This is a genomic window from Nocardia lijiangensis NBRC 108240 (genome assembly GCF_001613045.1).
GTDB classification, from domain to species: domain Bacteria; phylum Actinomycetota; class Actinomycetes; order Mycobacteriales; family Mycobacteriaceae; genus Nocardia; species Nocardia lijiangensis.
The window spans coordinates 1-55,837 of sequence record NZ_BDBP01000015.1 but is presented as its reverse complement, the minus strand read 5'-3'; the positions used below and the strand labels follow the sequence as shown (position 1 = coordinate 55,837).

The window sequence follows — 55,837 nt, the reverse complement described above, 5'->3', positions numbered from 1 at the left end:
CGTGGTCATCACAGTGTCGCCCACGACCTCGACGCGGTAGTGCACCGAGGGCGGCTCCGGCGCCTCGGCGAGTGCGGACGGTGCGGCGATCCCCGAAGCGACGACGGCCGTCAGGACACCCAGCCAACACGCGCGCTGCGAGACCTGGTGCCCCTCGTTTCGCGCGGTCACTGCGTGGCTCCCGGTGTGGCAGAGGGGGATTCCGGACGAGCTTGCAGGTCCGGTGCGTACTTGCTGGTTCCGGGCGGAGCGTTGAGTGTGGTGAGGTACTGGTACACCGCGATTCCCGCCGTCGGACCGCCGCCGAGGACGAGGCCCGCCATCCCGCCGACGCCTCCGGCGAGGGCAACGATGGGCAGGACGGCAACAACACATCCCAGGCTCAGCACCACACAGGACGCGCCCGCGAGCGCGACGCCGACGCCCACGCCGAGAACCGCTCCGACGGCCGTGCCGATCAGGCTCCCCACCGACGTGCCGATGCTGACGGCATTGATGAGGTCGTTCATCGCGAGCTGGTTCTCGACCGGTGACGCCACGGGCTTCAATTCCTCGCGGCGAATCGCGGCGACGTCCGGCGTCAGCGTGAGAGTGCGACCGTCGGACGCGATCTGGTGCCGGACCGGTAGCGTTTGATTGTCGATTCGGACCCGCAACGGCAGCGAGTCCAGGGCGCGTCCCGCAGTGTCGAAGACCGAGACCGCGCTGCCATCGTCAGACAGCGCGAAGGTCCCGTTCTCGAGGACGGTGACCACCGATTGGTCGGTTGCCAGTTGTGCCCGGTACGACACCGCGGGGATGTCGGCAGGCGCGGCCGTCGCGGTCGCTCCTGTCAGCGCGATGCCGACGACCGTCGAGGCGGCCCCGAGGGCTGACCATCGAATTCTCATTACTTGTTTCCTCACCTTGTATCGAAGGAGTTCCACGAAGGCGGGCTCCGCGGCGGTCACCACCGCGCCGCCCGCTGCCTACTACTGCCGGGCCATGGCCGCGCGCATTTCGCTTGCGGCATCGCTGATCGGTGTGCCGGAGACGTCGACGGTCACGCTGTGCAAGGTGCCGGTGAATCGGAACGGCGCGCTGTACTCGGACGTCACCACCGACCCGGGGTTGGCCCCGCAGCGCAGGCCGCCCGGATTGAAGATGATCGGTGTGGTGACCGGGAAATCGGCCTGGCCGACAAGGCGGCCGTCGAGGTACAACAACGCACGACCGGGCGCGCCTTTACCTTGCGTGAAGTCAGGGAGTCCGGTGGGCTGGAACTCGAATCCGAGCCTGTGGCGCCCCGCCGGAATCACTTCCTCGGAGGACACGGTGAGCCAGGATCGGCGCACATAGTTGTGCGTGTAGTGCAGTCGGCCGTGCTGCAGATAGAACGACCAACCACCGGTGTAGCCGCCCTCGCACAGCAGCACTCCCTCCGCCCCGTCGGCGGAGATGGTCACGTCGGCGGTGATGCTGTGCGGCCGGTTGAACAGCCGGGGTGCGACCGCTGCGGGCAGCATCTGGGTGCCGGGCCGGAGGGTGTAGCTGGTGCGGTTCTCGGTGAGCTGAGGTCGCTCGTCGAGCAGTCGCGCCATCGCTCTGCCGTCGATGGGAAGGACCTGGTACTTGCCTGCCTCGACGTACCACAGCCGGATCAGCTCGGCGAGCTTGTCGGGGTGCTGGGCGGCCACATCGTGGTTCTCGGCGAAGTCCTCGGCCACGTGGTACAGCTCCCAGTCCGCGGCATCCAGCTCGGCGAGGGCCTCGGCCGTGATCGGAGTGCCGAACGGTCGCTCGGACTCGGCGAAAGACGGACCGGGCCAAGGACATACCGCTCGCCAGCCGTCGTGATCGATCGCGCGGTGGCCGAGCATCTCGAAGTACTGGGTGTGGCGGAGGGTCGGCGCGGCGGAATCGTCGAGGGTGTGGGCGAAACTGACGCCGTGCAGCGGGGTTTGGTCCACACCATTGATCGTCTCCGGCGGCTCGATGTCGAGCAGTTCGAGCACGGTGGGCACGATGTCGATCAAATGCGCGTACTGGGTGCGCACCTCGCCGCGAGAGGCGATGCCGCGCGGCCAGTGGATCAGGAACGGGTCGCTGGTGCCGCCGCGGTAGGTCTCACGCTTCCACCGCCGGAACGGGGTATTGCCTGCCCAGGTCCAACCCCAAGGATAGTGGTTGAAGGTGTCGGGGCCGCCGAGTTCGTCGATGTCCCTGAGGCTTTCCTCGAGTGATTCCTGCGCGTTGTTGAAGAACTGCAGCTCGTTGGTCGTGCCGGTGACACCGCCCTCCGAGCTGGCGCCGTTGTCGGAAACCACGGCGACGATGGTGTTGTCGAATTCGCCGATCTCCTTCAGGAAGTCCAGCACGCGGCCGATGTGGTGGTCGGTGTGGGTGAGGAACCCGGCGTACACCTCCATCATTCGGGCTGCCAGCCGGCGCGCGTCGGGACTCAGTGAGTTCCACTCCGGCACATCGGGATCCCGTTCGGACAGCTCGGCATCGGCGGGGATGACGCCCATTTGCTTCTGCCGGTCGAACACCATTTCCCGATAGGCCTCCCAGCCCTCGTCGAATCGGCCCTTGTAGCGGTCGGCCCACTCTCTTGGCACGTGGTGTGGAGCATGTGCGGCGGCAGGACAGAAGTAGAGGAAGAACGGCTTGTCCGGTGCGGCCTGTTTGGCGTCGGCGACGAACTGGATTGCCTTGTCCGCCAAGTCTTCGCTCAGGTGGTAGCCCTCTTCGGGGGTGCGTTCCGGCTCGACCTGGTGATTGTCGTGGACCAGATCCGGGTACCACTGACTGGTGTCGCCGCCGAGGAAGCCGTAGAAGCGTTCGAAGCCGCGTCCCAGCGGCCAGCGATTGTAGGGGCCCGCGGCAGATTCTTGGTCGGCGGGGGTCAGGTGCCACTTGCCGACCGCGTACGTGTTGTAACCGCGTGCCAGCAGCATCTCCGAGAGAAACCCGTTGGAGAACGGGATGTTCCCGTCGTACCCGGGGTAGCCGGTGGAGAACTCGGTGACCGCCGCCATCCCGTTGGCGTGGTGATTGCGTCCGGTGATGATGCACGAGCGCGACGGTGAGCACAGCGCGGTGGTGTGCATGTTGCTGTAGAGCAAGCCATCGGCGGCCAGCGCATCGAGGTGGGGCGTGGCGATCGGGCTGCCGTAACACCCCAATTGCCCGTAGCCGACGTCGTCGAACACGATCATCAGCACATTCGGTGCGCCCGCGGCGGCACGGACCGGCTTCGGCCAAGCGGGACTCGATTGGTCGATGGTGCGTCCGATCTCTCCCGGAAAGGCGGTGCCAGGGGTGTACTCGTTCAATGCCATTCATTGCTCCTCTGGTCAGCGCTGACGAAAACGCTGTCGATATGGGTTCTTTGCGCGATGAGCGCGTCAGCCGGCCGGATCGGGTGCTGACGATCCGTGCGGCTGTGCGGCGTCAGTTCCCGCCGACTGGGACCGCGCTCTCGGAGTCGGCCTGTTCATCGGACCGTTCGAGGGAGCCGCTCGTCGACTCCCCGAGGGACGCCATGACCATGGCGAGGATGAACATGAGGGCAGCGATGAAGTAGAAGACCGCGGGGATTCCCCAGTGATCCAGAATCGCTGTGATGGCGAATGCGCCGACGATGTTGCCGACCCGGGCCGAGGCGCTGGCCCAGCCCGAGCCTATCGATCGGAAGCGGGTGGGGAAGACCTCTGCCGAATACGTCTGCGTGAGCGGTACGACCAACTGGAACAGGACCTGGAGCACGCAACCGATTGCCAGGACGTAGGCGGTGGAGCTTCCCGCGGTGAACAGCAACGCGACTACGCCCAGCACGGTGCCGACGACGGCGAGGGAATACTTGCGTTGCCAGCGATCGATCACCACGGTGCTGGCGAAGAATCCCAGTAGACCGACGGTGGTGACGACCGCGGTGATGAGTGTCGATTGACCGAGGTCGTACCCCTGCAGTTTCAGCAGCGTCGACAGCCATCCGGTGAACCCGAAGTAGGCGACCACACCGACCGTCCACAGCGCGCAGGCGACCAGGAAGCGTCTGCCGTATCCCTCCCGGAAGAGTGCCCGAATTCCGCTGCCTCGATTGTCTACCGGAGTGGAGGTCGCACTCTTGGCGGGCGCAGGTGCAGGCAGGGGCGCGATCGTGTGTCCGGCTGCGCGCACCGCTTCCTCGATGTCGTTCATGATCGAATCCGCGCGGGCCAGGTTCCCGCGAGACTCGAGCCAGCGCGGTGACTCCGGTAGGTGCCGAAGGAAGGGGACCACCAGCACCAGCCCCAACCCACCGAGGATGAAAAGCGCGCGCCATCCCCAGTCGAAGTTGGGTACCAGGGCGAAGGCGAGCCACGCGAGCAACGTCGGACCGACTCCGGCGATGGTGATCACCCACGCGATGGCGCGGCCACGCACCCGGCCGGGGACGAGCTCTGTCAGCAGGACCGCGCCGACCACCGTCATCCCCTGATACCCGATTCCGGTGAGGAACCTCAGGACCAGGAACCCCTCGGGTGCCGAGACTGCGGCGTTGATCAACGACGGCGCCGAGAACAGCACCAGGCAAGCGACGAGCGCCGGCTTGCGGCCGAACCGACCGGCCGCCCATCCACCGGCGAACGCTCCGAGGAACGAACCGATGCCGGTGGCGGCGGTAATGGCGCCGACATCACGCACCGTGAATCCATGGTGCTCGATCAGTGCCGGCGCGCTGAACGCGAACGAATAGAGGTCGATCAACTCGAACATGAAAGCGCCGATCATCAGGGCACAGACCATGTGATGCCAGCGACACAACGGCAGACGTTCGAGCCGATCGGATACCGAAACCCGCAGGGGCGGAGGAGAAACCGAGGTCACTGCGCGCTCACTCGGCGACGGCGGCGAGCTTCGCCGCGACCCACCGGGCCACGGGCGGGGTGGCCCGCGACAGCGCGTACATGAGGTGGGCCTCCGCGGCGACCGGGGCAACAGCGCGGTTGCGGTCGACTGCGCGCAGGATGTTGCGAGCGACGCGCTCGGCAGTGTAGCCGCGCTTCCGGTAGACCGCGGCCATGTTCTTGCGCCGCTCATCGGCGTTTCCACCCCGGATCGGGCTGGTCTGGGTGATAGCCGTATCGATGACACCGGGGCAGATCGCGGTAACCCCGATGCCGTGCGGCTCGAGTTCCATGCGTAGCGCCTCGGACAGGCCGAGGACAGCGAATTTGGTTGCGCTGTAAGCAGAGAGCTGGGGGTTGGCCAGCAGGCCGGCGGCCGACGAGAGGTTGACGATGTGGCCACCGCGGCCGCGCTCGACCATCGAAGGAACGAAGGCGTGGCAGCCGTGCACGACGCCCATCAAATTGATCGAGACCAGCCACTCCCAGTCCTCGAGGCTGGTGTCGAGGAACCCGCCGACGAGCCCGACCCCGGCGTTGTTGACCACCATGTCCACGCCACCGAAACGGTCGTTGGTGACTTCGGCGAACTTGGCCATCTGCTCCGCGTCGGAGATGTCCACCCGGCTGGTCACAACCTCGTGCCCGGCGGATCGCAGCGTGTCGGCCGTGTCGACAAGACCGGCCTCGTTGATGTCGCACAGCGAGAGGTACGCGCCGCGGGCGGCGCACAATATGGCGAGCTCGCGACCGATTCCGCTGCCAGCGCCCGTGATGGCCACGACCTGGCCCGACAGGTCCGCGGCTTTGGTTCGCGAAGGTAACGTGATCATGGTCACAAGTTAGGGTGGGCGTGTGCTCGAGCGCTCGTGAGCGCGCGCCAACGTTTGCGTGACTCGTTGTGACCGCACGACAAAGGTGGGTAGGTTTCCCCGGGGCATGTGACCGCCGGCTCGGGAACGGGCGTGGCAGTGGGTGTTCGGTCGGCTCGCGCCGGCACTGCGGCCCACACTGCCAGGCCTAACACATTCGCGGCCCGCGCAATTGTGACGTGACGACAATCGGTGCTTCGAATTCTGGCGCGGAGCGCCGAGAGAATGCGGTCTGCCGCCCCTAGGGTGACGTGGCAATGGGCGATCGGTCCGCAGCCATCCCACGCAACGAGGAGCTCCCACGCATGGCCACTGGCAACGAGGATGTGATCGTGGCAGATACGCCTCTGGTCGAACACAATTCGCGGCCGGATGAGCGCTTCACGCTCGCCAGTGAACGGACCTTTCTGGCCTGGGTTCGAACCTCGCTCGGTCTGCTCGCCGGTGGGATCGCCATGGCGCATCTGATCCCCGAATTCAGCACCGGGTGGGCACGCACCCTGCTGGGAACCGTGATGATCCTGCTGGCGGTCGTCGCGCCGATCGTCGGCTTGCGCCGGTGGTTTCAGGTGCGGCGAGCCCTGGAATCCGGTGCCGACATGCCCGACGAGCGCGACCTGTGGGTTCTCACCATCGGCGTCACCACTGTCGCCATCTTCGCCGGCGTCGTCACCGTCGCCGGCGCTCTACACTGACGCCGCACTCGACCGCAGCCGTGCCGAACACCTTGCCGCGCTGCGTAATCGCATCGATCACCCGCTCACTCACCTGCCGATCAGCGGATGACCCGAGCTATTTTCGTCCAGCCACCGTGACGCGGTGGTCCTGCTGATGGCCACCGCTGAGCTGTCCTGGCACCACGTATCGATGACTCGGCTACCGCGATATCACGGCCACCAGGGCAGCTGTCATCGTCGACGCAACGCCCCCGATCGGGCTGCCCGCCACCCGATGTTCGCCAACTGCCCCATGCGAATCATCTCTGGTCGGTCGTGATCGCAGATCGGGTGCTCATGGCTACAGTCCCCGCTTGCGGTTCCAATCCATCACATACCAGGCGTAGACGATGTTCCCGATTCCAGCGGTGAAGAGGAACAGCCAGAAGTGGACCAAGAAGGATTGCCGTTTGCGGCGGCCGTAGCCGTACCCGCGTGCCGAGGCTACGGCGGTAGCGTTGGCGACGTTGTTGATCACGAAGGTCGGCATCGGCTGCGGGTAGCCCTGCGGATACATCGCTCCGGGCACCGGCATTGGCTGTGTGAACGGCTGAGTTTGAGGTTGCCCGTACTGTTGCGCCGCGTTCGGTGGGTATCCCATCCCGGGCTGCGGCACCATGCCCGGCCCGGTCTGAAAGGTTTGCCCTGGCTGCATTTCGGGGCCTTTGCCCAGGTTAGGCGACACCATGGCTGACTCCCCCTCTGTCTTGTGCGTATGTCGGGACCTCACAGTAGACCAGGGTTGCTGCTCGGTGTCTACGATTGCCCGACTTGGCTGCCCGGCGTGCGTGAAGCACGACAGGCGCGACGTATCGGCGGTTGGGTTAGGGGGCATCGAGTAGCGCTCGCACGCGCGCCAGTGCTGCGCGTGCTTCGTCGGCGAGGGCGTGCATGCCCGCTTTGGTGAGCGCTCGGAGTGCTCGCTGGATTTGATGGGGTAGCCGATGGTGTTCGGCGGCATTGAGTGCTTGGCTGAATGTGGTTTCGGCGGCGGTGGTTTCGCGGGCGAGGGTGAGGGCTTGGCCGGTGGTGACGCGTTCGATGATGTGCCATTGCGGGGCGGCGGGCGCTACGTGCTCGGTGCCCAGCAGCCGGAGGGCGGCGGCGGGACGGCCGGTGTCGATGAGTCCGCGCAGCTGGACTTCCCGGAAGGTGAACGGGTGGAACAGCAGTCCGCTCCCGGCGTGCCGGTCGAGGAGTCGCTGGTAGATGGCGAGGGTGGTGTCGAAGCGTTCAGCGTCGCCGAGTTCTCCGATCGCGCGGCACAGCAGAGCAAAGGTCGCGCCTTGCTCGATCGGGTCGGCCGACAGCTCGAGCGCGTGCTCGAAGTGGGTCACCGCGGCGGCAGGGTCGCCTGCTTTGCGCAGCTCGTTGCCGTGCATACGCAGTGTGTGAGCCAAGAATCCGGAGTCGTCGAGATGCCGTGCGATGGTGAGGGCTTGACCGGTCCATTGGGTGGCAGCGGTGAGGCGTTCCTCGGGTAGCACCGTGCCGAGGGAGACGCCGAGCGCGACGCGGGCGCGGGCGAGCAGGGCGAGGATGTCGGGTTCGGCGTGGCCTGTGGCGGCGCGTGCCTCGAGGCGTACGACCAGAGGCCATAGTTCGTTGACTGCGTGCACGGCGTGACCGGATTGACGGGCCAGCTCAGCGAGTCTGACTGTGGACTCGCCGAATTGGAGCATGGCGAGGTATTCGGCGTCGTCGGTGTCGGTCACGCCGAGCACGTGCGGGGGCAGGCCAAGGCGGCGGGCGATATGGCGGCGTGAGCTGATGTCGGTGATCGCGCGCCGCCCGGTCTCGATCATCGACACATACGATTTGTCGTAGCCCAAGACCTCGGCCAACGCGATCTGGTTCATGCAATGCAGGCGCCGGTAGGTGCGCAAGATCGTCGGCAGGTCGCGGGTCGCCAGGGCGGTAGCCGCTTCCGGTGCTGCCCACAACCACACCGCAGAAGCCAACGCAACAGGCGCCGGCGGCCGGTCGGTGGCGCTCACCGCCTGGTCCTCATCGGACCGGTTCCGCCTCGGTGGCGCGCAGGCGCGCGAACCATGTGCTGATCGAGCGCTTGTATCCCTCCGGCATGTTCAGCCCGGCGATCTCGGATTCGGGGAACATCCCGATTTCCTTGTGCTCGTGGGAGAGCACGGGGTCGGCGTCGGTGTCGGGGTAGCAGCCGTAGGTGACGATGAAGACGTTCTTCTCCGCCTCGTTGATGTAGTACATCCACGTGTCGAGGATCGGGCCTGTCGTGACCGGCCACGCGGTCTCTTCGGTGATCTCACGGGCCACGCATTCCTCCGGGGTCTCGCCGGGCTCGATACGCCCGCCCGGCAACTCCCACTCCTCGCGTTCGTTCTTCAACAACAGCACCGCACCGTCGCGCACGACCACACCCTTGATCGAAATCGAATACAGATGCGGCACATAGTCTGTGGCAGTCATGCGGGCGACGGTAACACCATTCCCGCAGGCCAAGCAGCATCGTTCGCGGCCGGGTGCGATGACAAGTTGTCAGTGGACCGTCCCGGCGAGCGAACCCGAGCCTTGATCCATGTACGTCGACATTCACCGACACGGAACCGAAGCGCTCGCCGCAGCACTGGCATCAGGTGGTATCGCCACTTTCGACGGGATACCCGATCAAACCGAGCTGGCCCGTCTCGGGAGCGCACTCGGGGTCATCATGGCACACCGCGACAGCGGCATCGATGGCGTGACCACCCTGGCCGACCTCGGCCGGGTCGGCGCGCAACCCGGCTACGCCGGGTTCAGCAATCGCGCCTTGCCCGCGCACACCGACCGATCCGGGATAGCACGCCCGCCGCATCTGCTGATGGTCGCCTGCGGGCATGAAGCCGCAACCGGAGGCGAGGCCATCGCCATCGATGGAAAAGCCGTCTACGACGATCTCGCCGAGTTCATGCCCGAGGCACTACGCGCGCTGTCGCATCCGCGTTCGGTTCTGTTCGGTGGCGCAGCCGGGCATCTGGGATCGGTGTTCGAACACACCACCGGCGGGCGAGTCCGCATCCGATTCCGCCTCGATGAACTGGCCCAATACTCCCCCGAGACACGGCACTGGCTACCGACGCTGATCCAGACGATCGAACGCCACACCACGGTGTTCGCTCTCCCTGCGGGACACGGGTATGTGATCAACAACCACCGCTGGCTGCACGGCCGACGCGCGTTCACCGGCAACCGCATCATCTACCGGCTCAGCGTCGACCCGTTCACCCACTACGGCATCCCCACTGACTTCGCCCCCACCGATCCCAGACCCAATAGTGACCCCACCGACACCGTTCGCGTGCACATCGCCTTCGAGAACGGTTCCGACAACCCCAACCACTACCCCTACTACGACGACTGTGAACGCGAACCACACACCACGCCAACAGTTTCCGAAGCACACCAACTGATGCAGATCCACCTACACCCTGACGACCGACCGTGCCGACAACGCCGAGCCGCCCTCCAAGTACTCGAGCAAGCAGGCCACCTACGCCGCCGCATCCCCGACTGACCAGGCGGGGGACTGTAGAAGACAACGGTGTAAGTTGTTGTCGTTGAGCTACTTTCGTCCAGCGGGGGCCTCTGCGATTTCTCCGAGGACGACTGGCGTCGAGATCAACCCGACGGGGACGGGACCACCGCGGGCCGCGGCCGCTGACGTGCTGGCGCTGGTTTTGGATCGAGCACCCTGAGACTCAGAGGGCGAGGCCGACGAGGATCAGCACGCATCCGGCGATGATGGACACTGCCAGAGAGATGAGCAGTATGCCGATCACGCGCTCCTGCAGTGCGCTACCCGTGCGGTCTCTCGCGGCGATCGGCATCATCGGGGCCCCGGCACCCCAGACCGCTGCGAGGAGCGTGGCCAGCCAGTTGGCGTATGCGGCGTACACAACGAGCCAGAAGGTGACGATCAACCACGCGTGCGACAGCTCGAGCCGCGACCAGATCAGACCTACAATCACCAAGAACATGCCGTTCATGGCCCCTTCGAGGTGGCTGGACAAGCCCATTCGCGGGTTCTTCAGCTTCGGCACGGCCAGTCCGGTGAGCAGGCCGAGCAGGAACAGCACGATGCCGAGTTGAATCAGGTGCATATCCATTGCCGGCTCCGGGTCCGTCGGTGTAACGGGGGTGCGCCTCTGCGGGCGCTCAGGTCATTGCCCGCAGGTCGCACTCGTCAGAGTGGCACCGAACGGAGTTCGACAGGAGCAGACACGCCCGGATGCCGGGGTCCTGATCGATGACGCCGGGGCCCGGACTTGCCGGGCCCCTGGGGGTGCACGTTGCTCAGTGGACGGTGACCGCGGCGCTGCGGGAATCCACCGGAGCGGCCGTGAGGGACAGGGCGCGCAGCGCACACAGCCAGCCGATTCCACCGAGCGCCATGCGCGGGTAGTTCAGCGTGGTCCACAGGTCGACGAAGGATTCGATGTGTTCGGGTGTCCAGTCGGCGCCGCCGGACTGGAACATCAGCATCTGGGTCGCGAAGTAGCCGTAGGTGGTTACCGAGTAGGTGGCCATGATCGCCGCGCCCGCAATCCACCAGTTGCGCGCCGGTCCGGGTGTCCGCCGGGCGAGGTAGAGGTTGAGCAGCGAAAGCAACGCCACCACCGGCGAGACGAACGGCCAGAAGAAGCGGCCTGCCCGTTTGAACCCGGATTCCTCCATGGCGGTGAGCACCTGGTCGGGTGGCACGTCGGACCACAGCGGAATGATTCCGAGCTTCTCGTACCAGCCGGCGCCGAACTGGATGCCCACGAAGATCACCAGCAGCCACAGCGGGAGCACGCGCTTGGTTGTCATATCCTCATCTCCTTCGATTAATCTCTGTTTCAGAGTTTCTCTACAAGAGAGAGATTAGAGAGGAGAGCCCGGCGATGACATCAGGGAATACCCCGAATGAGACCCCGGCTTCGCTACAGGCCGGACTGCGGGAGCAGGCGACGCGAACCGTCATCTTCCACTCGGCGGTGGCGGCCCGGCTCGGGATCACCGTGGTCGATCTGAGCTGTCTGAATGTGCTCAGCCTGGACGGACCACAGACGCCGGGCCGGTTGGCCGATCGGCTCGGCATTACCCGTGGCGGGGCGGTGACCGCGATGATCGATCGGCTGGAGCGGGCCGGGTACGTGCGGCGGATGCGCGATCCCGCCGATCGGCGACGCGTCCAGGTGGTGCTGGACCCCAACCAGGCCGAAGCCAGGGTGGCGCCACTGTTCGCCGGTCTGGGCGCCTCGCTAGGCGGGGATCTCGCAAGCTTCGGCGATGCGGAGATCGAGGTGCTGTCGCGTTTCGTCGCCACGCTCGGCGAGCGGGTCCGACAGGCTACCGACGACCTTCGGTCGACTCCGACTTCCTGACGGTCCCGGCCCGGCGGATGCGGGCCGAGCCCGGCGCAGGACCAGAGCAGCAATTAATTCAACCAATTGGTTGACCATCGTCGGTCAAGGCGTGCATACTCAACCATGTGGTTGAACAAGAATCCGATCGGCTGGACGCGCTGTTCCACGCGCTGTCGCACCCCACACGGCGGGCCATGCTGCACAGGCTCGCCGAGGGCGCGCACAGCGTCGGCGAGTTGGCCGAGCCGTACGCGATGACACTGGCCGGGGCGTCCAAGCACATTCAGGTGCTCGAGCGCGCGGGGCTGGTGCGACGTACGGTGCACGGCCGGGTTCATGTCTGCCGCCTCGACGCGCGGCCGATCCGGGACGGCGCCGAGTGGATGCGCTTCTACGAGCGCTTCTGGACCGAGCAACTCGACAGGCTCGAAGAACTACTCCGAACCGAGGATGAATCATGACGGCACAACAGATTTCCAGCTACGGGACCGTGACCGAACCCGGCGCGGTGCGCATGGAACGGCTGCTGCCCGGCCCCATCGAGCGGGTGTGGCGGTACCTGACCGACGCCGAGCTGCGACGCACCTGGCTGGCGGGCGGTGAGATGACGCAGGGGGCGGGCGGTGCGGTCGAATTGATCTTCCGCAACTCCGAATTCACCGATGCCGACGATCCGGCGCCGCCGCAGTACTCGAACGAGCACCGTATCCAGGGCGAAGTACTGGCGTGCGAGCCGCCGCGGCTGCTGTCGTTCACCTGGGGCGACGGTTCGGTGGTCACGTTCACGCTGGAACAGGTCGGCGAGCAGGTTCGCCTGGAACTCACGCACCGCAAGCTCCCCGATCGCGACGCCCTGCTCAGCGTCTCCGGCGGCTGGCACAGCCATCTCGACCTGCTCGTCGCCCGGCTGACCGGAAGCACTCCGGAACCGTTCTGGCCCAAGCACGCTCGGCTCGCGGCGGAGTACGCCGAGCGCATCCCGGAGTAGCGGCCCCGCGGCCCTGCTCAGCTGGCGGGCAGGGCCGCTTCGGCAGATCCGCGCGATGCCGAACCGTGAGGGTGGACCTGCAGCAAACGCCGTCGACTCCCGAGGTGACCGAACCATCGACGAACCGGACCGTTTGGTGCGGCCGTGTCATGACTTCGGGACGAATTCAGGCAGCGAAAGGGCTGAGTGGGCCGGTCGCGGTGTCGTTGGGGGCGTGGTGACGAGGCCACGCAGCATGGTGTTGCGTTGTTCCAGGGCGCGCGCCGTGATGGGGCAGAGTGCTGCCCCACCGTTGTCGACCAGCGCATGGTTCATGGCGACGAACTCTCGCGTGTCGTGTTCGTAGGCGGCGAATGCCGCCGCGTGGTCCCGTTTCGTGGCCACGGCATTGGCGAGCATGTAGGCCCCGGCAAGCGCGAGGCTGGAGCCTTGTCCGGTCAGGAACGAGGGCGCGTATGCGGCGTCGCCGACCAGCGCGACCCGGCCGCTCGACCAGCTGGGCATGCGGATCTGGCCGGCCATGTCGAAGAACAGGTCATCTGCATCGCGCATGGCGTCGACAATGCTGGGGACCTCCCATCCTGCGTCGGCGAAAGCCGTGGCGACCAGATCCCGCTGCGCGTCCGGGTTCCGGAGAACTTCGAACGGCGGTTCTGGTTGGTGAAAGTTCAGGAAGGCATGCAGTTCGTCGTGGTGGCCGGTGGCATAGAGGGCTACGGCTCTGCCCGGGGTGTTCCAGAGCGTGAGCTCGCGAGAGAGCCCGAAGGTGTTGGGCATGGTGAAGATGGCGAAGCAGTAGCCGAGGTAGCGGTGGAACTGCTCTTCGGGGCCGAAGAGCAGCTCCCGGGTGTGTGAGTGCATACCGTCGGCGCCGAACACCAGGTCGAACGTGCGCCGTTGCCCGTTGCGGAAGGCAACGTCGACCCCGTGTTCGGACTGGTCGAGGGTGCCGATGGAATCGTCGAAGAGGATTTCCACGTCGTCGCGGATCGCTGTGTAGAGGGCCGCAGCCAGATCCCCTCGACCCACCTCGAGGTCCTGTCCCTCGACACTCCCCGCGACGGCATACGGGTGGAGCGAGGCCACCTCACCGCCATCGGCGTCGAGGAAGGTGAACCGCCGTGAGTCGATGTGTGCGTCCTGCAGTTGCGGCAGTATCCCCATCCGACGGACGACTTCTATCGCGGTGCCGCGCACGTCGATCGGGTAGCCACCCCCGCGCAGCGCGCTGGCCTTCTCCACCACCGTGACCGCGAATCCGGACCGGTGCAGCCAGTACGCCAGCGCGGGTCCGGCGATACTGGCTCCGGAGATCAGAACGTTGCGCTTCGAGGTAGATGTCATGCCTTGGTTCCTTTCTCTACGGCACGAACAACGAACAGGGACAGCGCGGCGACGAGGCCGGCGATGACAAACCCTGTGACGAAAGCCGATTCGGCCGGCTGGCCCGACATCGGGTCGGTCCCGGCGGCGAGAATCGCACCGGCGACCTGGATGCCCAAGGCGGCTCCGATCACGCGTGTCACCACGAGCAGGCTGGTGGCGATGCCGGTGTCCCTGGTCTCGACGGTGGTGGCGGTGCTGGCGAGCAACGCCGTGCTGCCGACGCCTGCGGCGAACGCGGTCAGCACTTTCGCGATGACGAGCTGCCATTCCGCGGTGTGCAGCGATGCCAGGGTGATCACGGTGACCACTGTGACGACGGCGCATGCGATGACCACGGCACGCGGACCGAAACGCCGCACCGCAATCCCGCCGAGCGCCCCGCTGACCGCACCGGCGAGGGCGCCGGGCATCAGGAACAGTCCGATGTCGGTGGTGCTCGCCCCGAAGCCGTACCCGTCCGCCGATACCGCGAAAAGCTGTGGGACCAGGAACATCACCATCCCGAAACCGGCGGTCATGAAGAAGGTCAGCACGCACGAGCTCCACATCGCGGGCCTTGCCAGCATGCGCAGATCGACCATCGGCGAGGCTGTCCGGCGTTCGACGGCGACCCATCCGGCCGCGAGTGCGGCCACGAGTACCGTGATGGCACCGACCGCGAGCAGCGGCAGACCTCCGCTGGTCACCAGCCTGATCCCGAGCATGAGCGCGAGCAACGTGCCGCTCAGCAGACTCACGCCAGGCCAGTCGATCCCGCTGTCCGGCTGGATCGGCGGATCATGGGGCATCAGCCGGGTCACGATCAGCGTCGTCGCGATGATCGCGAGCGTCGGCAGCGCGAACATCCAATGCCGAGACAGACCTTCCGCGAGTGGCCCGGCAATCGACGTTCCCACCATGCCGCCGGCCGTGAACAGCGCGGTGACGAGCCCGATCGCCACCTGCGTCTCCCCTGCCGGGAGGTATTTGCGCACCAAGATGTAAGAGAGGGGCAGCGCGCCGACCATCGCGCCCTGAAATACCTGACCGAGCAACAACACCGGCAGGTTCGGCGCCAGGCCGGCCAACAGGCCACCGGCCGAGACCACCGCCATGAGCCGGACCAGCACTCGCTTTCCGCCGTAGCGATCACCGAGCTTGCCTGCGATGGGTGCGACAACAGCGCCGGTGATGAGCAATGTGTTGGTGACCAACGCCCCTTCGGCAGGGGTGATCCCCAGCTCACGTTGCAGCAGCGGGAGCGCGGGGTCGACCACTGACTGCAGGGTGCCGAGGGCAAGTGCCAGGGCGCCGAGGGCACCTATCGCCGGCCTCCCGATGCGGACCGGGGAAACCAGTGTTTCGGACATAGACGTCCTTTTCATCGTTGGGTGTGAACCGTGCCTGATGTGTGCACCGGGCTCTCCAGGTAGCCGGATGACGCTTCGGCATCTCGGAACTACACTACACAGTGTAGTGTAGCGATGCTACGATCCGCTCATGCCAGACGCGAAGACGCTGCGCGCAGGGTCCGCACAGAAGCGGGCCGCCATTCTCTCGGCGGCCCGGGAGTTGTTCGTAGCCGACGGTTTCGACCGGTCGAGCGTCGACGCGGTCGCCGCCCGTGCCGGGGTGTCCAAGCGGACGGTCTACGACTACTTCGGCGACAAGCAGACCCTGTTGAATGCCGTCTTCGACGCAGTTGGCCAGTCACTGCTCGACACGATCCGGCGCACCCTCGACGACACGCTCGACGGTCTCACCGACGCCGCCGAACTGGAGCCCGCCCTGGTCACGTTCTCGATGCAGATCGCGACCGACATGCTCGACTCGGCGGAGTACACCACGCTGCAACGACTGGTCCGGACCGAATCCGGTCACCTGCCACACCGCGACGACCATGCCTTGACCGACGCGCCCGAGGAGGCCATCGGTGAACGGTTCGCCGCCCTCGCCCGTGCCGGGCTGCTCGATGTCCCCGACGCGCGACTCGCGGCCGACCACTTCATCGCGCTGACCTTCGGAGTCGCGCTCAGCCGATTCGGTACCGCCAACGCCGCGAAGGACACTCGCATCAGGCCACTCATCGTCGAAGGAGTGCGGACGTTTCTCCGGGCATACCGGACGAGGTGATCACGATGGATAGCCGAATTCGTCGGCAGGAGAATCGTTTCGATGGCGAAGTCGCCCTGATTTGCGTGGGCTGATCAGCGCGGCGAGCGGCCGTTGTCGGACAGGTCGCGCCAGAGGAGTTGCCTGGTCAGACGGGGCCGCGCGGATCGAAAAGCGATACGCCCTGGACGATTTCGATCGTGCCGACGCGCGCCGGCCTCCCTACGGAAACCGCTATTCGAGTAGCGCGCTACTCGTGTTCGATATCCGTCGCATGGATAACGTCGTGATTGCGGTCGGCCGATTGGGCACCGCTTCCGAAATACAGAGGGAGGTGCGGTGATGGCTATTCGGTCCGTTGGCGAGGGCGGCCAGAACCTGCCGGAGGACGTGCGGGATGTCCAGAAATTGATCAACCGCAGTATCGCGCTGATCGGCCTGCCGCCACTGGCGCTCGACGGTGTGGCAGGCCCGCTCACGCTCGCAGCGATCACCGCTTTCCAGCTCGCTCACGGCGGAGTCGGAGACGGCACGATGCGCATCGCCGTGGGCGACGAGCCCGTGTTGCCCGGTCCGGAACCGGTCGAGTTGAGCCAAGGTCAAGCGGACGGCGCCACCATCGCCGAGGCGTGCAAGGCCGCCAGAGACGATTGCAAGGCACAGGCGGCGTGCGCGCCAGGGACGCTGAAGATGGACAAGAAGTGCATCTGCTGGAAGGGCGGGGCGGCCGGTGGATTCACGTGCACCGTCGGGTGTGGGTGCAGCACCCCGGTCGCGTGAGAGACGACGCGGCGCCGATCCCACCCGAGGTCTGAGCATTTCCAACCCGCGGGAGGATGATCTTCCGCGCACTGTCCGAGGAGAGTTGGTGGTGTCATTCCGGGACACCTTTCGGGGTGTCCCGAAAGCGCTCAGTTGAAGGAAAGATCATGAAATCAACCACAATGCGCGCAGCCGTCGCAGCGGTAGCGATCGCACCTGTGATCGCCCTCGGCTCAGGCGTTGCTACCTCGGCCCCGGCCGTCGAACCTCCTGTGCCCGTTCAGGTGGCGCCCGCCTCCGACCAAGTTCCCGCGCAGGTCGAGCAGGCCCTTTTGTGGTGGAACCCATTCCTGTCGTGGATCTGCTTCGTCCCGCCGATCTTCCCGTTCGGCACGGGCATTTGCTTCGCATGACCTAGCAGCAATGTGACAATGCCGAAAACGCTGCGCGTCACTCACCTGTGGTGTGCTGGCTTGTAGTAGAAGTGCTCGACATGTTCAGGAAACTCGCAGTGGCCACCGTCGCACTCGCGGCAGGCGTGCTGCCGGCCGGGGCGCAAGCAGGCCTCGCGCACGCCGCGGACCCGGCGGTGCTCGGCGGCGGCTCCGGCATCGTCGTCGGCGACCAGGGCGTCTGCACGCTCACCACGATCGGGCACGATGCCGCGAGTCGGCTGGTCGGTCTGACCGCAGGTCACTGCAGTGCGGCGGGTACCTCGGTCACCGCCGAGGCCAACCGTGACGCCGGCGTCGTCGGCACATTCGCCTACACGAACGCGGACATGGACTACGCCGTCATCGAGTTCGATCCGGGCGGCGTCGTCCCCGTGAACCACGTGGGCAACACGACGATCACCGCGCTGGGCGGTCCGGTCCAGTTCCCCGACATCGCCTGCAAGCAGGGCTACACCACGGGCCAGACCTGCGGACTGGCCTACGGCGATGTGTTCGAGACCAACAACTGGGCCTGGACACAGATCTGTGTCCTTCCCGGTGACTCCGGCGGGCCGGTCGTGGTCGGGACAACGCTGGTCGGCATGGTCAACGGCTACCTGTACGTGCCGTGCCTCGGACCGCAGCTGGGCGGGAACATGGCCGCCATCATCGATGACATCGACGCGCGCGGTGGCGTCGGCGCGGGCTTCCACCCGATCTGACCTGCCACCGCCCGAAAGGAGTCGCCGCTCCGCACCGCGGCGCCGAGGCCGCGAACGGGCATCACCGAAATTACCTGCCGGAGTCCTGCCGATCGTGAAAGGCGATCACGCCGCTCTCGATGGCACGTTCGACCAGGAATACGCGTTTCTGATTCGGCGGCAGGGCTCCGACGTCGAATATCTTGAACAATGCTCGCATGTGGGTTTTGACCGTGGCGACGCTCAGGCACAGATCATGGGCAACCTGCCAGTTCGACGCGGGGTAGGTGAACGTGGTCTGCGAGTCGTAAGGGCGACACAGCGCCTCGAGAATCAGATACTGGGCGTCGGTCAGCGAATTCCGGGTCGGCAGCCTGACTTGGACGGCCGTTTTCTCGTCGTCGGACGGGTGGCCGTCGTTGAAGACGAACACCGATTTCCCGAGGCGGACCGAATCGCCGGACTCGAGCTTCCGAAATCCGCCGATACGCTCGCCGTTGACGAAAGTCCCGTTCGTCGACAACCCGTTGTCGAGGACGACCCAGCAACCGCCCACTCGCTCGATGATGGCGTGCAGCCGCGAAACGGTCGCATCGGCGGTCACGGTGATGTCGGCGGCGTCGGACCGCCCGATCGTCATACGGGTCATGCCGTGATCGAGTGGAATCTCGCGCCAGCCCCCGTGGCGGCCCCGGTGGCTCAGAGTGGCACAACCGTCCGGCTGTTGCCACGAACGCTCGTCCGCTGCCGAATACGATCCGTTACGCAGCGCCTGTTGTCCGTGTGGCGTGGACATGATGCGTAGTTCCCGTTCCGAGGTACGTCATGACTACGAGCACCCGACCCTTAACACAGAATGCGCTCTTCCGCGGCTAATTGCACGCGTGTCGAATCGGCTGTTCGTTCGTCCGGTGCGCGCACGCCGGTTGTACCGGCGCGGCCAGTCGTGTACCGCCGCCTCGACGCGGCGACAGATCGTTCACGCCGGTGCGGACCACCCCCTCACGGTGGTCCGCACCGCACGAACGCCGCACCCGCGGCCGGTGCGCGCAGGACGACGCTCAGCACAGGCGCAGGATGCGCATGGCAGGCAATTTAGACGACCGTCCAACTATCCGCGAGGGTTCCGCTCACCACTATCGAAATCCTTGTCGCCGCTCCCGGCGCACCGCTTGGATTGCCGGGTTCAGAAAAAGGCGGGGCGGCGCGAACGCGTGGTCCCGCCCCTCGCGACGAGCATTCGGGAGCACGAGTGAAATTCCATCGGGTACTGGCGATCCCGGTCCTGGTAGCAACCGCGGCCCTCACCCTGACGGCGTGCGGCACCGACGAGACGTCCTCCGGCAAGGTGGTGCGCATCGGCACCACCGACCGGGACCAGGTCTGGGACGTCTTCGAGCGCAAGGCGAAGGACCGGGGCATCACCCTGCGGATCACCAACTTCTCCGACTACCAGCAGCCGAATCTCGCGCTCGCGCAGCGGCAGATCGACGTCAACCTGTTCCAGCACCTGCAGTTCCTCGGCCAGTACAACGTGTCCAACAAGGACACGCTGACCCCGATCGGATCCACCTACATCGTGCCGCTCGGGCTGTACTCGAAGAAGCACCGGTCACTGGCCGACATCCCGCAGGGCGGCCAGATCGCCATTCCGAACGACCCGACCAACCAGGCGCGGGCGCTGTTCGTGCTGCAGGCCGCCGGACTGCTGAAACTGTCCGGCGACAGCCGCCAGCCCTCCCCCGCCGACATCGACAAGGCGGCCTCGAAGGTCACCGTGACGCCGGTCGACGCGGCGCAGACGGCGCTGTCGCTGGCCTCGACGGACGGCTCGATCATCAACAACACCTTCCTGGAGCGCTCCGGCATCGACCCGAATTCGGCGCTGTACAAGGACGATCCGAAGAACCCGGCCGCCGAGCCGTACATCAACGTGATCGTCACCAGGGCCGAGGACAAGGACAATCCGCTCTACAAGCAGGTGGTCGACGTCTGGAAGGACCCGGAAGTGCAGGCGGCGCACGCGGAGTCGACCAAGAACACCGCGGTCGCGGTGACCCGCCCCGCGCCGGAGTTGGAGCAGATCCTGCAGCGGGTGCAGCAGACCATCCGCGACGGCAAGTGAGCGCAGTCGAATTCCGCGGGGTCACCAAGGTTTTCGGCAAGGGCGCCGATCGCCATGTCGCGCTCGACGGCATCGATCTGCGCATCGAGCGCGGCGAGATCTTCGGCGTGATCGGCTATTCCGGCGCGGGCAAGAGCACGCTGGTGCGCCTGATCAACGCGCTGGAGAAGCCGACGAGCGGCACCGTCCTGGTCTCCGGTTCGCCGATCACCGGCGTGCCGGAGTCCCGGGTCCGGCATATCCGCCGCGATATCGGCATGGTGTTCCAGCAGTTCAACCTGTTCCGGTCGCGGACCGTCGCGGGCAATGTCGAGTACCCGTTGAAGATCGCGGGCAGGCCGCGCGCCGAACGCAAGGCGCGGGTGGCCGAGCTGCTCGAATTCGTCGGCCTGTCGGAGAAGGCGCGCAGCTACCCGGATCAGCTCTCGGGCGGGCAGAAACAGCGGGTCGGCATCGCGCGGGCGCTCGCCACCTCGCCCGCGCTGCTGCTGGCCGACGAAGCCACCTCGGCGCTGGATCCGGAGACCACCGGCGAGGTGCTGCGGCTGCTGAAGAAGATCAATCGCGAACTCGGCGTCACCATCGTGGTGATCACCCACGAGATGGATGTCATCCGGGCGGTGGCCGACCGGGTCGCGGTGCTCGCCGAGGGCCGGGTCGTCGAATTGGCCGAGACCTTCGAGGTTTTCGCGACACCACGAGCGACCCCGACCAAGTCCTTCGTCGGCACCGTGCTGCACAACCGGCCCGATTCCGGCGAACTGGACCGGCTGCGCGAACGTCACGGCGGCACCCTGGTCACCGTCGACGTCGACGACGAGCGCGGGCTCGGCACAGCGCTGGCGCTCGCGGCGCACGCCGACGTGCGGTTCGAGGTGGTGTACGGCGGGGTGAGCACCCTGCAGGACAAGACCTTCGGCAGCGTCACGCTGGCCCTGCACGGGCCGGACGACGCGGTGGCGAAGGTGATCGACGAACTAGAACGGCGGTGAACCGGCTGTGCACACGGATTGGGAGAAACTGCGGCCGGTGCTGACCGAGGCGATCGGCACCACCGTCTACCTGGTGCTGCTCACGTTCGTGGTGGGCGGGCTGATCGGACTGTTCCTCGGCGCCGCTCTGTACACCACACGCAAGGGCGGTCTGCTGGCCAATGCACCGGTCAACGTGCTGCTCAACGTACTGGTGAACGTGGTGCGGCCGATCCCGTTCATCATCCTGCTCGCGGCGCTGGGGCCGGTGACGCTGGAGGTGGTCGGCACCACGATCGGCACCGAGGCGGCCGCCTTCGTGATGATCGTGGCGGCCTCGTTCGGCATCGCCCGCATCGTGGAGCAGAACCTGGTCACCGTCGATCCCGGCGTGATCGAGGCGGCGCGGGCGGTCGGCGCGGGACCGTTGCGGATCATTCTGACGCTGCTCATCCCGGAAGCGCTGGGTCCGCTGATCCTCGGCTACACCTTCGTGGTGATCGCGATCGTCGACATGTCTGCGATGGCGGGCATCGTGGGCGGCGGCGGGCTCGGCGATTTCGCGCTGGTGTACGGGTACCAGCGCTTCGACTGGCAGGTCACGCTGGTCGCGACGCTGATCATCATCGCGGGCGTGCAGGGCATCCAGTTCCTCGGCAACTGGCTGGCGCGCAGGGTGCTGCGCAGGTAGTCCGCTCAGAGGGCCTGGACGTACCAGTCGAGCGGGCCCTCCGCGGGATCATCGCTGCTGCGCATGTAGTGGAACCCGGCCCGGCGGGCCACGCCCACCGCGGCGGCGCTCGCGGGGTCGATCCGCAGCACCACCTCCTCGGCCAGACCCGTGCGGGCCAGATACCGGCAACCCAGGATGACCGCCCTGGTGGCCAGGCCCTGGCCGCGCTTGGCCGGGTGGAGCTCGAAGATCATGTCGGCTTGACCCGCGGCCAAATAGAACCGGTCGGTCTGAATTTCCAGTGTGCCGACGAGGGTCTCGCCATCGTCCACGGTGACCGCGAACATCCGCGCGGATCCCTGCGCCGCCCAGCTCGCCACGTACTGCTCGAAGTGGGCGGTCACACTCTCCAGCGAACCGAGACCGCCGTCGAGCCCGCGCACCCGCTCGGGGTCCGCACCGGCCAGATGCGCCTGCGCATCAGCGACCGCGATCGGTCGCAGCGCGATCACACCGTCGGATAACTGCACAGCACCATGATCGTCAACAAGATCACGAGTCGGCAACCGACATCCCGAAGATTCTCGCCACAAAGTGCAACGACGGGCCTCAGCCCGCGTTGGACGTGCAGGCCGAGAGCACCGTGCTGGCCGGGCGCGGCGAGGCGCTGCCCAGGTCGGGGAACGGCGGCGCGCTGAGGCCGAGCACCTGGATCGCGGCGCGCTCGGCCGCGCCCTTGCTGGCGTCCCACGCCCAGCCGTAGCGTCCGTCGGCGCCCTGCGCCACCGCGCCGCAGGCGTTGCGGAAGTGGACGACGACCTGGCAGTCGCGCGCGCCGCACTCGTCGATCGCGCCGGCGTCGGCCGCCCCGAGGCTGTTGTAGTTCACCGCGTAGGCGACCGCACCGGTGCTGCGCGAGATGGCCATGGCGCCGTAGAGATCGCCGAGCCGGGTTTCCCACGGCTCGGCCTGCTCGGCGAGCGCGGGGCCTGCGCAGGCGACCACCGCGCCCGCGGCGATCGCGCCCACGAAAAGACTGCGCGACAACGACATTGGAATTCCTCCCCATCAAAAGACTATCGACGTCAGATCATCGTCCACGGCATCCGAAATGTCCAAACCTTCTGCGCAGACCGCTGTGAGACGGCTGGGTTGCCAGGAGAACCATGGCGCCGGGAATCGACGATCATGCGTCGTGCCCGGCTCCGTCCCGCCACGGCAAAGCGTTCACGATCAGATCGGCGATGGTCTGCAGACTTTCTCGATCGGTACCGTCACGAGCCTGTTGGGCCATGCCTTGGAGCGCCACGCCGATCATCTCGGCCAGCACTCGCGCGTCCGCGTCCTCGGCGAGTTCGCCACGCGCGATACCGGATTCGATTCTCGCCCGTAGTGCTTCCAGGCTGGTGGCGCGTTGCTCGCGGAGCCCGTTGAGAACCGTCACCGAACCGCAATTGACCGCACCGCTGATGATCAGACAACCCGCCGGAGAACCCGGGACGGTGTACGCGTCGGCGGCTTCACGCAGCATGCGGGCGATCCCGGCGCGCAAGGTCGGCTCCTCACGCAGGGCTTGCGCCAGGAATCCGCGATGCTCCCGCGAATAGAAACGCACCGCTTCGTCGAAGAGTTGCTGCTTGCTACCGAAGGCCGCGTACAGACTCGCCGCGCTGATGCCCATGGCGTCGGTCAGATCGGCGAGGGTGGTCGGTTCGTAGCCGTGTTCCCAGAACAACTCCATCGCGCGCAGCAGAGCGAGGTCGCGATCGAACTCACGTGGTCTCCCGGTGCGCTTCGAAGCCATCACCCAATTATATAGCAAGCATTCCAGAAGTCGCGTAGCGTCACTTCTGGAATGTCCGATACAGAAGATTGGGTGGGAAACGATGAAACCTCTGGACACCAAGATCGCACTCGTAACCGGCGCCAGCCGAGGCATCGGCAAGGCCGTCGCACAACGACTCGCCCGTGACGGCGCCACGGTCGCTGTTCACTACGGAACCAACGAAGCCGCCGCCCTCCGGACTGTCGCGACTATCGAGGCCGAGGGCGGCACCGCCTTTCCGCTCGGTGTCGAACTCGGCGTTCCCGGTGACGCCGAGGCGCTCTGGGATGCCTTCGACGCCACCGGACTCGACGCGGTCGACATCATCGTCAACAACGCCGGAACAGTCGTTTACAGCACCATCGAAGGCGTCAGCGAGAAGGATTTCGACGCCGTCTTCGCGGTCAACGCCAAAGCACCGTTCTTCGTCATCCAGCACGGACTGCGCCGACTTCGCGACGGCGGACGGATCATCAACATCTCGTCGGCTGCCGCGCGGGTGGCCACACCGCTGACGATCGCCTACTCCATGACCAAGGCCGCCGTCAACGGCCTGAGCCGCACGCTCGCGCTCGAACTCGGAAACCGTGGAATCACAGTCAATTCCGTCGAGCCAGGCATCGTCGAAACCGACATCGCCGCCTGGTTGGCCGATGATCGGATGTACGCGCAGGCCGCCGCCTGGTCGGCGTTCCACCGCGTCGGCCAACCAGACGACATCGCCGACGTCGTAGCCTTCCTCGCCTCGCACGACGCCCGATGGGTGACCGGACAGCACATCGATGCCACCGGCGGCCTGGCGCTCGGACCGACCGTCGACGTCGGATCCTTGCGGGCAGGGACGGCTTGAGCGTCAGAACTCAGGCGATGTTCTTCGTGCACGCCGACACGGCGACCTGCGCCGCCCGCGGCGACACGCTGCCGAGATCCGGGAAGGGGGGAGCGCTCTCGCCGAGGGAGGCGATCGCGATCTGTTCGGCTTCCTCGCGGGAGCCCGCGGCGGCCCAGCCGAAGCGCCCGTCGGCGCCGCGGGCGATGGCGCCGCAGCCGTCGACGACGTTCAGCACCAGATCGCAGTCGTAGACGCCGCAGTCGCGGATGGCGGCGGCATCGGCCTGCACGCGGCTGGGGTGGTCCATCGCGGCCACCACCTTGCCGGTGCTCGGCGAGAGTGCGAGGGTGCCATAGAGCTTGGGCGCCGCGTCCGCCGCACCGGCGGCGACGACCCCGAGGGCGGCGGTGGAGGACACGGCGACGGCCAAGGCCGACTTGCGCAGCACGGACAACAGAATCTCTCCGTTTCAGAAGCGTTGACGGGGAGATCCTTGCCGAGCGTTCTCGAATTGTCCAGATATTCCGCGGTTTTCGGTCGGGACTGACCGCGCAGTTCAGAAATTCGTCGGCGCCGCGCACGATATTCGCGAAGCGAAATCCCCGATCTGCGAACGCACACGGATCGAAAAACGCGAGCGGGCCCGGACCCCGTGTGGGGGATCCGGGCCCGCAATCTCACTGACGAATCAGCGTGCGTTCGACGTGCAGACGACCTCGACGATCCGCGCACCGCTCAGGTTGGCGGAGCCGACGTTGGCAAGCTGCGCCGTCGGGGTGATCTCCGCGAGCCGCTGGTAAGCGGCACGCTCGGCCTCCGCCCGGTTGGGACCGGACGCCGCGGCAACCCCTTCGTTGCTCTCCGCCAGCGCGCCACAGCCGTTCGCCCACGAGGCGAGCACCTCGCAGTCGGCTTCGCCGCAGTTGGCGACCGCCGCGGCCCTTGCTTCGTCGAAGCCCGGCTCATTGGCGCTCACTCCGTACGTCCAAGAGCCACCGCTCACCGCGATCGCGCCGTACAAGCCCGCGGCGTTCGCCGACCCCGCACCCAGAACCGACCCCACCGCAAGACCGGTCAACGCGACGGCGAAGCCGACCCTACCCATAAATTTCATCGAAGATCTTTCTCTTGAAACGGCTCCGTTATCGGAGTCGCACAATCATCGCCGATGTCATCGAATTCGTCCAAAGTGCATGTCGCACAATGGACGGGTGGGCATACGACTCGGGCCCGGATCGCGCGGATCCGGGCCCGATATCGAACGGCAGCGCAGCGAAAGGCGCAGGTATTTCTACACCGTGAAGCCGAGCGCGCGCAGCTGCTCGCGGCCGTCCTCGGTGATCTTGTCCGGGCCCCACGGCGGCATCCAGACCCAGTTGATCTCCAGGTCCTCGACCAAGCCGCTGCGGACGAGGGCGTTGCGGGACTGGTCCTCGATGACATCGGTGAGCGGGCAGGCCGCCGAGGTCAGCGTCATGTCCAGCTTGGCGATCTCGTTCTCGACCGTGATGCCGTAGACCAGGCCGAGGTCCACGACGTTGATGCCCAGCTCGGGGTCGACCACGTCGCGCATCGCCTCCTCGATGTCCTCGAGGTGCTTGATCGCCTCGGCCGAGAGCTCGACCTGTTCGGCCGATTCCGTTGCCTGCGTCGTCTCACTCATGACGTTCCCCATTCTTGGGCAGGGCGCTGCCCATCGCGCGCTTGGTCTCTTCCGCGGAGGTTATCCGGACCACGGCATCCTTGAACGCCATCCAGCCCAGCAGTGCGCATTTGACCCGCGCCGGATACTTCGACACGCCCGCCAGCGCGATGCCGTCGCCGATCATGTCCTCGTCGCCCTCGACGGTGCCGCGGCTGGAGATCATCTCGTTGTAGGCGTCGACGACCTTCAGCGCCTGCTGCACGGGCAGGCCGATCACCTGATCGGTGAGGATCGAGGTGGCGGCCTGGCTGATCGAGCAGCCCTGACCGTCGTAGGAGACGTCGGCGACGTCGCCGTTGCCGTCCAGCTGGACGCGCAGGGTCACCTCGTCACCGCAGGTCGGGTTCACGTGGTGCACTTCGGCGCCGTATGGTTCCCGCAGCCCGCGGTGGTGCGGGTGCTTGTAGTGGTCCAGGATCACTTCCTGGTACATCTGCTCCATGCGCATGTCTTATGCAACCCCGAAGAAGCTCTGGGCCTTCCGCACCGCGGCAACCAGCGCGTCCACCTCGTCGAGCGTGTTGTAGACCGCGAACGAGGCCCGCGCGGTGGCGGGAACGCCCATCCGGCGCATCAGCGGCCAGGCGCAATGGTGACCGACGCGAATCGCGACGCCTTCGTCGTCCAGGATCTGTCCGACATCGTGGGCGTGGATACCGTCGACCACGAAGGACACCGCGCCACCGCGGTCCACGTTCTCGGTCGGGCCGACGATGCGCACGCCGTCGATCGCGCCGAGGCCCTCCAGCGTGGCGCCGACCAGCATGTGCTCATGGGCCGCAACGGCTTCCATGCCGATCTCGTCGAGATACCGCACCGCGGCGCCCAATCCGACCACCTGCGAGGTCATCGGCACGCCCGCCTCGAACCGCTGCGGCGGCGGGGCGTAGGTGGTGACTTCCATGGTGACCGTCTCGATCATCGAGCCGCCGGTGATGAAGGGCGGGGTCTCCTCGAGCAGCGCGCGACGTCCGTAGAGCACGCCGACGCCGGACGGGCCGAGCATCTTGTGCCCGGAGAACGCGGCGAAATCGACGCCGAGCTCGCGGAAGTTCACCGGCATGTGCGGCACCGACTGGCAGGCGTCCAGCACCACCAGCGCGCCGGCTTCCTTTGCCCGGCGCACCATTTCGGCCACATCGGAGACCGCACCGGTCACGTTGGACTGGTGGGTGAACGCGACGACCTTGGTGGCGGGAGACAATTCGAGCGAATCGAGGTCGATCCGGCCGTCGGCGGTGATGCCGTACCACTTCAGCGTCGCACCGGTGCGCCGCGCGAGCTCCTGCCACGGAACGAGATTCGCGTGATGCTCCAGCTCGGTGATGACGATCTCGTCGCCCGGTCCGACGTGGTACGGGAACCGGTCGTCACCGAACGCGTAGGTCACCAGGTTCAGCGACTCGGTCGCGTTCTTGGTGAACACGATCTCGTCGGCGTCGACTCCGACGAACCGGCCGATATCGGCCCGCGCGCCCTCGTAGGCGTCGGTCGCCTCCTCCGCCAGCTGGTGCGCACCGCGGTGCACCGCGGAATTGCTCTCGGTCAGGAACCGCCGTTCCGCGTCGAGCACCGCGAGCGGCCGCTGCGACGTCGCGCCGGAGTCCAGGTACACCAACGGTTTCCCGTCCCGAACCGTGCGGCTCAGGATCGGGAAGTCGGCCCGGATGCGGGCGACGTCGAGGGTGCGGACCGTAGCGGTCATGTCAGGCTCCAGCGGTAGCAGCGGTCGTGAAGCGGACGTAGCCGTTGGCGTCGAGTTCCTCGGCGAGTTCGGCGCCGCCCTCGGCGACGATGCGGCCGCCGACGAAGACGTGGACGAATTCGGGCTGGATGTAGCGCAGGATGCGGGTGTAGTGCGTGATCAGCAGGACGCCGCCGTTCTCCCGCTCCTTGTAGCGGTTGACGCCCTCGGAGACGATGCGCAGCGCGTCGACGTCCAGGCCGGAGTCGGTCTCGTCCAGGATGGCGATCTTCGGCTTGAGCAGGCCCAGCTGCAGGATCTCGTGGCGCTTCTTCTCACCACCGGAGAAGCCCTCGTTCACGCTGCGGTCGGCGAAGGCGGCGTCGATCTCGAGCTCGCTCATCGACTCCTTCACCTCCTTGACCCAGGTGCGCAGCTTGGGGGCCTCGCCGCGGACCGCGGTGGCGGCGGTGCGCAGGAAGTTCGACATCGAGACGCCGGGCACCTCGACCGGGTACTGCATGGCCAGGAACAGGCCCGCACGCGCGCGCTCGTCGACCGACATCTCGAGCACGTCCTCGCCGTCGAGGGTGATCGTGCCGGAGGTCACCGTGTACTTCGGGTGGCCGGCGATCGCGTAGGACAGGGTCGACTTGCCGGAGCCGTTGGGGCCCATGATGGCGTGGGTCTCACCGGAGCTGATGGTGAGGTTCACGCCCTTGAGGATCTTGATGGGCTCGCCGGACTCGTCGGGGTTGGCGACCTCGACGTGCAGGTCCTTGATTTCCAGGGTGGTCATGGAGTTCCTTTGCGGGGTAAGAGTGTCGGTGATCAAGCGCCGATCGCGGCGAGCTCGGCCTCGATGGCCGTCTCGAGCCGCTCCCGGATCTCGGGGACCGCGATCTTCTGGATGATCTCGTGGAAGAAGCCGCGCACCACCAGGCGGCGGGCGGCGTCCTCCGGGATGCCTCGGGCGCGCAGGTAGAACAGCTGCTCGTCGTCGAAACGACCGGTGGCCGAGGCGTGTCCGGCGCCGAGGATCTCGCCGGTCTCGATCTCGAGGTTCGGCACCGAGTCGGCGCGCGCGCCGTCGGTGAGCACCAGATTGCGGTTCACTTCGAAGGTGTCGGTGCCCTCGGCGGCCGCGCGGATCAGCACGTCGCCGATCCAGACCGTGCGGGCGTCGCCCTTCGGTGAATGCGGATCGCCTTGCAGCGCACCCTTGTACAGCACGTTCGACTTGCAGTTGGGCACCGCGTGGTCGACGAGCAGGCGCTGCTCGAAGTGCTGGCCCGCGTCGGCGAAGTAGAGGCCGAGCAGTTCGGCGTCGCCGCCGGGGCCGTCGTACTTCACGGTGCCGGTGAGCCGCACCAGGTCGCCGCCGAGGGTGACCGAGGTGTGCCGCAGGGTGGCGTCGCGACCCAGCTTGGCGTGATGCGCGGTGGTGTGCACGGCGTCGTCGGCCCAGTCCTGGACCGCGACGACGATCAGCTTGGCGCTGTCGCCGAGCACGAATTCCACGTTCTCCGCGTAGGTTCCGCTGCCGCGCTGGTCGATGACGACGGTGGCGACGGCGAAGTTCCCGAGCCGGACCTGCAGGTGGCCGTAGGCGGTCTTGCCCTCCCCCGGACCGGTGATGGCGATGGTGACCGGCTCGGCCACTTCGGTTTCCGACCCGACCGACACGATGGTGGCCTGTTCGAAACCGGAGTATGCCTGCGCCGCAACACGATCCGCGGGCACACCGGCCTGGCCGAGGCGAGCGTCGGTGCGGTCCACCGTCTCCACGGTGACGCCCTCGACCTGGGCGACCTCGACGCCCGCCCGGCCGTCACGGGTGGCGGTGCCGTCGTGCAGGCCGCGCAGACGGCGCAGCGGGGTGAACCGCCACGCCTCGTCCTTCGCGTGCGGAACTTCGAACGCGTTCACGTCGAACGAAGTGAAGACCTCGCCCTTGTTGATCGCGGGAGTACGAGCCTCAGCGGCTACGGCAACGTTCTCGACGGCCATCAGCCGACGGCTCCTTCCATCTGCAGTTCGATCAGGCGGTTGAGTTCGAGCGCGTACTCCATCGGGAGTTCCTTGGCGATCGGCTCGACGAAGCCGCGCACCACCATCGCCATCGCCTCGTCCTCGGTGAGGCCGCGGCTCATCAGGTAGAACAGCTGGTCCTCGGAGACCTTGGAGACGGTCGCCTCGTGGCCCATGGTCACGTCGTCCTCGCGGATGTCGACGTAGGGGTAGGTGTCCGAGCGGCTGATGGTGTCGACCAGCAGCGCGTCGCACTTCACGGTCGACTTCGAGCCGTACGCGCCCTTGTTGACCTGCACCAGGCCGCGGTAGGAGGCACGGCCGCCGCCGCGCGCCACCGACTTCGACACGATGGTCGAGGAGGTGTGCGGCGCCAGGTGCAGCATCTTCGCGCCGGTGTCCTGGTGCTGGCCCTCGCCCGCGAATGCGACCGAGAGGACCTCGCCCTTGGCGTACTCGCCGGTCATCCAGACCGCCGGGTACTTCATGGTGACCTTGGAACCGATGTTGCCGTCGATCCACTCCATGGTCGCGCCCGCTTCGGCCTTGGCCCGCTTGGTGACCAGGTTGTAGACGTTGTTCGACCAGTTCTGGATGGTGGTGTAGCGGCAGCGGCCGCCCTTCTTCACGATGATCTCGACGACCGCGGAATGCAGCGAGTCGGACTTGTAGATCGGCGCGGTGCAGCCCTCGACGTAGTGCACGTAGGCGCCCTCGTCGACGATGATCAGGGTCCGCTCGAACTGGCCCATGTTCTCGGTGTTGATCCGGAAGTAGGCCTGCAGCGGGATGTCGACGTGCACGCCCGGCGGCACGTAGATGAACGAGCCACCCGACCACACGGCGGTGTTCAGCGCGGAGAACTTGTTGTCACCGGCGGGGATCACCGAGCCGAAGTACTCCTGGAAGATCTCCGGGTGCTCGCGCAGGCCGGTGTCGGTGTCCAGGAAGATCACGCCCTGGGCCTCCAGGTCCTCGCGGATCTGGTGGTAGACGACCTCGGACTCGTACTGCGCGGCCACGCCGGCGACCAGCCGCTGCTTCTCCGCTTCCGGGATGCCCAGCTTGTCGTAGGTGTTCTTGATGTCCTCGGGCAGGTCTTCCCAGCTCTCGGCCTGCTTCTCGGTCGAGCGCACGAAGTACTTGATGTTGTCGAAGTCGATGCCGTCGAGGTTCGAACCCCAGTGCGGCATGGGCTTGCGGTCGAAGATGCGCAGCGCCTTCAGCCGCTGCTCGAGCATCCACTGCTCTTCGTTCTTCTTGGCCGAGATGTCGCGGACGACAGCCTCGGACAGGCCTCGTTGCGCGCTGGCACCGGCCACATCCGAATCGGCCCAGCCGTAACCGTAATTGCCCAGCGAAGCAATGGTCTCTTCCTGGGTGAGCGGTTGCACCTGGTCGGTGGTCGTCGTCATTCGGCACTCCTTCCGGAGTCGTTCGTTCGTACCGTCGCGGGCTGTGCGGCGGCTTGGGGTGAAGCTTTCGAATCGGTGATCGGCAGCATGAGCAGCGGCACGTGCGTGGTGCACGCGCAGTCGCCGTTGGCGATCGTCGCGAGCCGCTGCACGTGGGTGCCGAGCAGCTCGCGGAACGCCTCGAGTTCGGCCGCGCACAACTGCGGGAATTCCTCGGCGACGTGCGCGACCGGGCAGTGGTGCTGGCAGATCTGCACACCCGCGCCCACCTTGCGGGTGGACGCGGCGAACCCGGCGTCATTGAACGCCTCGGCGATCTCCTCGGCCTTGGCCTCGGTGGTCTCCGGGGTGTGCTCCCCCACGGGTTCGATCCCGGCCACGATAGTGCGTGCCCGTTTGCGCGCGAACTCGGTGATGGCCTGATCGCCGCCGATCTCACCGAGCTGGCGGATCGCCGCGCCCGCCAGGTCGTCGTAGGCGTGCCCGAGCTTGCCGCGGCCCGCCGCGGTCAGCTGGTACTGCTTGGCCGGACGGCCACGACCCTTCTGCTGCCACGGCGCCGACCGGCTGGCCCTCGCCTGCCCGGAATCGATGAGTGCGTCCAGGTGACGGCGCACTCCGGCCGGGGCAAGTCCCAGCTTGGTGCCGATCGCCGTCGCGGTGATCGGCCCCTCCTCCAGCAGCAGCTGGACGATCGCGGCGCGGGTGTGATGTCCTTCGGCGCCGACCGTGACGACGGCAGCGGTCGACGCGGCCTCGGTCTTGCGACCGGCCCTTTCGTCGCTCTTCCGCAAACCCACGGTTTTCACAACATCAGTGTGGCGGAATTCGTTCCCGAAATCTAATAAGGGTCCCCTGAGTAGAACAGGGCTTGATCTGCGCGGCCGGGGTGGTGGGCAACGCTCGTTCCTTCCAGCGACAAAGCCCGCGATTCAGCAAACCGGACACCGCCTCTCCGCCATCACGCGGCACGCACGGCCCCAACCTGGCGCTTTCCCAGTTCGACCTGCGTCTGCCCGCGTCGGTCCCGCCGCGGATCGATCACGTCCTCGCGCCGCTGGCACACCCCTTCGATGCGAGATCCGGACCCGCTGCGACATTGGCCACACCCGCTCCAGAGCCTGGGAAATACGCCCACACACCTTTCGTAAATGCCCGCGGAGGGGTCTCCGCGATGCCCGGACCCCATCGGTCGGTCGGTGGGATAGGAGACCGCCGCTCAGCCATGCGCGGACTGCTGACGGACTCCGTCCCGCCGCTCCCACTAGACCTACCTCCGCCTTCGCTGCGGCCATGCGCGGGCTGTCCGACGGACTCCGTCTCGCCGCGCCCATTAGGCTGCGTCTCGTGGCGGTACTGGAGGGCGCGCGGCGCAAGGCAGTGGTATTCGGGCGCCGGGCACTCGGTCTCGACGTGCCCGCGGCCGATCACACCATCGCGGTGTTGCACCGCGACGAGTCCGAGGTGCCCGAACTCGACCGCAAGGAGCTGGTCCAGCTCGACCGGATCCGGCTCATGGGCGCGACCGGCACAGTGCTGATGGCGATCAGCGCGCTGGGCATCGGCGCGCAGCCGGTGCAGCAGAATCCGACGTCCGGCATGCGCGTGCTCGGCATCTTCGCCAGGGCGCACACCGGGTCGCTGGCGATGTGCATGATCGGCGCGGTAGTCGTGGTGCTCGCGTGGCTGCTGCTCGGCCGCTTCGCGGTCGGCGGCATCGGCGGCTCCCCTCTCCACCGGCTGACTCGCTCGCAACTCGACCGCACCCTGCTGCTGTGGATCGTCCCGCTCAGCGTCGCACCGCCGCTGTTCAGCAACGACGTGTATTCCTATCTGGCGCAGAGCGAGATCGCGGCGCGCGGCATCGACCCGTACGAAGAGGGCCCGGTCGCGGGTCTCGGGATCGACAACGTCCTGACCAACAACGTCCCGACCATCTGGCGTGACACCCCGGCCCCGTACGGCCCCCTGTTCCTGTGGCTCGGCCGCGGCATCGCCGAATTGACCGGGGACAACATCATTTTCGGCGTCTGGGTGCACCGGGTGCTCGCGCTGGCGGGCGTGGCCTTGATCGTCTGGGCGCTGCCGAGGCTTTCGGTGCGCTGCGGCGTCGCGCCGGTCAGCGCGCTGTGGCTCGGCGCGGCGAATCCGCTGGTGCTGTTCCACCTGGTCGGCGGCGTGCACAACGACGCGCTGATGATCGGCCTGATGCTGGCGGGCCTCGAGTTCACGCTGCGGGCGATCGAGGACACCCATCCGTTCGACGGACGGGCCTACGCGCTGCTGATCGCCGGTGCGCTGCTCATCTCGCTGTCCTCGACGATCAAGATCACCTCGATCATCGCGATGGGCTTCGTGGGAATGGCACTCGCGCGGCGCTGGGGTGGCGGCTGGCGGCCCGTGTTGACAGCGGCCGCGATGCTCGGCGCGATAGCGCTCGGCACGACCCTGGTGATCAGCTCGGCCAGCGGGCTCGGCTTCGGGTGGATCTACACACTCAACACCGCCAGCGCGGTGCGCAGCTGGATGTCGTTGCCCACCGCGCTCGGCATCATCACCGGCTTCGGCGGCGTGCTGCTCGGCCTCGGCGATCACACCACCGCCCTGCTCAGCATCACCCGCCCGATCGCCATCACCGTCGCCGCGTTCGTGACGGTGCGCATGCTCGTCGCCACCGGCACCGGTCGCCTGCATCCGGTCGGCGCGCTCGGCGTCTCCCTCGGCGCCATCGTGCTCCTGTTCCCGGTGGTGCAGCCGTGGTATCTGCTGTGGGCGATCGTGCCGCTTGCGGCGTGGGCGACCCGTCCCGTGTTCCGTGTTCCCGCGGTGGCGTTCTCCACGGTCGTGAGCGTGCTGCAGATGCCGCGCGGCGCCGATCTGGAGGTTTTCCAGATCGTCGGCGCCGCGCTCGCCACCATCATCGTCGGCGTCCTGTTCATCGTGATCACTCGTAACGCCCTGCCCTGGCGCGCTCAGGCGGGGGTGTCGGCTCCGTCACAGCAGCCGACGTCTTACGGTGTCTCTTCGTGACCGCTGCCTCCGGACCCGCCGTTAGTGTCGACGGCGTCGTCAAGCGTTATGGCGAGACCACCGCGGTCGACGGCCTGACCTTCGATGTGGAACGGGCGCAAGTGCTTGCGCTGCTCGGGCCCAACGGCGCGGGGAAGACGACGACCGTCGAGATGTGCGAGGGCTTCGTGCGCCCGGACGCGGGCGCGGTGCGGGTGCTCGGACTCGATCCGCTCGCCGATTCCGACCGGCTGCGCCCCCGCATCGGCGTCATGCTGCAGGGCGGCGGCTCCTATCCCGGCGCGCGGGCGGGCGAGATGCTCGACCTGGTCGCCGCGTATTCGGCCGATCCGCTCGACCCGCAGTGGCTGCTGCGGACGCTCGGCCTGCAGGACAATCGCCGCACACCGTACCGGCGGCTCTCGGGCGGTCAGCAGCAGCGCTTGGCGCTGGCCTGCGCACTGGTCGGGCGGCCGGAGATCGTCTTCCTCGACGAACCCACCGCGGGCCTGGACGCGCAGGCGCGGCTGATCGTGTGGGAGCTGATCGACGCGCTGCGCCGTGACGGCGTCACCGTCGTGCTCACCACGCACATGATGGACGAGGCCGAGCAGCTCGCCGACCAGCTCGTCATCATCGATCACGGGCGGATCGTCGCCTCCGGCACGCCCGCCGAGGTCACCGCGCACGGCGCCGCCGGGCAGCTGCGCTTCACCGCGCCGCCCAAGCTGGACCTGAAGCTGTTGAAATCCGCGCTCCCCGAGGGTTTCTCGCCGCGGGAGACGTCGCCGGGCTCGTATCTGGTGGAAGGCGAGATCGACCCGCAGGTGCTGGCCACCGTGACCGCCTGGTGCGCGCGGCTGAACGTGCTGGCCACCGACATCCGGATCGACCAGCGCCGCCTCGAAGACGTCTTCCTGGAACTGACCGGACGGGATCTACGCGGATGAACCAGCCCGACCTGACCGCCAACCGCTTCTCGCCCGGCACCTTCGCTCCCGATCCGCGTCCCACCACCCGGGCCGCCATGCTCGCCGCGCAGACCCGGCTCGAGCTGATCTTGTTGCTGCGCAACGGCGAACAGCTGCTGCTCACCATGTTCATCCCGATCACGCTGCTGGTCGGGTTGACGCTGCTGCCGTTCGGCGGTCTCGGCGAGGACCGGGTGGACAAGATCGTGCCCGGCGTGATGATGGTGGCGGTCATGTCCACCGCCTTCACCGGGCAGGCCATCGCGGTCGGTTTCGACCGCCGCTACGGTGCGCTCAAACGCCTCGGCGCCACGCCGCTGCCGCGCTGGGGCATCATCGCGGGCAAGAGCGCCGCGGTGCTGATCGTGGTGGTGCTGCAGGCGATTCTGTTGGGCGCCATCGGTTTCGCGCTCGGCTGGCGGCCGGAGGTCGCCGGTCTGCTGCTCGGCGCGGTGGTGATCGCGCTCGGCACCGCGACGTTCGCCGCCATGGGCCTGCTGCTCGGCGGCACGCTGAAGGCGGAGATCGTGCTCGCGCTGGCGAACATCCTGTGGTTCGTGATGCTGGGCATCGCGAGCGTCGTGTTCGCCTCCGACGACCTGCACGCCGCGGTGAACGTGCTCGCCCGGCTGGTGCCCTCCGGCGCGCTCGCGGTCACACTCGAGCACGCGCTGCGCAACAGCGTCGACTGGTTCGGTCTTGCGGTGCTCGCGGTGTGGGGCGTGGTGTCGGGGTGCCTGGCGGCCCGCTGGTTCCGTTTCGAGTGAGCGTCGATACAAACGACGGTATGTAGTAGACCGGGTGCGGCGGCCCGATCGCCGGTCGCTACCATCGTTGCGTGCTGTATCGCGCATTCTTGCGACTCGTCGACAAGCTCCCGCTTCCCTCGCTGCGGGTGCAGCGGCTGATCGCCCTCGCGGTCATCCTCACCCAGGCGGGCATCGCGGTGACCGGCTCGGTCGTCCGGGTCACCGCCTCGGGCCTCGGCTGCCCGACCTGGCCGCAGTGCTTCCCCGGCAGCTTCACCCCGATCGGCGTGTCCGAGGTGGCGGTGTTGCACCAGGCCGTCGAGTTCGGCAACCGGATGCTGACCTTCGTGGTCTCCCTGTTCGCCGGACTGATCGTGCTCGCGGTGACGCGGGCGCGGCGCAGGAACGACGTGCTGCTGTACGCCTGGCTGATGCCGGGCGGCACCGTGGTGCAGGCGATCATCGGCGGCATCACCGTCCGCACCGGCCTGCTGTGGTGGACCGTGGCGGTGCACCTGCTGGCCTCGATGCTGATGGTGTGGCTGGCCACGGTGCTCTACGCCAAGATCTGCGAGCCGGACGACGGCGTCGAGACCGTCCAAGCGCCCGCGCCGCTGCGCTGGCTGACCGGATTGAGCGGCGTCGCGCTGGCCGGCGTGCTGATCGCGGGCACCCTGGTCACCGCCGCCGGACCGCACGCGGGCGACAAGAGCATCGAACGACCGGTCGCGCGGTTGCAGATCGAGATCGTGACGCTGGTGCACCTGCATTCGCAGCTGCTGGTGGGTTACCTGGCGCTGCTGGTCGGCCTCGGTTTCGGGCTCTACGCCGTCGGCGTCTCGCGCGCGGTACGTATCCGACTGTTCGTGCTGCTCGGCGTGGTGTGCTCGCAGGCGCTGGTCGGCGTGGTCCAGTACTTCACCGACGTTCCCGCCGCGCTGGTCGTCACCCACGTGGGCGGCGCCACCGCGTGCATCGCGGCGACGGCCGCCCTGTGGGCCGCGCTGCGGACCCGCGAACCGGTGCCCGCCGTCGCGCCCGATCCGGTGGTCCGGTCCGCCTGAGTTCGCGCGCGGGTTCCGCGGCGGCGCCGCGCGCGAACGGCGTGCGTCAGACCACCGACGGTCGCGTCAGACTCGACCAGAGTGGGTCGCCCTGGGCTGCAAGCCTATTCGCGATCTCGGTGCGCGCGTCGGTCACACCGCTGGTACCGGAGACGCAGAACGCGGTCTCGGCGATCGTGAGCAGCTTGATGTTGACCATGCGGATCGGCGACAGCGGGCCGGTGAGGGTGTTCGGGAACCCCTCGCCGGTCAGGCCGAGCAGTACGGTCACCAGCCCGTCGTCGTCGACGTAGCTCCCCTCCGCTTCCGCGGGAAAGTCCAGTCCCGGAAGCGAAATCGACAGCGTCCCATAGTGTTCCAGGTTCCTGGTGAAACGGAATCCGTGCTGCGATGCCGTCTGCGCGACGGCCGTCACCGCCTGCCCGAGCCACGACCCCATCACCTCGGCGAAGGGCGCGTCCGCCGGGATGCCGGTGGCGGCCGCGTAGACCTCGACCTCGATGCCGTTGGTCGGCTCCGCATCGGACCAGGTGGTGGGAAACGACAGGCCCAGGCTGGTCACCACCAGCCCGTACTGCCTGCGCACCACCCGGTAGCTGGGGTGATCGATGCTGGGCGGCTCCGGCTCGTTGACGCCCATGTTCGCCCAGATCTCGGCCGGAAAGAATCTCGATTGGTAGCGCGGGGCCGACACTTCCGGATCGAGTCGCCCCCACGCGGTCCAGACATCGTCGTGCAGCGCCCACATCTGGGCCTCGTACCGCTCACTGATGTCCAGTTCGTCCATGTCACTCACGACGCGAAACTACCGATGCACCGAGACGAGGGGCAAAAACCGCGCCGCGTGCCTCGAGCGGCGATTCGGCGCGGGCTGCCACGATGGAAAGAGAAGAGTGGAGACAGACGGAGCCGAGACAACGACTGCCGGGAAAGACACAGCGTCGAGACCATCGGAGGGCAACGAGATGACCAGGTTCGCCAATGAGCAGTCCATCGTTGTCGGCGTCGACGGCAGCCCCGCCGCGCTGGCCGCCGCGCGCTGGGCGGGTGCTGTCGCCGCGCGCGAGGGCGTGCGGCTGGTCGTCCTCAGCATCGTGCCGACCATCGACTATCGGATCACGGCCGCGATCGTCGCCGACGCGGACATCCTGCCGACGCTGCGTTTCGTGGCGAAGAAGCACGTCGGCGCCGCGATAGACGCGGTGCGCGCCGACCAGCCCGACCTGGAGATCACCCAGACGGTGGTGGAAGGTGTGCCGGGCAACGAACTCGTCGAAGCAAGCGAGACCGCGCTGCTGCTGGTGGTGGCCGCCACCGCCGACGACCGGATCACCACCCTGCTGATCGGTTCGACGGCGCTGCGGGTCGCGAACAAAGCGCAGTGCCCCGTGGTGGTGTGGCGCGGCGACGTCGACAATCCGCTGCCCGACGACCGCCCGATCCTGGTCGGCGTCGACGGTAGTCCCGCCAGCAACGTCGCGGTCGGTCGCGCATTCGACATGGCCGCACGGCTCGGCGTGCGCGTCATCGCGCTACACGCTTGGAACGATCCCGATCTGCTGCAGTGGACGCCGGTGCCCGATGCGTGGGAAGTCTTGGCGCAGCAGGAGCGAGAGTTGTTGAGCGAGCGGCTCGCCGGATGGTCGAGCCAGTTCCCGGACCTCCAAGTCGAGAAGCTGGTACTGCAGAGCCCGGCGACGCGCGCGCTGCTCGACCACGGCGCGGACGCTCAGATGATCGTCACGGGCAGCCATGGCCGCAACCGGTTCACCGGCCTGCTGCTGGGTTCGACGAGCCAGAATCTGCTGCACCACGCGCCGTGCCCGGTGCTGGTGGCCCGCGCCGAGTCCTGAGGCCGGGCGGGCCGGGAGGATCACTTCTCGTTGCGCGCCTTGGGGAAGCGAGTCTGACGCGCCACCCAGCCCGCCATCTGCGCCCAGTGGCTCTTGCGCGGAGTGACGATGGAGGTGAGCTCGCGCTCCCACTCGTCGGCCTCGGTCAGGGTGTCGATCACCTCAACCAGCCGCTTGGCGGTCGGCAGGTCGTCGACCACGCGGTCGCCGAGGATGCCGTCCGCGCCGACCAGGGTGACGCGCACGCCGATGCGGCCGATCGGCTGCAGAACGGCGGTGGCCGTACCGCCGTGCTCGGCGATGAATCCCTTCACCGAGTCCACGAGGGAACTCGACACCTTCACGGGGGCCGGGGCGGCGGTCTCAACGCTCATGGAGGCGAGTTTACCGACCGGTAGGACGCCGTCCAGACCCGGCGGGTGTAGAACTGAATCTCATGCGCGCCATTCAGGTTTCCGAGCACGGCGGTCCCGAGGTCCTGCGGTACACCGAGGTGGAAGAGCCGGGCATCGGACCGGATCAGCTGCTGGTGACCACCGAGGCGATCGGCATCAACTACATCGATACCTACATCCGGACCGGAACGTACCCGCAGCCGGTGCCCTACGTGCCCGGATCCGAGGGCACCGGCGTGGTCGCCGAGGTCGGCTCCGGTGTCACCGGCTTCGCGGTGGGCGATCGGGTCGCGTGGGCGGCCGCGCCGGGTAGCTACGCCGAGCAGGTCGCGGTCCCCGCGGCGGTCGCGATCCCGGTGCCGGACGGCGTCGACCCGCCGGTCGCCGCCTCGGCGCTGCTGCAGGGCATGACGGCGCACTATCTGATCGAGTCGATCTACCGGCCGGAACCGGGCGAGACGGTGCTCGTGCACGCGGGTGCGGGCGGTGTCGGCCTGATCCTGACCCAGCTCGCCGCGGCGCGTGGCGTGCGCGTCATCACGACGGTGTCCTCCGACGAGAAGGAAGCGCTCTCCCGCGAGGCGGGCGCGGCCGAGGTGCTTCGCTACCGCGACGACCTCGCCGACCAGGTCCGCAAGCTGACCGACGGCGTCGGCGTGGCCGCGGTCTACGACGGCGTCGGCAAGTCCACCTTCGACGCCAGCCTCGCCTCGTTGCGCGTCCGCGGCACGCTGGCCCTGTTCGGCGCGGCGAGCGGCCCGGTCCCGCCCTTCGACCCGCAGCGCCTCAATGCGGGCGGTTCGCTGGTCCTGACCCGGCCGTCGCTGGTTCACTTCACCCGCGACCGCGCCGAATTGCTCTGGCGCGCGGGCGATATCCTCGCCGCCCTGGCGAATGGGACGCTGCGCATTCGCGTCGGCGCCACCTACCCGCTCGCGGAAGCCGAACGCGCACACCGCGATCTGGAGGGACGCAAGACCACCGGCTCGATCGTCCTGCTGCCCTGAGCCCTCCCCGCGGGGTGTCCTCCGGCCCGTTGGCGGCACCCCGCTCGGTGTTCCCCGGCAGCAGCCTGTGCCTCTTCGGCCCGCGGACCGACCGTCAGTAGTCGCGGCCGGTGAGCCCGCGATAGATGAAGCGGGTCAGCCCGTCCACGGCCTGATCGTCGTCCAGGTCGACGGTGCCGTCCTCGACAGCGCTCAGCAGCGACTGGGTGAGCAGGAACATCATGGCGAGGCTGGCGTCGGCCGTGCTGGGCAGCCGTAGTCCCGCCGCGGCGAAACCGTCGACGTGGTCGGCGATGTCGGCGCGCTGATCCCTCGCGAATTGCCCCACGCGACGGGCGAATTCGGCGTTGACCAACGCCGCTTGATCGACCGCTCGCAGCACCGCGACGTGCTCGCGCGCGAAATGCCAGTAGCCCTCGACGTGGTATCTGACCGCGTCGGGATTGCTGAAATCCGGTTCGTGGCCTTCCCCTTCGGCGCGGACGTCACCCGCGTCGGCCATATCGCGCAGCAGCGCCGTGAGCAGCTCCTCTTTGCTCGCGAAGTGGTTGTAGAAGGAGCCCGCCGCGCGTCCGGCCGCCGCGGTGATGTCGGTGATCTTGGTGTTCAGATAGCCGCGCTCGGCGAAAACGCGCAGTGCGGCGTCCTTCAACGCCTGCTCCGTCTCGGCCGACCTCTCCTTGCGGTTCGTCACCACCCGCGCCACCTCCTTGACAGCACAACGTATCAACTTCGATACTGAATCGAAGTTCAGTGAATCAATATTCAGTTCGGAGACATCGTGCAGGTACTCATCGCAGGCGCCGGACCCACCGGCCTCACCCTCGCCATCGACCTGGCCCGCCGGGGCGTGCCGGTACGCCTCGTCGACCGGGCTCCCGAGTTCTTCGCCGGGTCACGCGGCGACGGAATCCAGCCGCGCACGCTCGAGGTGTTCGACGACCTCGGCGTGCTCGACACGGTGCTCGCGGCGGGCGCGCCCACGCCGGTGCTGCGCGCCTACCTGGGCGGCGAGTTCGTCGGAGAACGCCGGATGGCCGAACCGGTCGCGCCGACGCCCGCGGTCCCCTGCCCCAACCTGTGGACGCTCGGGCAGTCCCGGACCGAGGCGATCCTGCGCGACCGGCTGGCCGAGTTCGGGGTGCGGGTGGAGACGCGCACCGCGCTGGTGTCGTTCGAGCAGGACGACTCCGGCGTCACCGCGATCCTCGACCGCGACGGCGTGCGGGAGACCGTGCGGGCGGCGTACCTGGTCGGCGCGGACGGCGGGCGCAGCACGGTGCGCAAGACGCTGGGCATCCCGTTCGAGGGCAGCACCGACGACTCGATGCGCATGCTGCTCGGCGACGTCCGCGCCGACGCCCTCGACCACACGTACGGCTACTGGTTCGCCGCCGGTGCCGATCGGCCAATGGAGGGCATCGCCCTCACACCGCTGCCCGGCGGCAAGCACTTTCAGGTCGCCGCGCCGCTGACCCAAGACGCCGAGCCGAGCCTCGGCCTCCTGCAGGACTACGTCGATCGCCACAGTGGCCGCACCGACATCGCGCTCACCGACCTGGCCTGGGTCACTGTCTGGCGGCCGAATATCCGGCTGGCCCGCCGCTTTCGCGACGGCCGGGTCTTCCTCGCGGGCGACGCCGCGCACGCGCACCCGCCCACCGGAGGTCAGGGCATGAACACCGGTATCCAGGACGCCTACAACCTCGGCTGGAAGCTCGCGGCGGCGCTGGACGGCGACGACACCCTGCTCGACAGCTACGAATCCGAGCGGCGGGCGGTCGCGGCGCGGGTGCTCGGTCTCAGCACCGAGCTGCTGGACAAGCTGGTCGAGGGCGACGAGGACGCGATGGTGCGCGGCGAGGACACCCGCCAGCTGGACATCAGCTACCGCGCGCCCGGTGACCACGGGCCGCTCGCGGTCGGCGATCGCGCGCCGGACGCGCCGGTGAAAGACGCCGATGGACGCGCGGTCCGGCTGTTCGACCTGTTCCGCGGTCCGCACGCGACCCTGCTCTGCTTCGGCGCGACCGGTCCGCTGCCCACCGAACCGGGCGCGCGGAGCTACGCCGTGCTCCGACCCGGCGCGACGACCACCGAGCCACACGTCGTGGATGTGGACGGGCACGCCTTCGCCGCCTATGCCGCTGCCGTGGGCGAGCGCGTCCTCGTCCGCCCGGACGGATACCTCGGCCGCCGCGACTGATCGGCGGGCGAGACGACGAAGGCCGGCGCACCCGCGGTGCGCCGGCCTTCGTGAATCCGTGGATTACCCGAAGAAGCTTCCGACGGTGTCCCAGCCGAGGACCGAGTCCACCGCCAGACCGCAGAACACCACCGCCAGGTAGTTGTTCGACTGCAGGAACAGCCGCAGCGGCTTCACCGATTCGCCGCGGCGCACACCCGCGTACAGCTGATGGGCCATCAGCAGGAACCAGGCGCCCGCCACCAGCGCCACCGCGGCGTAGAGCACGCCGGTCGCGGGCACCAGGGCCAGTGTGGTGAGCACGGTGAGCCAGGTGTAGACGACGATCTGCTTGGTCACCGTGCGCTCGGTCGCGACGACCGGCAGCATCGGCACGCCCGCCGCGCGGTAGTCCTCCTTGTAGCGCATGGCCAGCGCCCAGGTGTGCGGCGGCGTCCAGAAGAAGATGACGCCGAACAGCGCGACCGCGGGCCAGCCGATGCCGCCGGTGACCGCCGACCAGCCGACCAGCGCGGGCATGCAGCCCGCCGCGCCGCCCCAGACCACGTTCTGCGAGGTGCGCCGCTTCAGGCCGAGGGTGTAGACGAAGACGTAGAACAGGATGGTCGCGACGACGAGCACACCGCTCAGCAGGTTCGCCTGCCACCACAGCCACGCGAAGGACCCGATGCCGAGCGCGACGCCGAAGACGAACGCGTTGCGTGTCGGCACCGCCTCGCGCGCCAGCGGGCGCTTGGCGGTGCGCTTCATCACCTTGTCGATATCCGCGTCGGCCACGCAGTTGAGCGTGTTGGCGCTCGCGGCGCCCATCCAGCCGCCGAACAGGGTGGCCAGGATCAGCGGCATGTCCACGTCGCTGCCGCGGTCGGCGAGCAGCATGGTCGGAATGGTGGCGACGAGCAGCAACTCGATGACGCGCGGCTTGGTCAGCGCGATGTAGGCGAGCACCCGTCGCATCAGCCGGGACGGCAGGCCAGGACCAGTGAAACGGTCGGCAAGCACCGTCGCGGAGGAGCCGTGTGCGCCATTGCCACCCGGCTGTTGCCCAATCCGCACTGTCTCTCCTCGCACGCTGTGCATCGCATCCGGCAATGGAACGAGCAGCTCGCTCATTCCGCGGTCACGGATGCGCGAGAGCCGGACGTCCGTCCGCCTCGGCGCCCCTACAGCCGAATGCGGCGCGGCTACTACTACAAAGGATGGTAGACCCCCGCCGACATCGGTCCGCCGCTAGCCCCGCCCAGCGCGAGCCCGCCGAGCGCCGTTCGAGGCCCACGGAGACGCGCGTCACCCGCCACGGACTTCGTCCGGCGGCACCCATTGGGCGGGTTCCCGGCGTGCCGCTCAGCGGGCACATCTAGGGTGGTTGGATACACAACCGGTATGCATGCCACAGCTGCCGTGCGTTCCCACCGCCGTTAGCAAACACCGCCGTCGACGAGACCAATGTCAGGAGAACCTCGGTCGTGTCAGTCACAGACGACATCCGCGCCCTCACTCAGCCGAACTACCCGGACGACTGGACGGATCTGGACACCAAGGCCGTCGACACCGTTCGTGTCCTAGCCGCCGACGCGGTGCAGAACACGGGGAACGGCCACCCGGGCACCGCGATGAGCCTTGCCCCGCTCGCGTACACGCTGTACCAGCGTGTGCTGCGTCACGACCCGAGCGACCCCAGCTGGGTCGGCCGGGACCGTTTCGTGCTGTCGTGCGGCCATTCCAGCCTCACCCAGTACATCCAGCTCTACCTGACCGGGTTCGGTCTGGAACTGGACGACCTGAAGCACCTGCGCAAGTGGGGCTCGCTCACCCCGGGCCACCCGGAGTTCAGGCACACCGACGGCGTCGAGATCACCACCGGCCCGCTGGGCCAGGGTCTGGCCTCCGCGGTCGGCATGGCGATGGCCGCGCGCCGCGAGCGCGGCCTGTTCGACCCGGCCGCCGCGCCGGGCACCAGCCCCTTCGACCACTTCGTCTACGTGGTGGCCTCCGACGGCGACCTCGAGGAGGGCGTCACCTCCGAGGCGTCCTCGCTCGCGGGCACCCAGCAGCTGGGCAACCTGGTCGTGATCTACGACGACAACCGGATCTCCATCGAAGACGACACCACCATCGCCTTCACCGAGGACGTCGCCGCGCGCTACGAGGCCTACGGCTGGCACGTGCAGACCGTGCAGGGCGGCGAGGACGTGGTCGCGCTCGAGGCCGCCATCGACGCCGCCAAGGCCGAGACCGGCAAGCCCTCGATCATCGTGCTGCGCACCGTGATCGGCTACCCGGCCCCGAACAAGATGAACACCGGCGCCTCGCACGGCGCGGCGCTCGGCGCCGACGAGGTGGCCGCCACCAAGAAGATCCTCGGCTTCGATCCCGAGCAGAGCTTCCAGGTCGACGACGCCGTCATCGCGCACACCCGCAAGGCCGTCGAGCGCGGCAAGGCGGCGCACGCGGCGTGGCAGCAGGAGTTCGACGCGTGGGCCGCGGCCAACCCGGAGAACAAGGCGCTGTTCGACCGCCTCGCCGAGCGCAGGCTGCCGGAGGGCTGGACCGCGGGCCTGCCGGTGCACGAGCCCGACCCCAAGGGCATGGCCACCCGTAAGGCGTCCGGCAAGGTGCTGGCCGCGCTGACCGACGTGCTTCCGGAGCTGTGGGGCGGTTCGGCCGACCTCGCCGAGTCCAACAACACCACGATGCCCGGCCAGCCCAGCTTCGGTCCCGAGTCGATCTCGACCGGCATGTGGAAGGCCAACCCGTACGGCCGCACCCTGCACTTCGGTGTGCGCGAGCACGCCATGGGCTCGATCCTCAACGGCATCGCGCTGCACGGCCCGACCCGCCCGTACGGCGGCACCTTCCTGGTGTTCAGCGACTACATGCGCCCCGCGGTCCGCCTCGCCGCGCTGATGCGGGTGCCCGCGATCTACGTGTGGACCCACGACTCCATCGGCCTCGGCGAGGACGGCCCGACGCACCAGCCGATCGAGCACCTGGCCGCGCTGCGCGCGATCCCGGGCCTGAACGTGGTCCGTCCCGGTGACGCCAACGAGACCACCTACGCCTGGCGCACCATCCTCGAGCGTGAGTCGGCCGAGAACGCCTCGCACTTCTCGGTCTCCGAGATGCCGCACCAGGACGGCCCTTCCGCACTGGCGCTGACCCGCCAGGATCTGCCGATCCTCGAGGGCACCGGCTACGAGGGCGTCGCCAAGGGCGGCTACATCCTGGCCGAGGCGTCCACCGGCACCCCGCAGGTGATCCTGATCGCTACCGGTTCGGAGCTGCACCTCGCTGTGGCCGCGCGCACTACGCTGGAGGCGCAAGGCGTCGGCACCCGCGTGGTCTCGATGCCGTGTGTGGAGTGGTTCGACGCGCAGGACAAGGCTTACCGGGACGAGGTGCTTCCGCCCGCGGTCCGCGCGCGCGTCGTCGTCGAGGCCGGTATCGCGATGCCGTGGCACCGGTTCGCCGGTGACGCGGGCGAGATCGTGTCCATCGAGCATTTCGGCGCCTCGGCCGATTACAAGACCCTGTTCCGCGAGTTCGGCATCACCGAAGACGCGGTCGTTTCCGCCGCGCAGCGCACGCTGGACAACGTGAAGGGATAACACCTCATGACACAGAACGAAAACCTCGCCGCGCTCTCCGCGGCGGGCGTCTCGGTGTGGCTCGACGACCTCTCGCGGGACCGGATCCAGTCCGGCAACCTGGCCGAGCTGGTCGCGACCCGCAGCGTCGTCGGCGTCACCACCAACCCGACCATCTTCCAGGGCGCGCTCAGCCAGGGGCACTCCTACGACGCGCAGGTGAAAGCGCTTGCCGCGCAAGGCGCTGACGCCGACGCGGCGATCCGCACCATCACCACCGACGATGTGCGCGCGGCCTGCGACGTGCTGGCCGGGGTGTACGAGTCCTCCGGCGGCGTGGACGGCCGGGTCTCCATCGAGGTCGACCCGCGCCTGGCCTTCGACGCCGAGAAGACCGTCGCGCAGGCCATCGACCTGTGGAAGACGGTGGACCGCCCCAACCTGTTCATCAAGATCCCCGCGACCGAGGCGGGCCTGCCCGCCATCACCGCGGTGATCGGCGAGGGCATCAGCGTCAACGTCACCCTGATCTTCTCGGTGGCGCGCTACCGCTCGGTGATGGGCGCCTACCTGGACGGTCTGCGCAAGGCCAAGGGCGCGGGCTACGACCTGGCCAAGATCCATTCCGTCGCCTCGTTCTTCGTGTCCCGGGTGGACACCGAGATCGATAAGCGGCTCGAGGCGATCGGCACCGACGAGGCGCTGGCGCTGCGCGGCAAGGCCGGTGTGGCCAATGCGCGCCTGGCCTACGCGGAATACCAGGACGTGTTCGACGGCGGTAAGCACACCTCCACCTATGCGCACCTGGCCTCGAGCGGCGCGAACCGGCAGCGGCCGCTGTGGGCGTCGACCGGCGTGAAGAACCCGGAGTACTCCGACACCCTCTACGTCACCGAGCTGGTCGCGCCGAACACCGTGAACACGCTGCCGGAGAAGACCCTCGAGGCGGTCGCCGACCACGGCGAGGTCCGCGGCGACACCATCCGCGGTACCGCGGCGGAGGCCAAGGAGGTCTTCGACAAGCTCGCGGCGGCAGGCATCGATCTGGCCGACGTGTTCGACGTACTGGAGCGCGAGGGCGTCGACAAGTTCGAGAAGTCTTGGGAGGAGCTGCTTTCCGCCACCGCCGAGGAGTTGGGCGCAGCGTCGACCGGAAGCAACTGATTCCATGGCAGGCTCGGCTTCGAAAACGTCGACTGTCTGGAAGAACCCACTCCGCGACGAGCGGGACAAGCGGGTGCCGCGGATCGCGGGACCGTGCAGCATGGTGATCTTCGGTGTCACCGGCGACCTGTCCCGCAAGAAGCTGATGCCCGCCATCTACGACCTGGCGAACCGGGGGCTGCTGCCCCCGGGTTTCGCGCTGGTCGGTTTCGCGCGGCGCGATTACGCGGACGAGGACTTCGCGCAGGTCGTGCTCGACGCGGTGAAGGCGCACTCGCGCACCCCCTTTCGCCAAGAGGTCTGGGACCACTTGGCCGAGGGGATCCGCTTCGTGCAGGGCACCTTCGACGACGACACCGCCTTCGCCAGGCTCGCCGACACGCTCGCCCGGCTGGACAAGGAGCGCGGCACCGGCGGCAATCACGCCTTCTACCTCTCGATTCCGCCGGACATGTTCCCGGTGGTGCTCGATCAGCTCTCCGAGCACAAGCTGGCGCAGCCGTCCATCACCGACGTCGCCGGGCGTAAGCCGTGGCGGCGGGTGGTGATCGAGAAGCCGTTCGGGCACGACCTGGACAGCGCCGTCGAGCTCAACGCGCTGGTCAACCGGGTGTTCCCGGAGGAGACGGTGTTCCGCATCGATCACTACCTCGGCAAGGAGACGGTGCAGAACATCCTGGCGCTGCGCTTCGCCAACCAGCTGTTCGATCCGATCTGGAACGCCAACTACGTCGACCACGTCCAGATCACCATGGCCGAGGACATCGGCCTCGGCGGGCGCGCGGGCTACTACGACGGCATCGGCGCGGCCCGCGACGTCATCCAGAACCACTTGCTGCAACTGCTCGCGCTCACCGCCATGGAGGAGCCGATCAGCTTCGAGCCCAAGCAATTGCAGACCGAGAAGATCAAGGTGCTCTCCGCCACCAAGCTGGTGGAGCCGCTGGAGGAGACCACCGCGCGCGGGCAGTACGCGGAGGGCTGGCAGGGCGGCGAGCACGTCGTCGGCCTGCTCGACGAGGAGGGCTTCGACCCGCAGTCGAAGACCGAGACCTACGCGGCGATCACCCTCGAGGTCGACACCCGGCGCTGGGCCGGTGTGCCGTTCTACCTGCGCACCGGAAAACGCTTGGGCCGCAGGGTGACCGAGATCGCGGTGATCTTCAAACGGGCGCCGCACCTGCCCTTCGACCAGACCATGACCGAGGAACTCGGCCAGAACGCGCTGGTGATCCGGGTGCAGCCGGACGAGGGCATCACCATGCGCTTCGGCTCGAAAGTGCCGGGTTCTGGCATGGAAGTGCGCGACGTCAACATGGATTTCAGCTACGGCGAGGCGTTCACCGAGTCCTCCCCCGAGGCCTACGAACGCCTGATCCTCGACGTGCTGCTCGGGGTGCCGTCGCTGTTCCCGGTGAACGCGGAGGTCGAATTGTCCTGGCGCATACTAGATCCCGTGCTCGAGCAGTGGGCTGCGGACGGAACCCCCGATCCGTACCCCGCGGGCACCTGGGGCCCGGCCTCGGCCGACGAGATGCTGGAACGCACGGGCCGGGAATGGCGGCGCCCATGATCATCGACATGCCGGGCACCACGACCGGCGCGGTCACCAAGCGCCTGGTGCAGCTGCGCGAGAGCAATGGCGTCATCACCATGGGGCGGGTGCTCACCCTGGTGGTGTGCACGCTGGACAGCTCCGAGGCCGAGGACGCCATCGACGCGGCCAACGACGCCAGCCGCGAACATCCCTGTCGCGTGGTGGTTCTCGCGCGCGGCGACCGCGAAGCCGAGACCAAGCTCGACGCCCAGATCCGCGTCGGCGGCGACGCGGGCGCGGCCGAGGTGATCGTGCTGCGCCTGCAGGGCGAGCTGGTGAGCCACGAGAGCAGCGTGGTCATTCCGTTCCTGCTGCCCGACACCCCGGTGGTGGCGTGGTGGCCGCGCGGCGCGCCGGAATTCCCGTCCAAGGATTCGGTGGGGCGGCTGGCGACCCGGCGCATCACCGACGCCACCTTCGCGGCGGACCCGCAGGCGACGATCAAGAAGCGCCGCGGCTCCTACGCGCCCGGCGACACCGACCTGGCGTGGAGCCGGATCACCTACTGGCGAGCGCTGCTGGCCGCCTCGCTGGACGAACCGCCCTTCGAGCCGGTCGAGTCGGTGACCGTGTCGGGCCTGCGCGACGAGCCCGCGCTGGACATGCTGGCCGGCTGGCTGGCCGCCCGCCTCGGCTGCCCGGTGCGCAGGCGTTCGGGCGCGCTGCGGGTGGAGGTGAACCGGCCGTCGATGTCGGTCGCCCTCGAGCGCCCGCAGACCGGGCGCACCGCGACGCTCACCCGCACCGGCGATCCGGATCAGCGAATCGCCCTGGCGCGGCGGGAAACTCGCGACTGCCTCGCCGAGGAACTGCGTCGGCTCGACGCCGACGACATCTATGTCGAAGCCCTCGCCGGAATCGAGAAGGTGACCTATGAGTGAGACCCCCGCTCAGCAGTACGCCGCACAGGGGCGGCCCGCCGACAGCGATCTCCCCGCCGACAGCGTCGAGGTGCACCCCGATGCCGACGCGCTCGCCGCCGCGGCGGCCGCCCGCTTCGTGCAGGTGGTGGTGGCGGCGCAGGCCGAGCGCGGCGCCGCGTCGGTGGTGCTGACCGGCGGCGGCACCGGCATCGCGATGCTCGAGCAGGTGCGCAAGGCGCCCGGCGACATCGACTGGTCGCGGCTCGACATCTTCTGGGGCGACGAGCGTTTCGTCCCGGCGGGCGATCCGGAGCGCAACGAACTGCAGGCAAGGCAGGCGCTGCTCGACCACGTGCCGGTCGACCACGCCAGGGTGCACCCGGTGGCCGCCTCCGACGGCGAATACCCCGATCCGGTCGAGGCCGCGGCCGAGTATTCGACGGCGGTGCACGCCCACCTCGCCGAGCACGGCGCGTTCGACCTGCATCTGCTCGGCATGGGCGGCGAGGGTCACGTCAACTCGCTGTTCCCGGACACCGACGCGGTGCGCGAAGAGCACGAACTCGTTGTCGCCGTGACGAATTCGCCCAAGCCGCCGCCGGTTCGCGTCACGCTGACGCTGCCCGCGGTGCGCCGCGCGCGCCATGTGATGCTGATCGTCGCCGGGGCGGGCAAGGCGGAAGCGGTCGCCGCGGCCGTCGGTGGGGCCGAGCCGGTCGACATCCCCGCGGCGGGCGCGGCCGGGCTGGAATCCACCACGTGGTTGCTGGATCGAGAGGCCGCGGGCGCCTTGCGCTGAATGCATCCAGCGCCCCGCGCTCAATGAGTCCAGCGCACAGCGGTCTCGATACGGGAGATTCCATGCCGCACTTGGTCATCGATGTTTTCTCCGGTGGCTCGTCAGGCCATCGGCGAGTTCGCGCGGCCCGCGCCGGTCGGCCGGGTGCCTGGCGCGCGGACCGGCGATGAGCGGGACGGCGCCGGAATCCGGCGCGAATCCGGGGCAGACGTTGGACGAGCGGTTTCGCGCCGAGATCGGCGCGCTCACCGCGCGGCAAGCCCGCGACGAGAACCTCGGTCCCGGCATGTCCCGAGCCACCCTGTTCGAGGTCTTCGACGCGCAGACCACCAGCAGGCAGCTCGATCTGGCGGCGCGCAGGCTCGGCGTTGCCAAGCGCGGGTACTACAGCATCGGCTCGTCCGGTCACGAAGGGAACGTGGCACTCTCGGTCGCGACGCGGGTCACCGATCCCGCACTGCTGCACTATCGTTCGGGTGCCTTCTTCGTGCACCGCGCGCGGCGGGTGCCCGGGCTCGATCCGATCCGCGACGTGCTGCTCGGCGTCGTCGCCGCGGCGGTCGACCCGATCTCCGGCGGCAGGCACAAGGTCTTCGGCAGCAAACCGGCGCACGTGATCCCGCAGACCTCCACCATCGCCTCGCATCTGCCGCGCGCGGTCGGCCTGGCGTTCGCGATCGAACGGGCGGCGCGGCTCGGCGTCGCCTCGGAGTGGCCGCGGGATTCGGTGGTGCTGTGCACTTTCGGCGACGCCTCGGCCAACCACTCGACGGCGGCGGGCGCCATCAATGCCGCCGTGCACACGGCGCACCAAGGGGTTCCGGTGCCGGTCCTGTTCGTCTGCGAGGACAACGGCATCGGCATCAGCGTGCCCACCCCGCCGGACTGGATCGAGCACGCTTACGGAACCCGGCCCGGGCTGGCGTATTTCACCGCCGACGGCTGCGATCCGATCGACGCGCTGACCGTCTCCGAACGCGCCGCGCGCTGGGTGCGCGAGCACCGTGTGCCCGCGTTTCTGCGGCTGCGCACGGTGCGGCTGCTCGGGCACGCGGGTTCCGATATGGAAGCCGCGTACCGCAGGCCCGCCGATATCGCGGCCGATCTGGAGCGCGACCCGGTGATCGCGACGGCCCGGCTGCTCGTCGAGCGGGGGCTGGCGAGTCCCGGCGAGGTCATCGAGCTCTACGACGAGATCGGGCACCGGGTCTCGGCCATGGCCGAATTGGTTTGGCGGGAACCGAAATTGACATCCGCCGCAGCCGTCACCGCGCCCCTGGCGTCCGCGCGACCCGAGGCCGTACGCGCGGACGTGTTGCGGGACATGGCACCCGCCGCGGCGCCGCCGTCGCGCTCCGCCGTGCGGCTCACGGGCCCGGACCGGCGCACGAGGCCGCCGGGGACCGGCGCACCCGAGGGCGAGCCCGGGATGACCGTCGCGCAGGCGATCAACCACACCTTGGCCGCCCTGCTCGCGCGCGACCCCGACGTGCTGCTGTTCGGCGAGGACGTGGGGCGCAAAGGCGGCGTGTACGGCGTCACCAAGGGATTGCAGAAGCGCTTCGGCGCACGCCGCGTCTTCGACACGCTGCTCGACGAACAGAGCGTGCTCGGCACCGCCCTCGGCGCCGGACTCGCCGGTTTCGTCCCGATTCCGGAGATCCAGTACCTCGCCTACCTGCACAACGCGGCCGACCAGATCCGCGGGGAGGCGGCCACCCTCCCGTTCTTCTCGCACGGCCGCTACCGCAATCCGATGGTGGTGCGGATCGCGGGCCTGGCCTATCAGAAGGGGTTCGGCGGGCACTTCCACAACGACAATTCCGTTGCGGCGCTGCGTGATATCCCCGGACTGGTGATCGCGGCGCCTGCCCGCGCCGACGACGCGGCCGCGCTGCTGCGCACCTGCGTCTCGGCGGCGCGGGTGGACGGACGGGTCTGCGTCTTCCTCGAACCCATCGCGCTCTATCACACCAAAGATCTGCACCCGGGCGACAACGCGTGGCTCGCGCCCGGCACCGCCGGGGAGCACGTGGAGATCGGCCGCGCCCGCGTCTACGGCGACGGCGGCGACCTCACGATCGTCAGCTTCGCCAACGGCGTTCCGATGAGCCTGCGGGTCGCCGACCGGCTCGCGGCTCGCGGTGTCCGCGCCCGCGTGCTCGACCTGCGCTGGCTGAGTCCGCTGCCGGTCGCCGATCTGCTCACGCACGCCCGCGCCACCGGCCGCGTGCTGATCGCCGACGAAACCCGGCACAGCGGCGGCGTTTCCGAATCGGTGTGCGCCGCGCTGATCGACGCCGGTTTCCCGGGTCGCGTCGCGCGGGTCACCAGCGTGGACAGCTTCGTCCCGCTCGGGCCCGCCGCCACGGCGGTGCTGCTGGACGAAACCGGCATCGAGAAGGCCGCCGCGGAACTGCTCGCCGATTAGCGCACCGATCCGCGTGTTAGCGGTTCGGTGGGCCGCCGCGCGAAATACCCTGGATCAAGCAATGGTGACCAGCGGCGAAAGGGCAGGACGATGACCACGATGTCCATCCTGGGCGAGGTGCGACCCGAGCGCGATGCGGAGCCGGGCGACAATCGCGTGCTGCTGCACTACCTGCGGTCCTACCGTCAGCCGGTGCTGGACGTCTGGTCGGCGTGCACGTCCCGCAGCCAGCTGGAACGCTGGCTGGGCGCCATGTCGGGCGGCAGCGGCAACTTCACGATCGAGCCCGCGGACGGCCCGGTGTCCGGCCCGATCGCGGTCCGCGTCGACCACTGCGTGGCGCCGCACGAACTAGTCGTCCACGTCGACGGCTGCATCCTCGAGCTGCACCTTGCCCAGGTCGGCGTCGTCACCAATCTCGAGCTCGTCCGCCGCCACCTCTGCCACACCGACGCGAGCGCCGTCGGCCCGCGCTGGCAGTACCTGCTGGACCGGCTCACCGCCTACCTGGAATTCCGCCCGCTTCCCCGCTGGGCCGACTACCCGGAGCTGGCGGCGGAGTACCGCTGAGACGCGGACAACGGCCGCGCGCCGGGGTGCGTCGGCGCGGCAGGCTAGGCCCTGTGTCGAAGTCCGGCCGGATGCATCCGTGGCTCAGATCGTCGCCTGGCAAGGCGGAGGAGGAGCCGATACCGGGGTTGTATCGGTGACGACGACAACGCGGCCAGGCGGCGATCTGGGCCGCGGAGGCGCCGGATGGGACTTCGACACAGGGCCTAGATCCAGTACCGGAACCAGACGCCGTCGTGGGGACGGAACTTGTACTCGTACTCGCCCTGCGATTCCGGCGCGCCGTTGGGCATGTACGCGTAGCCACCCAGGCCGAGCAGACCTTGCGTCTCGAACAGACAACCGCCTCGGTACTGCTCGACGCTCGTAATGGTGTACACACCGTGGCGTGCGTCGGCATCGGACACCACACAGTCGGCCGCGGCCCGGTCGAGGCTGCCTTTCGACAGCCGCCACCCGAGATCTTCGGGCAGCCCCGTCCAGACCAGCGCCACCGTGCCGATCACCAGCAGCGGCGCCAGCAAGCTCAACCTGCCGTTGTCACAGGCGATCAACCCGACCACTCCGCAGATCAGCCACGACAATCCGGCCAGGAGCAACACCAGTAGCAAGTATACGGTGTGGTCCCCGTCGCCTTGGACGGTGTTCTGAAAGATCAGGCCGAGACAGCTGAGGCCCGCGAGGCCCGCGGTGCCGAGCACCCAGACGACCCACCATCGTGGCGCCCCACGCCGCCACTCCACTCCCCTGAATCTCATGCGGCCACAGTACCTATCGCCCGATGCGTCACCGACCGATCAGCACTCCGGCTCCACCGCCCCGAGTCCGGTGGGAGCCACGCGACTCACCGAATGCGCGACACGCCAAGGGATCTCATCCATCGCGGGCACCGCCCCGAATACCTGACGATCGCTGCTGTCCTGAATCACGCCACCCGCCGGGGTGTCACCTCGGCGGCTCAGCCGCGGAAGGCGGTGCCGATATGGCCTTGGAGTTCCTCGTTCCGGTTGCGGTGGCGGCACTGGCGCTGACGGTGTTCGTGGTGGGTGATCGCCTACGCCCGGAGTCGTGGCGGCAGACCAGCGACGAGGCGTCGGGGACCCTGGTTCTGGACCTCATCAAGACGTTCTTCACGGCGGTCGTCGCCTTCGTGGTGGTGATCTGCTGGCAGCAGTACCAGAATGCGCACAATCACACCGTCGCGGAATCGAAAGCGCTGGTGGACACCTACTCGGCCGCGCAGCAGCTGCCCGGCTCCGACCGGCAGATCATCCAGGAATCGGTGCGCGCGTATACCGAACAGGTCGTCTCCGGGGAGTGGGCGGTGATGGACGCCGAGCGACGGCTCAGTCCGCTCACCCAGGACACCTTCGACACGCTGCGCGCCACCGTCGCCGCGCTGCCCTCGGACGACGCGGCGATCGGCGATCCGCGCGCCGAGGCGCTGGCCGCGCTCGACGGGGTCGCCCAAGCCAGGCACGACCGGGCCGTGGACGCCGGACGCGGGGTGCCCGGATTCCTCTATATGGCACTGTGTTTCGGCACCGCACTGCTGCTCTTCAGCCCCGTGCTGTCCGGCCTTCGGGTGACCAAACGCAGCGTCGCGATGACCGCGCTGCTCGGGGTGGTGGTCGGCGCGGCCGTGCTCGCCATCCACAATCTGGACCGTCCGTTCTCCGGCGGGAACCTTGTCCCGAGGGACGCCTACGAGTACGCGCAGACCCGTTTCGAGCAGATCGGCGAACACGCGCCGAATTCCGTGCCCGCCACCGCGATCGGCATCGGCGATGTTCCGCACCGGTAGACCGGACCGCCCCGGGAAGGGGCCGGGCCCACTCCGATCGAGTGCAGGTGGCGCGAGGAAACGCTGTGTGACAGTCGGTTTCGCCGCGGCGATCCAGGTGACGGCAGCCTTGCTGACCTGTTCGCCACTCGCGGCCGCCGACCCGGCTCCACCGCTCTTCCCACCGGGCCTCATCAGCGGGAGCGCGGGCGGACCGCCGATCGACACCGGAAGCGCCTCCGCCGCAATGCCTTTGGATCTCGCGCCGCGCTACTCGCCGGTTCTCTCCTCGCAGACCGCCCGCCACACCCCGGTTCACGAGCCCGAGACCGTCCCGGGCG

At 68.1% G+C, this 55,837-nt stretch carries 57 protein-coding genes and 1 pseudogene (1 of these 58 cut by a window edge); 28 read left to right on the top strand and 30 right to left on the bottom strand.

The annotated features are described in order from the left end of the window. The 5 genes from NL1_RS06070 to NL1_RS06050 all read right to left on the bottom strand — a co-directional run. A protein-coding gene (locus NL1_RS06070) for a DUF8020 domain-containing protein (protein WP_067835212.1) crosses the window boundary here: on the bottom strand, nt 1–171 show its start. The gene continues 618 nt to the left of window position 1, outside the view; 171 of the gene's 789 nt are visible here — the first part of the coding sequence; the start codon lies at nt 169–171; the stop codon falls past the left edge of the window. After that, entirely contained in the window at nt 168–890 is a 723-nt protein-coding gene (locus tag NL1_RS06065) for a DUF8020 domain-containing protein (protein WP_067835210.1), read from the bottom strand. The genes NL1_RS06070 and NL1_RS06065 overlap by 4 nt, the downstream gene beginning before the upstream one ends. 81 nt (nt 891–971) lie before the next feature. Next, nucleotides 972–3,323 carry an arylsulfatase gene (locus tag NL1_RS06060; RefSeq protein WP_067835208.1) on the bottom strand — a complete coding sequence of 784 codons (2,352 nt, stop codon included), beginning with the start codon at nt 3,321–3,323 and terminating at the stop codon, nt 972–974. 112 nt (nt 3,324–3,435) lie between these two features. Then, nucleotides 3,436–4,743 carry an MFS transporter gene (locus NL1_RS06055; RefSeq protein WP_162272691.1) on the bottom strand — a complete coding sequence of 436 codons (1,308 nt, stop codon included), beginning with the start codon at nt 4,741–4,743 and terminating at the stop codon, nt 3,436–3,438. A gap of 118 nt (nt 4,744–4,861) precedes the next feature. Beyond that, nucleotides 4,862–5,707, bottom strand: a complete 846-nt coding sequence (locus NL1_RS06050; RefSeq protein ID WP_067835315.1) for an SDR family NAD(P)-dependent oxidoreductase — start codon at nt 5,705–5,707, stop codon at nt 4,862–4,864. Nucleotides 5,708–6,078: 371 nt separating this feature from the next. Between NL1_RS06050 and NL1_RS06045 the strand changes: the two genes are divergently transcribed. Then, nucleotides 6,079–6,441 carry a YidH family protein gene (locus tag NL1_RS06045; RefSeq protein WP_245673107.1) on the top strand — a complete coding sequence of 121 codons (363 nt, stop codon included), beginning with the start codon at nt 6,079–6,081 and terminating at the stop codon, nt 6,439–6,441. A 322-nt stretch (nt 6,442–6,763) separates the two neighbouring features. Here NL1_RS06045 and NL1_RS06040 read toward each other — a convergent pair whose 3' ends face one another. The 3 genes from NL1_RS06040 to NL1_RS06030 all read right to left on the bottom strand — a co-directional run bounded on the left by NL1_RS06040 (nt 6,764) and on the right by NL1_RS06030 (nt 8,907). Continuing rightward, nucleotides 6,764–6,991 carry a DUF8108 domain-containing protein gene (locus tag NL1_RS06040; RefSeq protein WP_162272690.1) on the bottom strand — a complete coding sequence of 76 codons (228 nt, stop codon included), beginning with the start codon at nt 6,989–6,991 and terminating at the stop codon, nt 6,764–6,766. A 295-nt stretch (nt 6,992–7,286) separates the two neighbouring features. Next, nucleotides 7,287–8,459 carry a helix-turn-helix domain-containing protein gene (locus tag NL1_RS37280; RefSeq protein ID WP_218024369.1) on the bottom strand — a complete coding sequence of 391 codons (1,173 nt, stop codon included), beginning with the start codon at nt 8,457–8,459 and terminating at the stop codon, nt 7,287–7,289. 10 nt (nt 8,460–8,469) lie between these two features. Further along, on the bottom strand, nt 8,470–8,907 hold the full coding sequence (locus NL1_RS06030) for an NUDIX hydrolase (RefSeq protein WP_067835202.1): 438 nt from the start codon (nt 8,905–8,907) through the stop codon (nt 8,470–8,472). Nucleotides 8,908–9,016: 109 nt separating this feature from the next. On the opposite strand from NL1_RS06030, the gene NL1_RS06025 reads away from it, so the two are divergent. Continuing rightward, the gene (locus NL1_RS06025) at nt 9,017–9,991 is read left to right on the top strand and encodes a TauD/TfdA family dioxygenase (RefSeq protein WP_067835200.1); all 975 of its coding nucleotides are present in this window, start codon (nt 9,017–9,019) and stop codon (nt 9,989–9,991) included. Between the two features lie 184 nt (nt 9,992–10,175). Here the strand turns inward: NL1_RS06025 and NL1_RS06020 are convergent, their stop codons facing one another. Both NL1_RS06020 and NL1_RS06015 read right to left on the bottom strand, forming a co-directional pair. Then, on the bottom strand, nt 10,176–10,583 hold the full coding sequence (locus NL1_RS06020) for a styrene oxide isomerase (RefSeq protein ID WP_067835198.1): 408 nt from the start codon (nt 10,581–10,583) through the stop codon (nt 10,176–10,178). Between the two features lie 187 nt (nt 10,584–10,770). After that, nucleotides 10,771–11,286, bottom strand: coding sequence for a DUF1772 domain-containing protein (locus NL1_RS06015; RefSeq protein ID WP_067835195.1), 516 nt, complete (start codon nt 11,284–11,286; stop codon nt 10,771–10,773). A 74-nt stretch (nt 11,287–11,360) separates the two neighbouring features. Between NL1_RS06015 and NL1_RS06010 the strand changes: the two genes are divergently transcribed. From NL1_RS06010 to NL1_RS06000, 3 genes are all read left to right on the top strand, one after another. Then, entirely contained in the window at nt 11,361–11,843 is a 483-nt protein-coding gene (locus NL1_RS06010) for a MarR family winged helix-turn-helix transcriptional regulator (RefSeq protein ID WP_067835193.1), read from the top strand. A 107-nt stretch (nt 11,844–11,950) separates the two neighbouring features. Beyond that, entirely contained in the window at nt 11,951–12,286 is a 336-nt protein-coding gene (locus tag NL1_RS06005) for an ArsR/SmtB family transcription factor (protein ID WP_067835191.1), read from the top strand. Further along, nucleotides 12,283–12,813 carry an SRPBCC family protein gene (locus NL1_RS06000; RefSeq protein WP_067835189.1) on the top strand — a complete coding sequence of 177 codons (531 nt, stop codon included), beginning with the start codon at nt 12,283–12,285 and terminating at the stop codon, nt 12,811–12,813. Before NL1_RS06005 ends, NL1_RS06000 begins: the two co-directional genes overlap by 4 nt. 147 nt (nt 12,814–12,960) lie before the next feature. Here the strand turns inward: NL1_RS06000 and NL1_RS05995 are convergent, their stop codons facing one another. Next, entirely contained in the window at nt 12,961–14,157 is a 1,197-nt protein-coding gene (locus tag NL1_RS05995; protein ID WP_067835188.1) for an FAD-dependent monooxygenase, read from the bottom strand. Beyond that, on the bottom strand, nt 14,154–15,548 hold the full coding sequence (locus tag NL1_RS05990) for an MFS transporter (protein ID WP_067835186.1): 1,395 nt from the start codon (nt 15,546–15,548) through the stop codon (nt 14,154–14,156). Before NL1_RS05990 ends, NL1_RS05995 begins: the two co-directional genes overlap by 4 nt. A 130-nt stretch (nt 15,549–15,678) precedes the next feature. Here NL1_RS05990 and NL1_RS05985 point away from each other — a divergent pair, with 130 nt between their 5' ends. From NL1_RS05985 to NL1_RS05975, 3 genes are all read left to right on the top strand, one after another. After that, nucleotides 15,679–16,311, top strand: a complete 633-nt coding sequence (locus NL1_RS05985) for a TetR/AcrR family transcriptional regulator (RefSeq protein ID WP_067835184.1) — start codon at nt 15,679–15,681, stop codon at nt 16,309–16,311. Nucleotides 16,312–16,632: 321 nt separating this feature from the next. Beyond that, nucleotides 16,633–17,070 carry a peptidoglycan-binding domain-containing protein gene (locus NL1_RS05980; RefSeq protein ID WP_067835182.1) on the top strand — a complete coding sequence of 146 codons (438 nt, stop codon included), beginning with the start codon at nt 16,633–16,635 and terminating at the stop codon, nt 17,068–17,070. A 475-nt stretch (nt 17,071–17,545) separates the two neighbouring features. Then, nucleotides 17,546–18,208, top strand: a complete 663-nt coding sequence (locus tag NL1_RS05975) for a chymotrypsin family serine protease (protein ID WP_067835180.1) — start codon at nt 17,546–17,548, stop codon at nt 18,206–18,208. 70 nt (nt 18,209–18,278) lie between these two features. Here the strand turns inward: NL1_RS05975 and NL1_RS05970 are convergent, their stop codons facing one another. After that, nucleotides 18,279–18,890 carry an FHA domain-containing protein gene (locus tag NL1_RS05970; protein WP_067835309.1) on the bottom strand — a complete coding sequence of 204 codons (612 nt, stop codon included), beginning with the start codon at nt 18,888–18,890 and terminating at the stop codon, nt 18,279–18,281. 549 nt (nt 18,891–19,439) lie between these two features. Between NL1_RS05970 and NL1_RS05965 the strand changes: the two genes are divergently transcribed. Genes NL1_RS05965 through NL1_RS05955 form a run of 3 tightly spaced genes read left to right on the top strand, consistent with a single transcriptional unit; the run spans nt 19,440 to nt 21,974 of the window. Continuing rightward, nucleotides 19,440–20,312 carry a MetQ/NlpA family ABC transporter substrate-binding protein gene (locus tag NL1_RS05965; RefSeq protein ID WP_067835178.1) on the top strand — a complete coding sequence of 291 codons (873 nt, stop codon included), beginning with the start codon at nt 19,440–19,442 and terminating at the stop codon, nt 20,310–20,312. Next, nucleotides 20,309–21,304 (top strand): methionine ABC transporter ATP-binding protein, encoded by a 996-nt coding sequence (locus tag NL1_RS05960; RefSeq protein WP_067835176.1) that lies wholly within the window; start codon nt 20,309–20,311, stop codon nt 21,302–21,304. Before NL1_RS05965 ends, NL1_RS05960 begins: the two co-directional genes overlap by 4 nt. Nucleotides 21,305–21,311: 7 nt before the next feature. Beyond that, a complete protein-coding gene (locus NL1_RS05955) occupies nt 21,312–21,974 on the top strand; it encodes a methionine ABC transporter permease (RefSeq protein ID WP_067835174.1) in 663 nt (220 codons plus the stop codon). 5 nt (nt 21,975–21,979) lie between these two features. Here NL1_RS05955 and NL1_RS05950 read toward each other — a convergent pair whose 3' ends face one another. From NL1_RS05950 to NL1_RS05940, 3 genes are all read right to left on the bottom strand, one after another. Further along, the gene (locus NL1_RS05950) at nt 21,980–22,486 is read right to left on the bottom strand and encodes a GNAT family N-acetyltransferase (RefSeq protein WP_067835172.1); all 507 of its coding nucleotides are present in this window, start codon (nt 22,484–22,486) and stop codon (nt 21,980–21,982) included. Nucleotides 22,487–22,565: 79 nt separating this feature from the next. Continuing rightward, nucleotides 22,566–23,009 (bottom strand): DUF4189 domain-containing protein, encoded by a 444-nt coding sequence (locus NL1_RS05945; protein ID WP_067835170.1) that lies wholly within the window; start codon nt 23,007–23,009, stop codon nt 22,566–22,568. Between the two features lie 133 nt (nt 23,010–23,142). Continuing rightward, nucleotides 23,143–23,760, bottom strand: a complete 618-nt coding sequence (locus tag NL1_RS05940) for a TetR/AcrR family transcriptional regulator (protein WP_084510331.1) — start codon at nt 23,758–23,760, stop codon at nt 23,143–23,145. Between NL1_RS05940 and NL1_RS05935 the strand changes: the two genes are divergently transcribed. Beyond that, nucleotides 23,744–24,631 (top strand): SDR family oxidoreductase, encoded by an 888-nt coding sequence (locus NL1_RS05935; protein WP_307622013.1) that lies wholly within the window; start codon nt 23,744–23,746, stop codon nt 24,629–24,631. The two genes, NL1_RS05940 and NL1_RS05935, sit on opposite strands and share 17 nt — an antisense overlap. A 10-nt stretch (nt 24,632–24,641) precedes the next feature. On the opposite strand, the gene NL1_RS05930 is transcribed toward NL1_RS05935, so the two are convergent. The 9 genes from NL1_RS05930 to NL1_RS05890 all read right to left on the bottom strand — a co-directional run bounded on the left by NL1_RS05930 (nt 24,642) and on the right by NL1_RS05890 (nt 32,257). Beyond that, nucleotides 24,642–25,061 carry a DUF4189 domain-containing protein gene (locus NL1_RS05930; RefSeq protein ID WP_245673105.1) on the bottom strand — a complete coding sequence of 140 codons (420 nt, stop codon included), beginning with the start codon at nt 25,059–25,061 and terminating at the stop codon, nt 24,642–24,644. A 240-nt stretch (nt 25,062–25,301) separates the two neighbouring features. Further along, nucleotides 25,302–25,727, bottom strand: a complete 426-nt coding sequence (locus NL1_RS05925) for a DUF4189 domain-containing protein (RefSeq protein WP_067835163.1) — start codon at nt 25,725–25,727, stop codon at nt 25,302–25,304. A gap of 177 nt (nt 25,728–25,904) precedes the next feature. Beyond that, nucleotides 25,905–26,276: a metal-sulfur cluster assembly factor gene (locus tag NL1_RS05920; RefSeq protein ID WP_067835160.1), complete on the bottom strand. Its 372-nt coding sequence runs from the start codon at nt 26,274–26,276 to the stop codon at nt 25,905–25,907. Further along, the gene (gene sufU / locus NL1_RS05915) at nt 26,269–26,766 is read right to left on the bottom strand and encodes a Fe-S cluster assembly sulfur transfer protein SufU (protein WP_067835158.1); all 498 of its coding nucleotides are present in this window, start codon (nt 26,764–26,766) and stop codon (nt 26,269–26,271) included. The genes NL1_RS05920 and sufU overlap by 8 nt, the downstream gene beginning before the upstream one ends. Before the next feature lie 3 nt (nt 26,767–26,769). Continuing rightward, nucleotides 26,770–28,023, bottom strand: coding sequence for a cysteine desulfurase (locus NL1_RS05910; RefSeq protein WP_067835156.1), 1,254 nt, complete (start codon nt 28,021–28,023; stop codon nt 26,770–26,772). 1 nt (nt 28,024) lies between these two features. Next, on the bottom strand, nt 28,025–28,801 hold the full coding sequence (sufC, locus tag NL1_RS05905; RefSeq protein ID WP_067835154.1) for a Fe-S cluster assembly ATPase SufC: 777 nt from the start codon (nt 28,799–28,801) through the stop codon (nt 28,025–28,027). 32 nt (nt 28,802–28,833) lie between these two features. After that, entirely contained in the window at nt 28,834–30,012 is a 1,179-nt protein-coding gene (gene sufD / locus NL1_RS05900; protein WP_067835152.1) for a Fe-S cluster assembly protein SufD, read from the bottom strand. Further along, entirely contained in the window at nt 30,012–31,448 is a 1,437-nt protein-coding gene (gene sufB / locus NL1_RS05895) for a Fe-S cluster assembly protein SufB (RefSeq protein WP_067835150.1), read from the bottom strand. Before sufB ends, sufD begins: the two co-directional genes overlap by 1 nt. Further along, on the bottom strand, nt 31,445–32,257 hold the full coding sequence (locus NL1_RS05890; protein WP_067835148.1) for a helix-turn-helix transcriptional regulator: 813 nt from the start codon (nt 32,255–32,257) through the stop codon (nt 31,445–31,447). The genes sufB and NL1_RS05890 overlap by 4 nt, the downstream gene beginning before the upstream one ends. A 484-nt stretch (nt 32,258–32,741) precedes the next feature. Between NL1_RS05890 and mptB the strand changes: the two genes are divergently transcribed. The 4 genes from mptB (at nt 32,742) to NL1_RS05870 (ending at nt 37,241) form a co-directional block, all read left to right on the top strand. Continuing rightward, nucleotides 32,742–34,478 carry a polyprenol phosphomannose-dependent alpha 1,6 mannosyltransferase MptB gene (gene mptB, locus NL1_RS05885; RefSeq protein ID WP_373862525.1) on the top strand — a complete coding sequence of 579 codons (1,737 nt, stop codon included), beginning with the start codon at nt 32,742–32,744 and terminating at the stop codon, nt 34,476–34,478. Next, entirely contained in the window at nt 34,475–35,407 is a 933-nt protein-coding gene (locus NL1_RS05880) for an ABC transporter ATP-binding protein (protein WP_067835146.1), read from the top strand. Before mptB ends, NL1_RS05880 begins: the two co-directional genes overlap by 4 nt. Then, nucleotides 35,404–36,195: an ABC transporter permease gene (locus NL1_RS05875; protein WP_067835144.1), complete on the top strand. Its 792-nt coding sequence runs from the start codon at nt 35,404–35,406 to the stop codon at nt 36,193–36,195. Before NL1_RS05880 ends, NL1_RS05875 begins: the two co-directional genes overlap by 4 nt. Before the next feature lie 71 nt (nt 36,196–36,266). Continuing rightward, the gene (locus tag NL1_RS05870; protein WP_067835142.1) at nt 36,267–37,241 is read left to right on the top strand and encodes a COX15/CtaA family protein; all 975 of its coding nucleotides are present in this window, start codon (nt 36,267–36,269) and stop codon (nt 37,239–37,241) included. A gap of 46 nt (nt 37,242–37,287) precedes the next feature. Here the strand turns inward: NL1_RS05870 and NL1_RS05865 are convergent, their stop codons facing one another. Beyond that, on the bottom strand, nt 37,288–38,037 hold the full coding sequence (locus NL1_RS05865; protein WP_156094679.1) for a hypothetical protein: 750 nt from the start codon (nt 38,035–38,037) through the stop codon (nt 37,288–37,290). A gap of 169 nt (nt 38,038–38,206) precedes the next feature. Between NL1_RS05865 and NL1_RS05860 the strand changes: the two genes are divergently transcribed. Further along, the gene (locus NL1_RS05860) at nt 38,207–39,094 is read left to right on the top strand and encodes a universal stress protein (RefSeq protein WP_067835138.1); all 888 of its coding nucleotides are present in this window, start codon (nt 38,207–38,209) and stop codon (nt 39,092–39,094) included. A gap of 20 nt (nt 39,095–39,114) precedes the next feature. On the opposite strand, the gene NL1_RS05855 is transcribed toward NL1_RS05860, so the two are convergent. Further along, nucleotides 39,115–39,468 carry a hypothetical protein gene (locus tag NL1_RS05855; protein WP_067835136.1) on the bottom strand — a complete coding sequence of 118 codons (354 nt, stop codon included), beginning with the start codon at nt 39,466–39,468 and terminating at the stop codon, nt 39,115–39,117. A 62-nt stretch (nt 39,469–39,530) separates the two neighbouring features. On the opposite strand from NL1_RS05855, the gene NL1_RS05850 reads away from it, so the two are divergent. After that, the gene (locus tag NL1_RS05850) at nt 39,531–40,496 is read left to right on the top strand and encodes a quinone oxidoreductase family protein (RefSeq protein WP_067835134.1); all 966 of its coding nucleotides are present in this window, start codon (nt 39,531–39,533) and stop codon (nt 40,494–40,496) included. A gap of 94 nt (nt 40,497–40,590) precedes the next feature. Here the strand turns inward: NL1_RS05850 and NL1_RS05845 are convergent, their stop codons facing one another. Continuing rightward, complete coding sequence (locus NL1_RS05845) at nt 40,591–41,190, bottom strand: TetR/AcrR family transcriptional regulator (protein WP_307622006.1); 600 nt, start codon at nt 41,188–41,190, stop codon at nt 40,591–40,593. Between the two features lie 87 nt (nt 41,191–41,277). Between NL1_RS05845 and NL1_RS05840 the strand changes: the two genes are divergently transcribed. Next, nucleotides 41,278–42,702, top strand: coding sequence for an FAD-dependent monooxygenase (locus NL1_RS05840; protein WP_218024368.1), 1,425 nt, complete (start codon nt 41,278–41,280; stop codon nt 42,700–42,702). A 63-nt stretch (nt 42,703–42,765) separates the two neighbouring features. Here the strand turns inward: NL1_RS05840 and NL1_RS05835 are convergent, their stop codons facing one another. Beyond that, complete coding sequence (locus NL1_RS05835; RefSeq protein WP_067835303.1) at nt 42,766–43,758, bottom strand: heme o synthase; 993 nt, start codon at nt 43,756–43,758, stop codon at nt 42,766–42,768. Nucleotides 43,759–44,168: 410 nt separating this feature from the next. On the opposite strand from NL1_RS05835, the gene tkt reads away from it, so the two are divergent. From tkt to NL1_RS05800, 7 genes are all read left to right on the top strand, one after another. Then, nucleotides 44,169–46,310 (top strand): transketolase, encoded by a 2,142-nt coding sequence (gene tkt / locus NL1_RS05830; RefSeq protein ID WP_067835130.1) that lies wholly within the window; start codon nt 44,169–44,171, stop codon nt 46,308–46,310. Between the two features lie 6 nt (nt 46,311–46,316). Beyond that, entirely contained in the window at nt 46,317–47,453 is a 1,137-nt protein-coding gene (tal, locus tag NL1_RS05825) for a transaldolase (protein ID WP_067835128.1), read from the top strand. A gap of 4 nt (nt 47,454–47,457) precedes the next feature. Then, nucleotides 47,458–49,026 carry a glucose-6-phosphate dehydrogenase gene (gene zwf, locus NL1_RS05820; RefSeq protein WP_067835126.1) on the top strand — a complete coding sequence of 523 codons (1,569 nt, stop codon included), beginning with the start codon at nt 47,458–47,460 and terminating at the stop codon, nt 49,024–49,026. Further along, entirely contained in the window at nt 49,023–49,931 is a 909-nt protein-coding gene (gene opcA / locus NL1_RS05815; protein WP_067835300.1) for a glucose-6-phosphate dehydrogenase assembly protein OpcA, read from the top strand. The genes zwf and opcA overlap by 4 nt, the downstream gene beginning before the upstream one ends. Beyond that, nucleotides 49,924–50,712 carry a 6-phosphogluconolactonase gene (gene pgl / locus NL1_RS05810; protein WP_084510329.1) on the top strand — a complete coding sequence of 263 codons (789 nt, stop codon included), beginning with the start codon at nt 49,924–49,926 and terminating at the stop codon, nt 50,710–50,712. The genes opcA and pgl overlap by 8 nt, the downstream gene beginning before the upstream one ends. Nucleotides 50,713–50,878: 166 nt before the next feature. Continuing rightward, entirely contained in the window at nt 50,879–53,143 is a 2,265-nt protein-coding gene (locus tag NL1_RS05805) for a thiamine pyrophosphate-dependent enzyme (protein WP_067835125.1), read from the top strand. A gap of 90 nt (nt 53,144–53,233) precedes the next feature. Next, on the top strand, nt 53,234–53,713 hold the full coding sequence (locus NL1_RS05800) for an SRPBCC family protein (protein ID WP_067835123.1): 480 nt from the start codon (nt 53,234–53,236) through the stop codon (nt 53,711–53,713). Between the two features lie 206 nt (nt 53,714–53,919). Here NL1_RS05800 and NL1_RS05795 read toward each other — a convergent pair whose 3' ends face one another. Further along, nucleotides 53,920–54,471 (bottom strand): hypothetical protein, encoded by a 552-nt coding sequence (locus tag NL1_RS05795; RefSeq protein ID WP_156094678.1) that lies wholly within the window; start codon nt 54,469–54,471, stop codon nt 53,920–53,922. A gap of 224 nt (nt 54,472–54,695) precedes the next feature. Here NL1_RS05795 and NL1_RS05790 point away from each other — a divergent pair, with 224 nt between their 5' ends. Together NL1_RS05790 and NL1_RS05785 are read left to right on the top strand one after the other, a co-directional pair. Next, on the top strand, nt 54,696–55,517 hold the full coding sequence (locus NL1_RS05790) for a bestrophin-like domain (protein ID WP_067835119.1): 822 nt from the start codon (nt 54,696–54,698) through the stop codon (nt 55,515–55,517). Between the two features lie 67 nt (nt 55,518–55,584). Then, nucleotides 55,585–55,837: pseudogene (locus tag NL1_RS05785) on the top strand (hypothetical protein); the annotation flags it as partial.

What these genes read in the sequence shown, in the direction of transcription:
- NL1_RS06020 (WP_067835198.1), bottom strand. Translation starts at nt 10,583, where the DNA reads ATGGATATGCACCTGATTCAACTCGGCATCGTGCTGTTCCTGCTCGGC.
- sufU (WP_067835158.1), bottom strand. Translation starts at nt 26,766, where the DNA reads ATGCGCATGGAGCAGATGTACCAGGAAGTGATCCTGGACCACTACAAG.
- NL1_RS05875 (WP_067835144.1), top strand. Translation starts at nt 35,404, where the DNA reads ATGAACCAGCCCGACCTGACCGCCAACCGCTTCTCGCCCGGCACCTTC.
- NL1_RS05945 (WP_067835170.1), bottom strand. Translation starts at nt 23,009, where the DNA reads ATGTCGTTGTCGCGCAGTCTTTTCGTGGGCGCGATCGCCGCGGGCGCG.
- NL1_RS05860 (WP_067835138.1), top strand. Translation starts at nt 38,207, where the DNA reads ATGACCAGGTTCGCCAATGAGCAGTCCATCGTTGTCGGCGTCGACGGC.
- NL1_RS05850 (WP_067835134.1), top strand. Translation starts at nt 39,531, where the DNA reads ATGCGCGCCATTCAGGTTTCCGAGCACGGCGGTCCCGAGGTCCTGCGG.
- NL1_RS05800 (WP_067835123.1), top strand. Translation starts at nt 53,234, where the DNA reads ATGACCACGATGTCCATCCTGGGCGAGGTGCGACCCGAGCGCGATGCG.
- sufC (WP_067835154.1), bottom strand. Translation starts at nt 28,801, where the DNA reads ATGACCACCCTGGAAATCAAGGACCTGCACGTCGAGGTCGCCAACCCC.
- NL1_RS06025 (WP_067835200.1), top strand. Translation starts at nt 9,017, where the DNA reads ATGTACGTCGACATTCACCGACACGGAACCGAAGCGCTCGCCGCAGCA.
- NL1_RS05910 (WP_067835156.1), bottom strand. Translation starts at nt 28,023, where the DNA reads ATGACCGCTACGGTCCGCACCCTCGACGTCGCCCGCATCCGGGCCGAC.
- opcA (WP_067835300.1), top strand. Translation starts at nt 49,023, where the DNA reads ATGATCATCGACATGCCGGGCACCACGACCGGCGCGGTCACCAAGCGC.
- NL1_RS05990 (WP_067835186.1), bottom strand. Translation starts at nt 15,548, where the DNA reads ATGTCCGAAACACTGGTTTCCCCGGTCCGCATCGGGAGGCCGGCGATA.
- NL1_RS05995 (WP_067835188.1), bottom strand. Translation starts at nt 14,157, where the DNA reads ATGACATCTACCTCGAAGCGCAACGTTCTGATCTCCGGAGCCAGTATC.
- NL1_RS05980 (WP_067835182.1), top strand. Translation starts at nt 16,633, where the DNA reads ATGGCTATTCGGTCCGTTGGCGAGGGCGGCCAGAACCTGCCGGAGGAC.
- mptB (WP_373862525.1), top strand. Translation starts at nt 32,742, where the DNA reads ATGCGCGGGCTGTCCGACGGACTCCGTCTCGCCGCGCCCATTAGGCTG.
- NL1_RS06015 (WP_067835195.1), bottom strand. Translation starts at nt 11,286, where the DNA reads ATGACAACCAAGCGCGTGCTCCCGCTGTGGCTGCTGGTGATCTTCGTG.
- sufB (WP_067835150.1), bottom strand. Translation starts at nt 31,448, where the DNA reads ATGACGACGACCACCGACCAGGTGCAACCGCTCACCCAGGAAGAGACC.
- sufD (WP_067835152.1), bottom strand. Translation starts at nt 30,012, where the DNA reads ATGGCCGTCGAGAACGTTGCCGTAGCCGCTGAGGCTCGTACTCCCGCG.
- NL1_RS06060 (WP_067835208.1), bottom strand. Translation starts at nt 3,323, where the DNA reads ATGGCATTGAACGAGTACACCCCTGGCACCGCCTTTCCGGGAGAGATC.
- NL1_RS05985 (WP_067835184.1), top strand. Translation starts at nt 15,679, where the DNA reads ATGCCAGACGCGAAGACGCTGCGCGCAGGGTCCGCACAGAAGCGGGCC.
- NL1_RS05925 (WP_067835163.1), bottom strand. Translation starts at nt 25,727, where the DNA reads ATGAAATTTATGGGTAGGGTCGGCTTCGCCGTCGCGTTGACCGGTCTT.
- zwf (WP_067835126.1), top strand. Translation starts at nt 47,458, where the DNA reads ATGGCAGGCTCGGCTTCGAAAACGTCGACTGTCTGGAAGAACCCACTC.
- tal (WP_067835128.1), top strand. Translation starts at nt 46,317, where the DNA reads ATGACACAGAACGAAAACCTCGCCGCGCTCTCCGCGGCGGGCGTCTCG.
- NL1_RS06000 (WP_067835189.1), top strand. Translation starts at nt 12,283, where the DNA reads ATGACGGCACAACAGATTTCCAGCTACGGGACCGTGACCGAACCCGGC.
- NL1_RS05920 (WP_067835160.1), bottom strand. Translation starts at nt 26,276, where the DNA reads ATGAGTGAGACGACGCAGGCAACGGAATCGGCCGAACAGGTCGAGCTC.
- NL1_RS06030 (WP_067835202.1), bottom strand. Translation starts at nt 8,907, where the DNA reads ATGACTGCCACAGACTATGTGCCGCATCTGTATTCGATTTCGATCAAG.
- NL1_RS05940 (WP_084510331.1), bottom strand. Translation starts at nt 23,760, where the DNA reads ATGGCTTCGAAGCGCACCGGGAGACCACGTGAGTTCGATCGCGACCTC.
- NL1_RS05795 (WP_156094678.1), bottom strand. Translation starts at nt 54,471, where the DNA reads ATGAGATTCAGGGGAGTGGAGTGGCGGCGTGGGGCGCCACGATGGTGG.
- NL1_RS05975 (WP_067835180.1), top strand. Translation starts at nt 17,546, where the DNA reads ATGTTCAGGAAACTCGCAGTGGCCACCGTCGCACTCGCGGCAGGCGTG.
- NL1_RS05790 (WP_067835119.1), top strand. Translation starts at nt 54,696, where the DNA reads ATGGCCTTGGAGTTCCTCGTTCCGGTTGCGGTGGCGGCACTGGCGCTG.
- NL1_RS06055 (WP_162272691.1), bottom strand. Translation starts at nt 4,743, where the DNA reads ATGTTCGAGTTGATCGACCTCTATTCGTTCGCGTTCAGCGCGCCGGCA.
- pgl (WP_084510329.1), top strand. Translation starts at nt 49,924, where the DNA reads ATGAGTGAGACCCCCGCTCAGCAGTACGCCGCACAGGGGCGGCCCGCC.
- NL1_RS06065 (WP_067835210.1), bottom strand. Translation starts at nt 890, where the DNA reads ATGAGAATTCGATGGTCAGCCCTCGGGGCCGCCTCGACGGTCGTCGGC.
- NL1_RS05855 (WP_067835136.1), bottom strand. Translation starts at nt 39,468, where the DNA reads ATGAGCGTTGAGACCGCCGCCCCGGCCCCCGTGAAGGTGTCGAGTTCC.
- NL1_RS06010 (WP_067835193.1), top strand. Translation starts at nt 11,361, where the DNA reads ATGACATCAGGGAATACCCCGAATGAGACCCCGGCTTCGCTACAGGCC.
- NL1_RS06050 (WP_067835315.1), bottom strand. Translation starts at nt 5,707, where the DNA reads ATGATCACGTTACCTTCGCGAACCAAAGCCGCGGACCTGTCGGGCCAG.
- NL1_RS05805 (WP_067835125.1), top strand. Translation starts at nt 50,879, where the DNA reads ATGAGCGGGACGGCGCCGGAATCCGGCGCGAATCCGGGGCAGACGTTG.